44 protein-coding genes and 1 pseudogene are annotated in these 48,787 nt (G+C 45.6%); 36 read left to right on the forward strand and 9 right to left on the reverse strand.

What is annotated here, in order from left to right; all coding sequences use genetic code 11:
- From ACWYU8_RS20905 to ACWYU8_RS20920, 4 genes are all read left to right on the forward strand, one after another.
- The coding region (locus tag ACWYU8_RS20905) for an EF-Tu C-terminal domain-related protein (RefSeq protein ID WP_457521704.1) at positions 1–132 on the forward strand (132 nt) is incomplete at its 5' end.
- 332 nt (positions 133–464) lie between these two features.
- Entirely contained in the window at positions 465–650 is a 186-nt protein-coding gene (locus ACWYU8_RS20910) for a (2Fe-2S)-binding protein (RefSeq protein WP_444496441.1), read from the forward strand.
- A gap of 95 nt (positions 651–745) precedes the next feature.
- Positions 746–1,222 (forward strand): bacterioferritin, encoded by a 477-nt coding sequence (bfr, locus tag ACWYU8_RS20915; RefSeq protein WP_457521669.1) that lies wholly within the window; start codon positions 746–748, stop codon positions 1,220–1,222.
- A gap of 212 nt (positions 1,223–1,434) precedes the next feature.
- On the forward strand, positions 1,435–2,706 hold the full coding sequence (locus ACWYU8_RS20920) for a malic enzyme-like NAD(P)-binding protein (RefSeq protein ID WP_457521671.1): 1,272 nt from the start codon (positions 1,435–1,437) through the stop codon (positions 2,704–2,706).
- Positions 2,707–2,819: 113 nt separating this feature from the next.
- Here the strand turns inward: ACWYU8_RS20920 and metJ are convergent, their stop codons facing one another.
- Positions 2,820–3,140 carry a met regulon transcriptional regulator MetJ gene (gene metJ / locus ACWYU8_RS20925; RefSeq protein ID WP_444496439.1) on the reverse strand — a complete coding sequence of 107 codons (321 nt, stop codon included), beginning with the start codon at positions 3,138–3,140 and terminating at the stop codon, positions 2,820–2,822.
- 223 nt (positions 3,141–3,363) lie between these two features.
- Here metJ and ACWYU8_RS20930 point away from each other — a divergent pair, with 223 nt between their 5' ends.
- The 3 genes from ACWYU8_RS20930 to metF all read left to right on the forward strand — a co-directional run bounded on the left by ACWYU8_RS20930 (position 3,364) and on the right by metF (position 8,118).
- Positions 3,364–4,527, forward strand: a complete 1,164-nt coding sequence (locus ACWYU8_RS20930) for an O-succinylhomoserine (thiol)-lyase (RefSeq protein ID WP_457521672.1) — start codon at positions 3,364–3,366, stop codon at positions 4,525–4,527.
- Positions 4,528–4,539: 12 nt separating this feature from the next.
- Complete coding sequence (locus ACWYU8_RS20935) at positions 4,540–6,948, forward strand: bifunctional aspartate kinase/homoserine dehydrogenase II (RefSeq protein WP_457521673.1); 2,409 nt, start codon at positions 4,540–4,542, stop codon at positions 6,946–6,948.
- Positions 6,949–7,221: 273 nt separating this feature from the next.
- Positions 7,222–8,118, forward strand: coding sequence for a methylenetetrahydrofolate reductase (gene metF / locus ACWYU8_RS20940; RefSeq protein ID WP_457521674.1), 897 nt, complete (start codon positions 7,222–7,224; stop codon positions 8,116–8,118).
- Positions 8,119–8,215: 97 nt separating this feature from the next.
- Here metF and ACWYU8_RS20945 read toward each other — a convergent pair whose 3' ends face one another.
- The 3 genes from ACWYU8_RS20945 to argE form a co-directional block, all read right to left on the reverse strand.
- Positions 8,216–8,755 (reverse strand): PadR family transcriptional regulator, encoded by a 540-nt coding sequence (locus ACWYU8_RS20945; protein ID WP_457521675.1) that lies wholly within the window; start codon positions 8,753–8,755, stop codon positions 8,216–8,218.
- Positions 8,756–9,178: 423 nt separating this feature from the next.
- Positions 9,179–11,812 carry a phosphoenolpyruvate carboxylase gene (ppc, locus tag ACWYU8_RS20950; RefSeq protein ID WP_457521676.1) on the reverse strand — a complete coding sequence of 878 codons (2,634 nt, stop codon included), beginning with the start codon at positions 11,810–11,812 and terminating at the stop codon, positions 9,179–9,181.
- 276 nt (positions 11,813–12,088) lie between these two features.
- Complete coding sequence (argE, locus tag ACWYU8_RS20955) at positions 12,089–13,225, reverse strand: acetylornithine deacetylase (protein WP_457521677.1); 1,137 nt, start codon at positions 13,223–13,225, stop codon at positions 12,089–12,091.
- Between the two features lie 144 nt (positions 13,226–13,369).
- Here argE and argC point away from each other — a divergent pair, with 144 nt between their 5' ends.
- From argC to oxyR, 5 genes are all read left to right on the forward strand, one after another.
- Positions 13,370–14,374 carry an N-acetyl-gamma-glutamyl-phosphate reductase gene (argC, locus tag ACWYU8_RS20960; RefSeq protein ID WP_457521678.1) on the forward strand — a complete coding sequence of 335 codons (1,005 nt, stop codon included), beginning with the start codon at positions 13,370–13,372 and terminating at the stop codon, positions 14,372–14,374.
- Positions 14,375–14,395: 21 nt separating this feature from the next.
- The gene (gene argB / locus ACWYU8_RS20965; protein ID WP_457521679.1) at positions 14,396–15,187 is read left to right on the forward strand and encodes an acetylglutamate kinase; all 792 of its coding nucleotides are present in this window, start codon (positions 14,396–14,398) and stop codon (positions 15,185–15,187) included.
- An 89-nt stretch (positions 15,188–15,276) separates the two neighbouring features.
- Positions 15,277–16,491 carry an argininosuccinate synthase gene (locus tag ACWYU8_RS20970; protein ID WP_444496431.1) on the forward strand — a complete coding sequence of 405 codons (1,215 nt, stop codon included), beginning with the start codon at positions 15,277–15,279 and terminating at the stop codon, positions 16,489–16,491.
- A 248-nt stretch (positions 16,492–16,739) separates the two neighbouring features.
- A complete protein-coding gene (gene argH / locus ACWYU8_RS20975) occupies positions 16,740–18,614 on the forward strand; it encodes an argininosuccinate lyase (protein ID WP_457521680.1) in 1,875 nt (624 codons plus the stop codon).
- Between the two features lie 401 nt (positions 18,615–19,015).
- On the forward strand, positions 19,016–19,924 hold the full coding sequence (gene oxyR, locus ACWYU8_RS20980) for a DNA-binding transcriptional regulator OxyR (protein ID WP_457521681.1): 909 nt from the start codon (positions 19,016–19,018) through the stop codon (positions 19,922–19,924).
- A 69-nt stretch (positions 19,925–19,993) separates the two neighbouring features.
- Here oxyR and ACWYU8_RS20985 read toward each other — a convergent pair whose 3' ends face one another.
- Positions 19,994–22,564, reverse strand: coding sequence for a penicillin-binding protein 1A (locus ACWYU8_RS20985; protein ID WP_457521682.1), 2,571 nt, complete (start codon positions 22,562–22,564; stop codon positions 19,994–19,996).
- A gap of 142 nt (positions 22,565–22,706) precedes the next feature.
- Between ACWYU8_RS20985 and pilM the strand changes: the two genes are divergently transcribed.
- The 14 genes from pilM to rplI all read left to right on the forward strand — a co-directional run bounded on the left by pilM (position 22,707) and on the right by rplI (position 33,877).
- Positions 22,707–23,723, forward strand: coding sequence for a type IV pilus biogenesis protein PilM (pilM, locus tag ACWYU8_RS20990; protein ID WP_457521683.1), 1,017 nt, complete (start codon positions 22,707–22,709; stop codon positions 23,721–23,723).
- Positions 23,707–24,282, forward strand: a complete 576-nt coding sequence (locus ACWYU8_RS20995; protein ID WP_457521684.1) for a PilN domain-containing protein — start codon at positions 23,707–23,709, stop codon at positions 24,280–24,282. The genes pilM and ACWYU8_RS20995 overlap by 17 nt, the downstream gene beginning before the upstream one ends.
- Positions 24,275–24,868, forward strand: coding sequence for a type 4a pilus biogenesis protein PilO (locus ACWYU8_RS21000; RefSeq protein WP_457521685.1), 594 nt, complete (start codon positions 24,275–24,277; stop codon positions 24,866–24,868). Before ACWYU8_RS20995 ends, ACWYU8_RS21000 begins: the two co-directional genes overlap by 8 nt.
- The gene (locus ACWYU8_RS21005) at positions 24,858–25,373 is read left to right on the forward strand and encodes a pilus assembly protein PilP (protein ID WP_457521687.1); all 516 of its coding nucleotides are present in this window, start codon (positions 24,858–24,860) and stop codon (positions 25,371–25,373) included. Before ACWYU8_RS21000 ends, ACWYU8_RS21005 begins: the two co-directional genes overlap by 11 nt.
- A gap of 42 nt (positions 25,374–25,415) precedes the next feature.
- Positions 25,416–27,155 carry a type IV pilus secretin PilQ gene (locus ACWYU8_RS21010; RefSeq protein WP_457521688.1) on the forward strand — a complete coding sequence of 580 codons (1,740 nt, stop codon included), beginning with the start codon at positions 25,416–25,418 and terminating at the stop codon, positions 27,153–27,155.
- A gap of 188 nt (positions 27,156–27,343) precedes the next feature.
- Positions 27,344–27,862, forward strand: coding sequence for a shikimate kinase AroK (gene aroK / locus ACWYU8_RS21015; protein WP_457521689.1), 519 nt, complete (start codon positions 27,344–27,346; stop codon positions 27,860–27,862).
- A gap of 32 nt (positions 27,863–27,894) precedes the next feature.
- Positions 27,895–28,995 (forward strand): 3-dehydroquinate synthase, encoded by a 1,101-nt coding sequence (gene aroB / locus ACWYU8_RS21020; RefSeq protein WP_457521690.1) that lies wholly within the window; start codon positions 27,895–27,897, stop codon positions 28,993–28,995.
- A 52-nt stretch (positions 28,996–29,047) separates the two neighbouring features.
- Entirely contained in the window at positions 29,048–30,541 is a 1,494-nt protein-coding gene (locus ACWYU8_RS21025; RefSeq protein WP_457521691.1) for an AAA family ATPase, read from the forward strand.
- A gap of 69 nt (positions 30,542–30,610) precedes the next feature.
- Positions 30,611–31,450 (forward strand): Dam family site-specific DNA-(adenine-N6)-methyltransferase, encoded by an 840-nt coding sequence (locus tag ACWYU8_RS21030; protein ID WP_457521692.1) that lies wholly within the window; start codon positions 30,611–30,613, stop codon positions 31,448–31,450.
- Between the two features lie 93 nt (positions 31,451–31,543).
- A complete protein-coding gene (gene rpe, locus ACWYU8_RS21035; RefSeq protein WP_457521693.1) occupies positions 31,544–32,215 on the forward strand; it encodes a ribulose-phosphate 3-epimerase in 672 nt (223 codons plus the stop codon).
- A gap of 231 nt (positions 32,216–32,446) precedes the next feature.
- Entirely contained in the window at positions 32,447–32,836 is a 390-nt protein-coding gene (gene rpsF, locus ACWYU8_RS21040) for a 30S ribosomal protein S6 (protein ID WP_444496415.1), read from the forward strand.
- An 8-nt stretch (positions 32,837–32,844) separates the two neighbouring features.
- On the forward strand, positions 32,845–33,147 hold the full coding sequence (gene priB, locus ACWYU8_RS21045; protein ID WP_457521694.1) for a primosomal replication protein N: 303 nt from the start codon (positions 32,845–32,847) through the stop codon (positions 33,145–33,147).
- A gap of 16 nt (positions 33,148–33,163) precedes the next feature.
- Positions 33,164–33,391, forward strand: a complete 228-nt coding sequence (rpsR, locus tag ACWYU8_RS21050) for a 30S ribosomal protein S18 (protein ID WP_000090472.1) — start codon at positions 33,164–33,166, stop codon at positions 33,389–33,391.
- 33 nt (positions 33,392–33,424) lie between these two features.
- Positions 33,425–33,877, forward strand: a complete 453-nt coding sequence (gene rplI / locus ACWYU8_RS21055; RefSeq protein WP_444496413.1) for a 50S ribosomal protein L9 — start codon at positions 33,425–33,427, stop codon at positions 33,875–33,877.
- A gap of 83 nt (positions 33,878–33,960) precedes the next feature.
- Here rplI and ACWYU8_RS21060 read toward each other — a convergent pair whose 3' ends face one another.
- The gene (locus ACWYU8_RS21060; RefSeq protein ID WP_457521705.1) at positions 33,961–34,725 is read right to left on the reverse strand and encodes a DUF481 domain-containing protein; all 765 of its coding nucleotides are present in this window, start codon (positions 34,723–34,725) and stop codon (positions 33,961–33,963) included.
- Between the two features lie 319 nt (positions 34,726–35,044).
- Between ACWYU8_RS21060 and ACWYU8_RS21065 the strand changes: the two genes are divergently transcribed.
- Entirely contained in the window at positions 35,045–36,445 is a 1,401-nt protein-coding gene (locus ACWYU8_RS21065; protein WP_457521695.1) for a replicative DNA helicase, read from the forward strand.
- 13 nt (positions 36,446–36,458) lie between these two features.
- A complete protein-coding gene (gene alr, locus ACWYU8_RS21070; RefSeq protein WP_457521706.1) occupies positions 36,459–37,535 on the forward strand; it encodes an alanine racemase in 1,077 nt (358 codons plus the stop codon).
- A gap of 57 nt (positions 37,536–37,592) precedes the next feature.
- Here the strand turns inward: alr and ACWYU8_RS21075 are convergent.
- Positions 37,593–38,013 (reverse strand): annotated as a pseudogene (locus tag ACWYU8_RS21075) (secondary thiamine-phosphate synthase enzyme YjbQ).
- A 306-nt stretch (positions 38,014–38,319) separates the two neighbouring features.
- On the opposite strand from ACWYU8_RS21075, the gene pgi reads away from it, so the two are divergent.
- Complete coding sequence (gene pgi, locus ACWYU8_RS21080) at positions 38,320–39,972, forward strand: glucose-6-phosphate isomerase (protein ID WP_457521696.1); 1,653 nt, start codon at positions 38,320–38,322, stop codon at positions 39,970–39,972.
- 91 nt (positions 39,973–40,063) lie between these two features.
- Here pgi and ACWYU8_RS21085 read toward each other — a convergent pair whose 3' ends face one another.
- The gene (locus tag ACWYU8_RS21085; protein WP_457521697.1) at positions 40,064–40,525 is read right to left on the reverse strand and encodes a chemotaxis protein CheX; all 462 of its coding nucleotides are present in this window, start codon (positions 40,523–40,525) and stop codon (positions 40,064–40,066) included.
- Between the two features lie 15 nt (positions 40,526–40,540).
- Positions 40,541–40,999, reverse strand: coding sequence for a zinc uptake transcriptional repressor Zur (zur, locus tag ACWYU8_RS21090; protein ID WP_457521707.1), 459 nt, complete (start codon positions 40,997–40,999; stop codon positions 40,541–40,543).
- Positions 41,000–41,293: 294 nt separating this feature from the next.
- On the opposite strand from zur, the gene dusA reads away from it, so the two are divergent.
- From dusA to ACWYU8_RS21125, 7 genes are all read left to right on the forward strand, one after another.
- Complete coding sequence (gene dusA, locus ACWYU8_RS21095) at positions 41,294–42,274, forward strand: tRNA dihydrouridine(20/20a) synthase DusA (protein ID WP_457521698.1); 981 nt, start codon at positions 41,294–41,296, stop codon at positions 42,272–42,274.
- A gap of 163 nt (positions 42,275–42,437) precedes the next feature.
- On the forward strand, positions 42,438–42,653 hold the full coding sequence (pspG, locus tag ACWYU8_RS21100; protein WP_457521699.1) for an envelope stress response protein PspG: 216 nt from the start codon (positions 42,438–42,440) through the stop codon (positions 42,651–42,653).
- 99 nt (positions 42,654–42,752) lie between these two features.
- The gene (locus tag ACWYU8_RS21105) at positions 42,753–43,412 is read left to right on the forward strand and encodes a TIGR04219 family outer membrane beta-barrel protein (RefSeq protein ID WP_457521700.1); all 660 of its coding nucleotides are present in this window, start codon (positions 42,753–42,755) and stop codon (positions 43,410–43,412) included.
- Positions 43,413–43,564: 152 nt separating this feature from the next.
- Positions 43,565–43,795 (forward strand): hypothetical protein, encoded by a 231-nt coding sequence (locus ACWYU8_RS21110; protein ID WP_014233130.1) that lies wholly within the window; start codon positions 43,565–43,567, stop codon positions 43,793–43,795.
- A gap of 117 nt (positions 43,796–43,912) precedes the next feature.
- Positions 43,913–45,787, forward strand: a complete 1,875-nt coding sequence (locus tag ACWYU8_RS21115; RefSeq protein ID WP_457521701.1) for an assimilatory sulfite reductase (NADPH) flavoprotein subunit — start codon at positions 43,913–43,915, stop codon at positions 45,785–45,787.
- Positions 45,787–47,523, forward strand: coding sequence for an assimilatory sulfite reductase (NADPH) hemoprotein subunit (gene cysI, locus ACWYU8_RS21120; RefSeq protein ID WP_457521702.1), 1,737 nt, complete (start codon positions 45,787–45,789; stop codon positions 47,521–47,523). Before ACWYU8_RS21115 ends, cysI begins: the two co-directional genes overlap by 1 nt.
- Positions 47,516–48,295 carry a phosphoadenylyl-sulfate reductase gene (locus ACWYU8_RS21125; RefSeq protein WP_457521703.1) on the forward strand — a complete coding sequence of 260 codons (780 nt, stop codon included), beginning with the start codon at positions 47,516–47,518 and terminating at the stop codon, positions 48,293–48,295. The genes cysI and ACWYU8_RS21125 overlap by 8 nt, the downstream gene beginning before the upstream one ends.
- Positions 48,296–48,787 lie beyond the last annotated feature (492 nt).

Consider the following 48,787-nt stretch of genomic DNA (forward strand, 5'->3'; position numbering starts at 1 on the left):
ATGCCAGGTGACAACATTCAGATGACTGTTGAGCTAATCGCACCAATCGCAATGGACGAAGGTCTACGTTTCGCGATCCGTGAAGGTGGCCGTACAGTAGGTGCTGGTGTTGTTGCTAAGATCTTCGACTAATTCATAACGAATTAAACGAAGTCTTGCACTTTCTTCAATTTGAAGAAGACGCATCTAGAAAAAGGGGAGCTTAGGCTTCCCTTTTTCATATCTAGCGTTTCATTTAGTTATAAGCCGACATAAAACTTATCTATTTTTCCCCTGTTAATACATACCCTTACCAAGTTCCCTATAGCATCAATAACTCACATTCGACTAAGTGATTGATCCTTTATTGATCCAGTGAAATCAATATAACCAAATGTTCTGAATAGGCTCACAATACGACTGGTAACAAGAACCATTCTTGTTTATATTAACCATCTCGGGTTAATTTTTATAGGTTTTTGAGTATGTTCGTTTGTCTTTGTCATGGTGTTTCTGACAAGAAAATTAGAAAGTTAGCGATAGACGAGGGCATTACGGATATCAGAGGGATTAAGCGATGCACTGCACTAGGAAGTCAGTGTGGCAAATGCATCAAACAAGCCAAAGAAATTTTAGCTGAACACTACACTGAATTAAAACAAGCCAGCTGATCGTCGTAGTGATTCAATAAATCAGCTCAGCCTTTTGACACCTTCTCATTTGCTTCTACATTTAAATGAAGCCCAAAAAGAGGAGGGGTTTGTTCATGAAAGGCGATCCAATCATAATTCAACATCTCAACAAAGTGCTCGGTAACGAGCTCGTCGCTATAAATCAATATTTTCTCCATGCACGTATGTACAAAGACTGGGGCTTAAAGCATCTGGCTGATAAGGAATATCATGAGTCCATTGATGAAATGAAGCATGCAGATCATCTCATCGAACGTATTTTGTTTTTGGAAGGCTTACCGAACCTGCAAGATCTCGGCAAGCTGATGATTGGCGAAGATACTAAAGAAATGCTCGAAAGCGATCTTAAATTAGAAATGGCTGCTATTCCTGATCTAAAAGATGCGATAGCGTATGCAGAAGATATCAGGGACTATGTTTCGCGCGATCTTTTCCAGGATATTCTCGAGGATGAAGAAGAGCATGTGGATTGGCTTGAAACTCAACTTGGCCTGATTGAAATGACTGGTATTGAAAATTATCTACAAGCACAGTATGTGGATGAAGAATAATTAACTAGTGCTCCTTGGGTAGTGTTTACAAATCCATACCTTACAACAGAGCGCCTGACTTAAAAGTCAGGTGCTCTGTATCATTATCTGGTCTAATCTCATTTTATTGTCGCTGTTTTAAGGATTTTACTCGCAATCTTACCTTTGAAGATTGACTTCGATCCTTTAGAATTTATTCCCCCTTACCTAAAAATAAATAGAGAACCCCCCTCATGTCTGAAGACAAAGCAGTAACTCCAGAACAACAACAACGCCAACGAGCTCTTGACTACCATGCTTACCCGACCCCAGGGAAAATTGCAGTCGAGTTAACAAAACCAGCAGAAACCGCAGGTGATCTCGCTTTAGCTTACAGCCCTGGTGTTGCTGAGCCTGTGCGTGAAATCGCTCAAAATCCTGAAAACGTGTATAAGTACACTGCGAAAGGGAACATGGTTGCCGTCATTTCTAATGGTACAGCTATTCTTGGTTTGGGTAACCTTGGCCCTCTTGCTTCTAAACCTGTAATGGAAGGTAAAGCGTTACTGTTTAAGCGTTTTGCTGGCCTCGACTCTATTGATATCGAAGTAAAACACCGCACGATTGATGAGTTCGTAAATACTGTTGCGAGCATTGCTGATACATTCGGTGGTATCAACCTAGAAGACATCAAAGCTCCGGACTGTTTTGAGATTGAAAAGCGCCTTATCGAGCGTTGTGACGTTCCTGTCTTCCATGATGATCAGCACGGCACAGCAATCGTAACCGCTGCAGGTATGCTGAATGCGATCGAGTTGCAAGGCAAGAAACTTGAAGATTCGACAATCGTATGTCTAGGTGCTGGCGCTGCTGCTGTTGCGTGTATGGAGCTACTGATCAAATGTGGCGCAATGCGTGAAAAGATTTACATGCTGGACCGTAAGGGTGTGATTCACACTCGTCGTGATGATCTTAATGAGTACAAACAGCTATTCGCGAATAACACGGATAAGCGTACTCTGGAAGATGTTATCGAAGGTGCTGACCTGTTCCTTGGTGTTTCAGGCCCGAACCTACTACCAGCAGAAGCGCTTAAACTGATGGCAGACAAGCCAATTGTATTTGCGTGCTCTAACCCTGATCCGGAAATCAAGCCAGAGCTTGCACACGACGTTCGTAAAGACTTGATCATGGGCACTGGACGCAGTGATTACCCGAACCAGGTAAACAACGTGCTTTGTTTCCCATTCATCTTCCGTGGCGCTCTTGATGTGCGTGCAAGTGAAATTAATGATGAAATGAAGCTTGCCGCTGTCGAAGCCATTCGTGAACTGGCGAAAGAGCCTGTACCAGAAGCCGTACTGAAAGCAGCTGGTGTGGAAAAGCTGGAGTTTGGTACTGACTACATTATTCCTAAGCCAATGGACGCTCGTTTGTTGCCTCGTGTAGCAAAAGCAGTAGCTCAAGCAGCCGTTGACTCTGGTGTTGCTCGCATTGAGATGCCAGAGAACTACATGGCAGAGTAATTCTCCGCTGTAAATAAGGTACAAAAAATGGGACGCATAGCGTCCCATTTTTTATTGGATTCTTTTAGTACTGGAAGCGGAAAAACTGATCCCTGTATTCCATTCGCTACCAACTACTCGTCGTCAAACGACTCAAACTCGATACCCATTGCTGTCATCAGCGCTTTAGCTTCTGTAGGAATATCGTCAGGGCGATCTTTACGAAGGTCCTCATCCGTAGGAAGCGGTTGGCCTGTGTACGCGTGCAGGAAGGCTTCACATAGGAGTTCGCTGTTGGTAGCGTGGCGTAAGTTGTTGATCTGACGGCGAGTACGCTCATCAGTTAGCACTTTTAAAACTTTCAGCGGAATCGATACAGTGATTTTTTTTACTTGTTCGCTTTTCTTTCCATGCTCAGCATACGGGCTAATGTATTCGCCATTCCAGTCAGCCATTGCGTACCTTCATATTTGTAATAGGTTAAAAATAATTGAGGTGCTGATTTTAGCTGCATTTACTGCCATAAGCAAAGACATATAGACGTCTAGAAGTGTTGACGTCTCAATTTTTGACGAGTAAAGTGACAGGAACAGTAAGCGAGTGTGCAATTCATTGAATCTGCGATTTAGATATAGCGCATTCCTATTTAGAAGTCACCATCTGTGAAAGGATACACCCATGAGCATCCGTAAGCCTGCGACCATTGCTGTACGCACTGGTATCGAATCCGACACTCAATACCACGCTGTCGTTCCACCAATTTATCTATCGACAAACTATGGCTTTCCAGCGTTTGGCGAAGTGCCTAAGTACGATTATACGCGCTCAGGTAACCCAAACCGTGGCTTGTTAGAAAGTGCGCTGTCTGAGCTTGAATCAGGAAAAGGCGCGGTAGTTACTAACTGTGGTACGTCTGCGTTGAACTTATGGGTTTCTGCTTTCATTGGTCCTGACGATCTGATTGTCGCCCCACATGACTGCTATGGTGGTACTTACCGTCTTTTCAATACTCGCGCCAACAAAGGCGACTTCAAGGTGTTATTTGTTGATCAATCCGATGAACAGGCGCTTGATGCCGCTTTAGCGCAAAAGCCAAAGCTTATCTTGATAGAAACACCGTCAAACCCTCTTGTTCGCGTCGTGGATATTGCTGCTGTATGTGAAAAGGCTAAGCAAGTCGGCGCGTTGGTTGCAGTAGACAATACCTTTTTGACACCGGTGTACCAAAAGCCGTTAGAACTGGGTGCGGATTTTGTTATTCACTCCACGACGAAATACATCAATGGTCACTCAGATGTGATTGGTGGCGTAGTGATTACAAAAACACAAGAGCATGCAGAAGAGCTGGCATGGTGGGGTAATTGTATCGGTGCGACAGGCACGCCATTCGATAGTTACATGACGTTGAGAGGTATCCGTACGTTAGGTGCTCGTATGCGAGTGCATGAAGAGAGCTCTCAGCAAGTGCTTGCATACCTGAAACAACAATCGCTGGCCGCGAAAATTTATCATCCAAGTCTGCCTGAACACCCAGGACACGAGATTGCGAAGAAACAACAGTCCGGTTTTGGCTCAATGCTGAGTTTTGAGTTTGGTGGTTCATTTGAACAGCTCAAAGTGTTCGTTAAAGAGCTGCAGTTGTTCTCTCTTGCTGAATCATTAGGTGGGGTAGAGAGTTTGATTTGTCATCCAGCGTCTATGACACATCGTGCGATGGGCGAAGCTGCGCTGGCAGAGGCTGGTGTATCACAGCAATTACTGCGTCTTTCTGTCGGCCTCGAAGATGCACAAGATCTGATTGCTGACCTAGAGCAAGCTTTCACTAAATCAGCAAAGCAATAGGAAACAATAATAATGACTGTACAACGTCAGCTACATAAATTTGGTGGTAGCAGCTTAGCGAATCCTGAATGCTACTTGCGTGTTGCGGGTATCCTTAAAGAGTATTCAGCAGAAAATGACCTGGTCGTGGTATCCGCTGCAGGCAAAACTACGAACCGCCTGATTGAGTTTCTCGAAGGTTTAGACAAAGATGGCCGAATCGCTCATGAAGCGTTACAAGGCTTAAGACAGTTTCAAACTGGTCTCGTCGAAGAGTTGTTGGAAGGTGAAGCGCAAACACACCTGTTGGCCACTTTACAAGATGAGTTCAGTACCTTGGCTGAACTGACCTCTCCGCTTACCGAAGCACAAAAAGCGGCAGTATTAGGACACGGCGAAGTATGGTCTTCTCGTTTGCTGGCGGCATTATTGACTCAGCAGGCATTACCTGCAGTTGCGCAAGATGCGAGAGCGTTTTTACGAGCGGAAGCCGGGACACAGCCAGAAGTCGACCGCGCCCGTTCATACCCGCTTATTAAAGAAGTACTGGCTCAGCATAGTCATAAACGAGTGATTATTACCGGTTTCATGGCGCAAAATGACCAGGGTGAAACCGTTCTGCTTGGGCGTAATGGTTCCGACTATTCTGCGACAGTGATCGGTGCGCTTGCGGAAGTCAGTACGGTCACGATCTGGAGTGATGTAGCGGGTGTTTATAGCGCTGATCCGCGTTTAGTGGCAGAGGCGTGTTTATTGCCACTCTTGAGATTGGATGAAGCCAGTGAGCTTGCACGTCTGGCAGCGCCTGTACTGCACAGCCGAACGCTTCAGCCAGTGGCGCAAAGTACTATGGATTTAAGTCTCAAATGCAGCTATCAGCCTGAGTCGGGCTCGACTCGCATTGAACGCGTGCTGGCTTCTGGACGTGGAGCAAAAATTATTACGTCATTGGATGATGTGTTGTTAGTGCAGTTGTCATTCCGAGCCGGTCATGATTTCAATAAAAAGCAAAGCGATGCGCTTAAGTCACTTCAGCGTGCTCAGTTAGAGCCTCTGGCTTTTGAACTCCAGCCAGAGCAACAGATTCTGCGATTAGCCTATACCTCCGAAATTGCTGGCGGTGCGTTGAAGTTCTTACAAGCGTCGGACTTCGATGCAGAAATTACGCTTCAGGAGGGGTATTCTCTGCTTGCTGCTGTAGGAGCCGGAGTAACGACAAATGCGAGCCACTGTTTTGGTTTCCAACAAAAATTAAAAAACTCACCTGTCGAATTTATCTCTGAAACTGATTCTGGATTAAGTCTGGTGGCAGTATTACGCAGCACGAATACCGCAGAGTTGGTTCAATCGATTCACACCCAGTTATTTCAGGCACAAAAGCGCGTTGCTGTTGCGTTATGTGGTAAAGGTAACATTGGCTCAAGCTGGCTGAACTTATTCGCTTCTCAGAAGAGTGAGCTAGAAAAACGCCATGGCATGAGTTTCGACTTGGTTGCTGTGGTTGATAGCCAGAAGTTCTGGTTTGATGATCAGGGTATCGACGCCACCAAAGTATCAGCACTATTTAACGATGAAAGTGTGGAGAACGATGGTTCTTGGCTGACTCGCCTCGGGGCGCTGCAGAATTATGACGAAGCCGTTGTGCTTGATGTTACCGCGAGTAAGGAACTGGCTCAGAGTTATATCGATATTGCGCAGCAAGGTATTCACCTGATCTCCGCGAATAAAGTGGCCGGATCTGCGGATAGTCAGTACTACCATCAGGTGCAGGATGCCTTTGCTAAAATAGGGCGTCACTGGCTCTACAACGCTACGGTAGGGGCTGGGTTACCAATCAATCATACGGTTCGTGACCTGCGTGAGAGTGGTGATGAGATTGTCGCTCTCTCAGGCATTTTTTCCGGAACGCTTTCGTGGTTGTTCCAGCAGTTCGATGGCACGGTTCCGTTCAGTGAACTGGTCGATTTGGCGTGGCAGCAAGGTCTAACGGAACCAGACCCTCGCTCTGACTTAGATGGTTCAGATGTGATGCGTAAACTGGTGATACTCGCACGTGAATCTGGTCTGGATATCGAACCGGGTAGCGTGAAAGTTGAATCGCTTGTTCCAGCGGAGCTGCGTGATCTGAGTGTGGATGAGTTCTTTGATAACAGCGCGTTACTCAGTCAGACTCTGCAGGAACGTTTGATAAAAGCGCAGAAAAATGATCAGGTTCTACGCTATGTTGCTCGTCTGGAAAGGGATGGAAAAGCCACTGTAGGCATCGAAGCCTTATCCCGAGAGCATGCGCTTGCGAACTTGCTTCCGTGTGACAATATCTTCGCAATCGAAAGCAAGTGGTACAAAGACAATCCGTTAGTGATTCGTGGTCCGGGTGCCGGGCGAGAAGTGACGGCGGGTGCAATTCAATCCGATCTCAACCGCCTCGCAGGATTGTTTTAAACTATTCTCTCTAAAACCCCGGAGTTATCCATCCGGGGTTTTTTATTCCTTTCTCAGTGCCATACTCAACTTTAAGGCTTATATTTCATTGATATCTACTGAATGAATACTAGTCAAAAATCAACTTGAACTATTCTCATTGTTAACGTGAAAAAAATTCATAATTACAAGGTTGACATTAAATCGTATTCAATTCATTCTGTGGACATATAGACGTCTAAACGTCGATTTGCAGAATTTGATTTTGTGGCAGATTGTCACAGGGAGAGTAAGATGGGTTACACGCACGCAGGCCACATTGATGCCTTAAACCAGAATATTGCTGAGCTGTCAGATAACATTAATGTTTCGTTTGAGTTTTTTCCTCCAAGCAATGAAAAGATGGAAGAGACACTATGGAACTCTGTGCACCGTCTAAAAACCCTTCAACCAAAGTTTGTTTCTGTTACTTACGGTGCGAACTCTGGCGAACGCGACAGAACACACTCCATCATTAAAGAAATCAAAGCAAAAACAGGCTTGGTGGCTGCTCCGCATTTAACTTGCATCGACGCGACGCGTGATGAGTTGATTGGGATCGCAGATGATTACTGGAATAACGGCATCAAAAATATCGTGGCTCTGCGTGGTGATATTCCTCCTGGTGGCGGTGCTCCTGATATGTACGCTTCTGATCTGGTTGAGTTACTCAAGTCTCGCCATGATTTCGATATTTCGGTTGCCGCTTTCCCTGAAGTTCACCCTGAAGCGAAAAGTGCGCAGGCTGATTTGCTTAACCTAAAGCGTAAGGTAGATGCAGGTGCGAACCGTGCGATTACTCAGTTCTTTTTCGATGTTGAGTCTTACCTGCGTTTTCGTGACCGCTGTGTTGTTGCGGGCATTGATGTCGAAATCGTACCGGGTATTTTGCCTGTGTCTAACTTTAAACAGGCTTCCCGTTTTGCTGCGCAAAACAACGTTAAAATCCCTGGCTGGATGAGTCGTCAGTTTGATGGTTTGGATGATGATCCAGTCACTCGTCAGTTAGTAGGTGCGAGTCAGGCGATTGATATGGTGCGTGTACTAAGCCGTGAAGGCGTGAAAGATTTCCACTTCTACACGTTAAACCGTGCAGAGATGACATACGCATTGTGTCACACGCTGGGAGTACGCCCTAAGGCGACTATCTAGTCTTAATGCCAAAGCTAGTTTTAAAACAGAAGCTAGTGTGAAAATAAAAAGGCTTGCCATATGGCAAGCCTTTTACTTATTCGAGTTATGGGCTGTTTTAACCGATAACTTCAAGTTCAGTTAGCACTTCCTCTGCCCACGTGATCCACGTTTCACGCAACAGTAGGTTACGACGTAGAGTCAGGCGTTCTAGGCGTGCTTGTTTATCCAACGTTGATGGCGTAGCGTAGTATGCCGCTTCAATTTCTTTGTAATGAGAAACCAGTTTACGTGACTCTTCTACCAGTTCAGATAGTTGCTCACGGAAAGGTGCAGCAGGTTGTACCGCGCAAGCTATCAGCTTCGCTGAGAACTCGTCACGAACAGTTGGGTGTGCGGTTGGTTGGTCAAACCATTCTCCCAGCGCACTACGGCCAGCATCAGTGATGGAGTAAACTTTACGGTCTGGTTTGCCTTCCTGAGGTTCTAAAACGCAAGTAACCAGTGCTTTCTCAGCCATTTTGTTTAGCTCACGGTAAACTTGCTGGTGGCTTGCTTTCCAGAAGTAACCGATGCTTGCTGAGAATTCTTTTGTGATATCGTAACCGGTTGCATCGCGTGTGCTAAGAACAGTTAAGATTACGTGTGGTAATGACATGTCTTCAATCCAAATGGTCAATAAACTTGTAAACAAGCTACTTACACTTTCAGCTGCGCTCTTATTGGCGTTTGAGTTTTTTGTGTATAAGTAGCACCAACATTGTTGGTCCTGTCACCTTAAAGCCGTTTATCACCTAGAGATGGGGATTCCCATCATGACCGGAGCAGATTTGATTGGATTTATGTGCTCTCGGCAGGGTAGGTAGTATATAAATAATAAGCATGAAGTGGAATAGTAGGAAAAAATTACACTAAAAAACTAATATAATGCTCAATAGAGAGTTAAGTTAGTTTATTATTCTGAATTAATGCTTTTAAATAGGGTTTGATTGGTTGGATTGACTGGTTGATTGCTGTTCAAGTTGATGGGTATAAAAAAGGCTGAGCAGTTGCTCAGCCTTTAAGTGCCTAATAGATACTATTAACCAGTGTTACGCATACCAGCTGCGATACCCGCAATCGTCACCATTAGTGCCTCTTCAAGATTTGCTGATGCTTCTTCATTTTGGCGCGTACGATACAGCAGTTCAGCCTGAAGCATATTCAATGGCTCTACGTAGATATTACGCAGGCGAATGGATTCCAGACCCCATGGGTCGTGTTGCATCAAGTTCTCGTTGTTTTCTACGTTCAGTACGGCTTTGATGTCTTTCTGTAGTTGAGCTCGAAGTCTCTCACCCAACGGACGTAGTGATTCATCCACAAGGCGCAAGTCGTAGTAACGCGAGATATCGATATTACATTTCGAGTACACCATCTCTAGCATGCCAAGGCGTGTAGAGAAGAACGGCCATTCACGACACATTTCTTCTAACAACTCTTGGTGACCTTTGTCGATAGAGTACTGGATTGCTTCACCCGCACCTAACCAGGCTGGTAATACTAAGCGGTTCTGGCTCCACGAGAAAATCCAAGGAATCGCACGTAAACTTTCTACGCCACCGTTCGGGTTACGTTTCGCAGGACGAGAGCCCAGTGGCAATTTACCGAGTTCAAGTTCTGGTGTCGCCTGACGGAAGTAAGGTACAAAGTCTGGTTCGCCACGTACAACGCTGCGGTAAGCTTCACAACTCACTTGAGACAGCACTTCCATCAGATCACGCCACTCTTGTTTTGGTTCTGGTGGTGGCAGTAGGTTAGCTTCCAGAATGGCACTTGCGTACAGGTTGAAGCTGTTTACTGCAACATCTGGCAGACCAAGCTTAAAGCGGATCATCTCACCTTGTTCAGTAACACGCAGGCCACCTTTAAGGCTCTTAGGTGGCTGAGATAGCAATGCTGCATGGGCAGGCGCACCGCCACGACCAACCGTACCTCCACGGCCGTGGAATAGGGTCAGTTCAACCCCTTCTTCTTCCGCAACTTTGACCAAAGATTCCATTGCATGGTACTGCGCCCAGCCTGCTGACATTACGCCGGCATCTTTTGCTGAGTCAGAATAACCAATCATGACCATTTGGTGGTTCTGAATGAAGCCACGGTATAAGTCGATACCCATCAGTTGTTTAATAACCGATTCGGCATTGTTTAAGTCGTCCAGAGTTTCGAACAGAGGACAAACGTCCATGCGGTAAGGACAACCAGACTCTTGTAACAATAGGTGAACGGCCAGAACATCAGACGCAGTACGAGCCATCGAAATGACATACGCACCGAACGCATCTCGTGATTGTGCTGCAATAATCTTACAGGTGTCTAAAACCTCTTGAACGGGTTCTGATGGTTCCCAGTCACGTGGTAAAAGTGGACGTTTGGAAGCCAGCTCGTTGGTCAGGAAAGCGATTTTGTCTTGCTCACTCCACTGCTGGTAGTCGCCAATGCCCAGATGACGGGTCAACTCAGAAAGTACGTCGGCATGACGAGTACTTTCCTGACGAATATCCAGACGAACCAGGTGAACACCAAACGCTTTCACGCGGCGCAGAGTATCCAGTAGTGAGCCATCCGCGATGACACCCATGCCACACTCGTGCAGCGATTGGTAACATGCGTACAGTGGGTCCCAAAGCTGTTCTACTTTTTGTAGTGGTGCTTTGACTGCCAATTTCTGACCATGGATTTTCGCATCAAGAATATCTTTGGTTTCATTCAGCAGAGTGCGTAACTGTTTAAGAACCGCACGGTATGGTTCGTGCTGATCGTCGCCTGCCAGCTCACGGACCTGATCGTTACTAACTGTCATTGACAGCTCACTGATCAGTTCGTTGATATCATTCAAGTACAGGTCTGCCGCTTTCCAGCGAGACAGAAGCAGAACTTCACGCGTGATGCTATGAGTAACAAATGGGTTACCATCTCGGTCGCCACCCATCCAGGAAGAGAAATGCACCGGGCGTGCATCGATTGGTAAACCCTCGCCAAGGTAAGATTCCAGACGATCATTCATCTCGCGTAAAAATTCAGGGACCGCTTCCCACAGTGAATTTTCAACCACAGCAAAGCCCCATTTCGCTTCATCAAGCGGGGTTGGGCGTTGCTGGCGGATAACGTCGGAGTGCCAGCCTTGCGCAATCAACTGTTCCAGGCGGCGTTCCGTTTTCTTGCGCTCTTTAGAGGAAAGATCGCTCAACTCTAGCTTGGATAAACACTCGTTGATTTTTACCAGTTTATTAATCATGGTACGGCGAGTGATTTCAGTTGGGTGAGCGGTCAGTACCAGTTCGATATTTAGATCGCGTACGGCCTGAGCGGTATCAAGCTTGCTCACATCGTTTTGTACCAGTTTAGAAAATAGCGAGTTGATCGCGTCTGGTTCGCAGATATCTTCTTCACAGTGGCGTGAAATGGTGTGGTACTGCTCTGCAATATTCGTCAGATTTAGAAATTGGTTAAACGCACGGGTTACTGGCGTTAACTGTTCATCAGGAAGGTGTTTGATTTCTTCTATCAAGCTTTCTTTATCTGCTTGGTTTCCTGCTTGAGCTGATTTGGATAATTTACGAATTGTTTCCACTTTTTCGAAAATTTCTTCGCCATGGGCATCGCGAATAGTATTACCCAGTAAGTGGCCCAACATGCGCACATTGCTTTTGAGTGCGGCGTATTTCTCGTTCATTGTCGTCCTGCCTCGTAAAAAAACTACATCCATTGTCCTTGTTAGAACACCAATCTAGCTAAAAGCACCAGTTCGAGTCAAATAAAGCCGACTCTGTTTGCAATTATTTCGCAATTCTCCTGATTTAGAGCAAAGTTAATGTATGTATGAAACTATATGTGAAAATTAATTACAAAATAGCGATTGATAGAACTATTAATGAGTAATTACAGATGGTTAAGTTATTACCTGTGCATCTCATCAGATTTGCACAGGTAGGTATCGCTCAAATTGCTATTAGCAACAGTAGCGAACCATGGCTTTAGATAGTACGTCAATGGTCGGATCAATGAAATCCAAAGCCAGATACTCGTCCGGTTGATGCGCCTGATCAATAGAACCCGGACCAAGCACCAAGGTTGGGCACAGCTCCTGTAAAAATGGCGCTTCGGTACAGTAGTTGACGGTTTGCGAGCTGGTTTGGCATAACTCTTCTACACCACCAATGAATGGGTGATCATGTGGGCACTCATATCCCGGAATCGAATCATGCAATGGAATGATTTCAATACGTCCCGGCCATTTCGCTTCCACTTCTTTAAGAGCGCCACGCAGCATATTTTCTAAACCATCTAGGCTGATTCCTGGCAACGGGCGAACGTCGTAATGCAATTCACAACAGCCACAAATACGGTTGGCACTGTCACCACCATGAATATGACCGAGGTTCAGGGTTGGATTTGGGATCGCAAACCCCGGGTGGTGATATTCCTTAATGAGCTTGTCGCGTAATTGCATCAGAGCGAACATTACTTCATACATGATCTCAATGGCATTAACACCAAGAGCGGGATCCGACGAGTGTCCAGATTTTCCTGTAACACGGATGGCATTGGCGACATGACCTTTATGGCCGCGAATTGGAACCAAACTGGTAGGCTCACCAATAATGCAGTAGTCCGGTTTGAACGGGGCGTTCGCAGTGAAGTGTCTGGCACCCAGCATGGTGGTTTCTTCATCACAGGTCGCTAATACATAAAGCGGCTTCTTCTGTTTACTCCAGTCGACTTTTTTTACTGCCTCATAAATGAAAGCAAAGAAGCCTTTCATGTCCGCGGTACCCAGGCCGTAAAAACGGTTGTCTTTTTCGGTGAGTTTGTGTGGGTCGAAACTCCAGCGTCCTTCATCAAATGGAACTGTGTCACTATGGCCAGCAAGGAGAAGACCGCCTTCACCTTCACCCATACGTGCGATCATATTGTGTTTGCCTGGTTCTACTTCGACCACCTCAACACTGAACCCAAGATCTTTGAACCAGGTTGCGAGTTTCTCAATGACTTTCGCATTACCTTGATCCCATTTTGGGTCAGTGGAGCTGATTGAAGAGGTGCTGATGAGTCCTTCATAGACCTCTAGAAAAGTTGGTAATTGCATGGATTCTTCAAATCTCCTATTGACAGACAGAGCACAAAAATGTAAAACACATATTAAATCATATTTAATGAATAAAAAATCAAAATATAGCAAAAATTAAATATGAATAGTCATTTGAGTCTTTAAATTTACGGATGTCATAGAATGCTAAAAACTACGATTATCGGAGCCAGCGGTTATACCGGCGCAGAGTTAGCTTTAATGGTTAACAAACACCCGGAACTCACGCTATCAGGTTTATACGTTTCCGCCAACAGTGTAGATGCAGGAAAGAGTCTTGCCCAGCTGCACGGCAAGTTAGCTGGCGTGATCGATATGCCTGTTCATCCGTTAACCGATCCAGAAAAAGTGGCCGCTGAGTCAGATGTAGTGTTTTTGGCAACAGCACATGAAGTGAGCCATGACCTCGCCCCAACTTTCCTTGAAGCAGGATGTAAAGTCTTTGATTTATCTGGCGCATTCCGCGTTCAGAGTGAAGGCTTTTACGATACCTTTTATGGCTTCAAGCATCAATTTAACAACTGGCTAGAAAAAGCGGTGTATGGCTTAGCGGAGTGGAACTCTGAAGCAATTAAAAACACTCCTTTAGTTGCGGTAGCAGGCTGCTACCCAACAGCATCGCAACTTGCTATTAAACCTCTGCTGGAAAGCAGTCTCATTGATACACAACAGTGGCCAGTGATCAACGCGACGAGCGGTGTATCAGGTGCGGGCAGAAAAGCGTCGATGACAAACAGTTTCTGCGAAGTGAGCCTGCAGGCTTATGGGGTTTTCAATCACCGTCATCAACCAGAGATTGCTCAACACTTGGGTTGTGATGTGATTTTTACTCCTCATTTGGGGAACTTTAAACGTGGAATTCTTGCTACAGTAACTATGAAGTTGGCGAAAGGTGTCACTGCACAACAAGTTACCCAGGCATTCGAACAAGCGTATCAAGGAAAACCAGCCGTACGCCTTAAAGGGGATGGCATTCCACGTATTCAGGATGTTGAGAATACACCTTTCTGTGACATCGGCTGGAAGGTGCAGGGCGAACACGTCATCGTGATTTCTGCCATCGACAACCTACTCAAAGGTGCATCGAGTCAAGCGATGCAATGTTTAAATATTCATTACGGTTACCCAGAACTGACAGCGTTGCTGTAGTCGTTGATAGAGGGAAAAGCAATGACGCAAACTAATCAAGCGCCATTAGTCATTAAGCTAGGCGGTGCAGCTTTATCTTGCACAAAAACCTTGAGCCAACTTTTTGGTGCCATCGCGGCTTACCAGAACTCGGCGCAACGACAAATCGTCATTGTTCACGGCGGTGGCTACCTAGTGGACGAGTTGATGAGTAAGTTACAACTCAAAACCGTAAAGAAGAACGGCTTACGAGTTACACCGTATGACCAGATTCCAATCATCGCGGGTGCGCTAGCTGGTACGGCAAACAAGTTACTTCAAGGTCAGGCTATTGCTGACGGCTTAAACGCAGTAGGTCTGAGCTTAGCAGATGGCGGCTTATGTCAGGTTGAAGAACTCGATCCTGAACTGGGTGCGGTAGGTAAAGCCTCTCCGGGGGATTCAACATTGATCCAGGCGATCTTAAATGCGGGCGCACTACCAATCATCAGCTCGATCGGTCTGACAAAAGAAGGTCAGATGATGAACGTCAATGCGGATCAAGCTGCAGTTGCTGTCGCTGGTGCATTAGATGCGGAGTTAGTTTTGCTTTCTGATGTGAGCGGCGTTTTGGATGGCAAAGGCCATTTGATCAAGAGTTTGTCAGAGAAAGAAGCTGATACATTGATCGCAGGTCAAGTGATCACCGACGGCATGATCGTCAAAGTTAAAGCCGCTTTGGAGGCTGCCAATGATCTTGGTCGTCCTATCGAAGTGGCAACCTGGCGTTACCCAGAAAAGCTGGAGCAGCTATTTGCTGGTCAGAGCATCGGAACGCAGTTTCTGCCTCAATAAAGTCGCAGTTAAGAATTTCAAGAATCAAACATTAGGAAGTAGTTGGCACTGACCGCCGAGAGCAGAGCCAGTTAAATTTGGAGAAAAAAATGAGCAAAGTGAACGTTAAAAAAGTAGTAGTCGCATACTCAGGCGGTCTAGATACTTCAGTAATCATCCCGTGGCTAAAAGAGAACTATGACTGTGAAGTCGTTGCGTTTGTTGCTGATGTGGGCCAGGGCGCAGAAGAGCTAGAAGGCATTGAAGCAAAAGCGAAAGCATCTGGTGCATCAGAGTGTTACATCGCTGACCTTAAAGAAGAAATGGTTGCGGACTACATCTACCCGACACTAAAAACAGGCGCATACTACGAAGGTAAATACCTGTTAGGTACTTCAATGGCGCGTCCAATCATCGCAAAAGCGCAGGTAGAAGTCGCTCGTAAAGTAGGTGCAGATGCACTATGTCACGGCTGTACTGGTAAAGGTAACGACCAGGTTCGTTTTGAAGGTGCGTTTGCTGCACTAGCACCAGATCTGCATGTTATCGCTCCTTGGCGTGAATGGGATCTGGTTAGCCGTGAACAATGTCTGGATTACCTGGCTGAACGTAACATCCCTTGTTCAGCATCTCTTACTAAGATTTACTCTCGTGATGCGAACGCATGGCACATTTCTACCGAAGGTGGTGTGCTAGAAAGTACTTGGAATGCACCAAACGAAGATTGCTGGGTTTGGACTGTTGATCCTGAGCAAGCACCAAACGAAGCAGAATACGTAACGCTGAAAGTTGAAAAAGGTGCGGTTGTTGCTGTCGATGGCCAAGAAATGACACCTTACAACGCTCTGGTTTATCTAAACGAGAAAGGTGCAAAACACGGTGTTGGTCGTATCGACATCGTTGAAAACCGTCTGGTAGGTATGAAGTCTCGTGGTTGTTACGAAACTCCAGGGGGCACTATCATGATGGAAGCGCTGCGTGCTGTAGAGCAGCTTGTGCTTGATAAGACATCATTTGAATTCCGTGAAGAGCTGGGCCTTAAAGCTTCTCATCTTGTGTACGACGGCCGTTGGTTTACTCCACTATGTAAATCTATCCTGGCAGCTTCAGAAGAGCTTGCTAAAGATGTGAACGGTGAAGTTGTCATCAAGCTTTACAAAGGCCAGGCAACAGCGACTCAAAAACGTTCTGACAACAGCTTGTACTCAGAAGAGTTTGCAACGTTCGGTGCAGATGAGGTTTACGACCAAAGCCATGCTGGTGGTTTCATCCGTCTTTACTCACTATCAAGCCGTATCCGTGCGTTGAACAGCCAGAAGAAATAATCGAATTTCATTGCTGATGAAAAAGACCTGTCACTGAGTGGCAGGTCTTTTTTTGTTATTTAACGACTTTAATAGGTATGAATTCCAATTTTAGTGAATATATATGTAAAAATATTGAATTTATACTTTATTTTTTGTCCAAGTTGTCGTAACGTTGGCCTATAAGAAAAAGTGAGTAAATGACCATCAATTTAGTCATCACTAATTAGAGCACCTTAGAGTAAGCAATAGTCACCAGGAGAGACGCAATGGCATTATGGGGCGGAAGATTTACCCAAGCAGCAGATACCAGATTCAAAGAATTCAACGATTCGTTGCGTTTCGACTACCGATTGGCTGAGCAAGATATTGTAGGCTCAATTGCATGGTCTAAAGCACTGCTTTCTGTTGGAGTGTTATCTGCAGAAGAGCAAAAGAAGCTTGAACTCGCTTTAAACGAATTGAAACTTGAAGTGATGGAAGACCCTCATCAGATTCTAGGCTCAGATGCCGAAGACATCCACTCTTGGGTTGAACAGCAACTTATCGGTAAAGTAGGCGATCTGGGCAAGAAGCTGCACACTGGCCGTTCTCGTAACGATCAGGTGGCTACTGATCTTAAGCTTTGGTGTCGTCAGCAAGGTCAGCAGTTATTGATTGCTTTAGACCGTCTGCAATCACAAATGGTACATGTCGCAAAGCAGCACCAAGGTACCGTGTTACCTGGTTACACCCACCTTCAACGCGCACAACCTGTGACGTTTGCGCATTGGTGTCTGGCGTACGTGGAAATGTTTGAGCGTGACCATTCGCGTTTGAGTGATGCTCTGCAGCGTTTAGATACTTGTCCACTTGGTTCTGGTGCACTGGCTGGTACTGCATATCCAATCGATCGTGAGCAGCTGGCTCATAATCTTGGTTTCCATCGTGCAACACGCAACTCTCTTGACTCAGTATCGGACCGTGACCATGTGATGGAGCTGATGTCAGTGTCTTCTATCTCAATGCTGCACCTTTCACGTCTGGCTGAAGATATGATTTTCTACAACTCAGGCGAGTCTAACTTTATTGAACTGGCAGACACAGTCACTTCTGGTTCGTCACTGATGCCACAGAAGAAAAACCCAGACGCTCTTGAGCTAATCCGTGGTAAGACAGGCCGTGTTTACGGTGCTCTGGCTGGCATGATGATGACAGTAAAAGCACTACCTCTGGCTTACAACAAAGACATGCAGGAAGACAAAGAAGGCTTGTTTGATGCGTTAGATACCTGGAACGACTGTATGGAAATGGCAGCGTTGTGTTTCGACGGTATCAAAGTCAATGGTGAAAGAACTCTGGAAGCGGCGAAGCAGGGCTATGCAAACGCAACCGAACTTGCAGATTACTTGGTAGCGAAAGGCATTCCATTCCGTGAAGCACACCATATCGTTGGTGTGGCCGTTGTGGGTGCTATTGAGAAAGGTTGCGCGCTTGAAGAACTTTCTCTGCAAGATCTGAAAGTATTCTCAGATGTCATTGAAGACGATGTGTATGAGATTCTGACCATTGAGTCTTGTCTGGAAAAACGTTGTGCTCTTGGTGGCGTATCACCACAGCAAGTTGCCTATGCAGTTGATCAGGCAGATAAACGTCTAAGCCAACGTGATAACTCAGCAGTGAAAGTACGTCCTGCACGTTTGACTGACATCGAAACCCTTGAAGGTATGATTACTTACTGGGCGAATCTGGGTGAGAATCTCCCAAGATCACGTAATGAATTGGTGCGCGATATCGGCTCATTTGCGGTCGCAGAGCATCATGGTGAAGTCACAGGCTGCGCATCACTCTACGTTTATGATTCTGGTCTGGCTGAAATTCGCTCTCTAGGCATTGAAGCTGGCTGGCAAGGTCAGGGGCAGGGTAGTGCGATAGTGAACTACTTGGTGGATAAAGCCCGCCAAATGGCTATCAAAAAAGTATTTGTGCTAACTCGCACACCTGAGTTCTTTATGAAGCAGAAATTCCTGCCAACATCTAAATCACTTTTACCAGAGAAAGTGTTGAAAGACTGTGACCAGTGCCCTCGTCAGCATGCATGTGATGAAGTGGCTCTAGAGATCAATCTGATGGAACAGCTGATTCAGAAAAGTCATGTAGCTTAGATTCTCGATTCTATTAGCATTCAATGACATGCCTTTATTTAGGGATTGTTACATAAGTATTTGCTAAAAAAATCGAAAAAATATGGAACCTTCGAGAGGAAGCCGTGTCTATTAAAGTACCACTGCTTTTTCTTAGAAGAATCTAAGAGAGCCCCAGAATCGAGATTGATTTTGGGGCTTTTTTCTGTCTGTCGTATTTTTATCTGTCGTTTTATTTCTACTTTCCATCTTGCGTAAGGCGATGTCGTCGCATCTTCATTCCTTAAATGAACAAGTATCAGTTTATCTGCGCCCCGTTTAGTTAGACGGATCTTTGTAAAAATCTTTTGATAGCTGTGATCGTTTGGTGTTATGGTTTTAATAGGTGTTAACTATCACTAGAGATAAGCGAATCGTGTGTTATGAATATTCGGGATTTTGAGTACCTCGTCGCGCTAGCGGAGCACAAACACTTCCGCAAAGCAGCAGAAGCTTGTTTTGTAAGCCAACCAACGCTCAGTGGACAAATACGTAAGTTAGAAGACGAGCTGGGAACTACGCTTCTGGAGCGTAGCAGTCGTCGTGTGCTGTTTACCGACTCTGGATTGCAACTGGTGGAGCAAGCCAAACGGATTTTGATAGAAGTGAAAATGTTTAAGGACATGGCCAGTGGCCAGAACGGTGCGATGACCGGACCTTTGCACATTGGCTTTATACCTACCGTTGGTCCTTACTTATTACCTAAAATTCTTCCCCAAATTAAAGTAGAGTTTCCGGATCTGGAGTTATTCCTGCATGAAGCTCAAACTCAGCAGTTGGTACACCAACTGGAAGAGGGCAAGCTGGACTGTTTGGTTCTGGCCTCGGTAGCTGAAACTGCACCGTTTAAAGAGATTGAAGTGTATGACGAACCGCTAAGTGTGGCGGTACCGTGCGATCATGAGTGGGCATCGTTGGAGTGTGTCGATATGATGTCCCTGAAAGGGAAGACCGTGTTGGCGTTGGGAGATGGCCACTGCTTACGTGATCAGGCATTAGGTTTCTGCTTTGCTGCCGGTGCAAAAGATGATGAACGTTTCAAAGCGACCAGCTTAGAGACGTTGCGGAATATGGTCGCGGCAGGGGCTGGGATCACGTTACTGCCTCAATTATCGCTCCCGCATGAAAAGCAAAAAGATGGTGTCTGTTACATTCCTGCGGTGAATCCGACACCGTCGCGTAAGATAGTCTTGGTTTACCGTCCTGGATCGCCATTGCGTACTCGGTTTGAAGCGTTAGCGAAAAAGATAAAAGATATTTTGGCAAGCTATCCAACCAAGATTGCCGCTTGATTGAAATCATCAGAGTTTAGAAAACAAATAGGGGAGCCACTGGCTCCCCTATATTTTTTACATTACAGCTTAGAACAGCTCTTCTGTTGTTCCGCCTCCGCTTGAGTAAATACTGTCTTCCAGTAAGCTACCCGAGTATTTGGTTGGCTCTGTGCCTTCCTCGAAGTATTCCATCATCGAACTGCCATCTACGTTGTCAGTCAGCATGCCGCTGTTACGATCTATACGTACTTGTACAATATTGTCTGGAACCTTTTTACTCTGTTCCGGAGTGTTTTCAAGCGCAACTCGCATAAAGTCTATCCAAGCTGGCTCGGCTGTTTTACCGCCAGCTTCTGCACCAGAAACTTGACCTTTTCCGAGGTTGCTGTTCACTGTAGCACGCCCCAGAGCTTTTGAGTGGTCATCAAAACCCACCCAGGCTACCGCGACAACACCAGGGCCATAACCGTTGTACCAGGCATCTTTGGAGTCATTGGTTGTACCGGTCTTACCGCCAATATCACGACGTTTCAGTGCTTGAGCACGCCAACCTGTACCGTTCCAGCCAGTACCTTCGCGCCACTCACCACCACCCCAAATATTGCTGTACATCATTTCACGCATCAGGAACGCATTCTGCTCAGAAATGACCTGAGGAGCATATTGTGGCTCATCACTGTCAGCGTCCGCTACACCTGTGTTGGTGACACCTTCAATTGCCACATCTTGCTCACCAAACTCATTTGCGTATCTATCTTGAGTAAATTGCTCTAGCATTTGCGGGCAATTTTGATGGCAGACACTCTTAGGATTCGCTTTAAACAGCACTTCGCCGAATGCATCTTCTACACGGTCGATGTAGTACGGTTCGACATAATATCCACCGTTTGCAAATACAGAATAACCTTGTGCGACTTTCATCGGTGTTAAGCTGCCAGCACCGAGAGCAATAGTTTCTGAGCGAGGCACTTCATTAATATCAAAACCAAAACGAGTAAGGTATTGACGAGTTTCATCCAAACCGACTTCGCGCAGGGTACGGACTGCCATCACGTTCTTAGATTGAGCTAAGCCGATGCGCAGACGAGTCGGGCCACCATAGGTCGGTGGAGAGTTCTTTGGTCGCCACGCAGAACCTGATCCAGCATCCCATTGGTTGATTGGGGCATCGTTGACCAGAGTCGCCAGTGTCAGACCTTTATCAAGTGCTGCTGAGTAAATGAAAGGTTTGATACTTGAACCAACCTGACGCACAGACATAGTCGCACGGTTAAATTTGCTGTGAACAAAGTTGAAACCGCCCACCAGAGAGAGGATGGCACCATTCTCAGGGTTCATCGCCACAAATGCGGTATTGGCACTCGGAACCTGACTCAACTTCCAGCTTTGAACTGAACCGTCGTCATTGTCTGAGTTCACTTCACGAACCCACACCTGCTGACCCACAGCAAGAATGTCTTGCGCGGATTTTGGTGCTGAGCCTTGACGGTTATCGGTCAGATATTTACGAGCCCAGTTCATGCCTGTCCATGGGATTGTCTGCTCATGTTTGTCTTTCACCAAAACCTGAGCAGTTTGGCCCTCGACTTTGGTCACGACAGCAGGAGAAAGGTCGCCATAGGTTGTTTGTTTCTGAAGGTGTTGTTCAATTTGCTCAGTATTCCAAGGGCTTTCGCCTTGTTTCCACAACACTTTTTCTGCACCGCGATAGCCATGGCGTTCATCGTAGGCCAAAAGGTTATTTATTGCTGCCGCATTGGCTGCACTTTGCAGTTTAGAACCTACAGTCATGTAGATGTTCAGCCCAGACGTATAGGCTTTTTCTTCACCGTATTCTTTTATCGCCCATAGACGTGCTAATTCAGCTACGTAAGGGGCAGACACTTCGATTTCTGCACTGTGGTAACGTGCGACGATAGGCTCGTTACGTGCTTCATCGAATTGCTCTTGGGTGATGTAGTTTTCCTCAAGCATACGCATTAGCACGACGTTACGACGGTTAGTTGCACGCTCTAGCGAGTAAATTGGGTTCATGGTTGATGGTGCTTTTGGCATACCAGCAAGCGTTGCGATTTCACTCAGTGTCAGCTCGTTGAGGCTTTTACCAAAGTAGACCTGTGCGGCAGCACCAAAACCATATGAACGATAGCCAAGGAAGATCTTGTTGACATAAAGCTCCATGATCTCTTGTTTGCTCAGAAGCTGTTCAATATGAATCGCGATAAAAATTTCTTTAATTTTACGCATCAGCTTCTTCTCATTCGATAAGAAGAAATTACGTGCAAGTTGCTGTGTGATCGTACTTGCACCTTGCTTGGCTGAACCCGAAATGGCAACCACGACGGCAGCGCGAGTGATACCGATTGGGTCGATACCTGGGTGCTCGTAAAAACGGCTGTCTTCAGTTGCGATTAACGCATGAATTAAATCCTGAGGAATTTCATCGTAAGTGACAGGAATACGGCGTTGTTCGCCGAATTGTGCGATCAGCTTCCCGTCTTGAGTAAACACCTGCATAGGTGTTTGTAATTCAACGTCTTTTAGAGTTGCAACATCTGGCAATTCAGACTTCACGTACTGATAGAAGCCAAAAATAGTGGTGACTCCAAGAATTATGCAAATCAATGTTAATAAAAATAAACGCTTTATGAACTTCACCGGAGAATCCCTGATTGGTTGAGGCTGTGTAACGGCAAACCCTTGTACTCTTAGGTCAAAAATTTAGCACATAGAGATATTAACTCTTATTTGGGTACTAATAACAACCTTTGCGCGAATAAAATTCGGAGCGAGAGTAGAGATGGATAAGCTAATCGTTACCGGCATAGATATTGGCCATAACAGCCTCAAAGCCGTAGTACTAAAACCCAATGGCGAGCAATACGCTTTATTGGGTTACAAAGAAATCTTACTAAAGGAGGGTATTGTCGCTGAAAATAACACCATAAATCATCAAGAAATTGTAAATACCCTAAAGCAGATAAAAAAAGAGCTCCCTTTTGGGGCGAGAAAAGTGGCAATTTCGGTGCCTGACAATGCAGTAATAAGCAAGAAATTACACATTGAAAAAAACATCGAAGAAAACGAGGTTGAGTACGCGGTAGTACAGGCATTCTCTCACCAGTCTCCTTTTCCTGTTGAAGAGCTTAGCCTTGATTTTGTCCGACTTAACGCAGAGGAAGGATTACGAGGGGCAGACAGTTATCAGGTGTTTGCTACCCGTAAAGATGTCGTCGAGAGTCGCGTTGACGCACTGCGTAAATCTGGCCTTAAACCTGTCCTTGTAGACGTCCATTCGCAAAGTTTAGGTCAGACATGGAAGCTCGCGGCGGAGCGTTTCCCGGATAAGATCAAATACGGATTGCTGGACATCGGCTCGCAGTCGAGCTCGTTTACCATGTTTACCGAACAAGGTGAATTGTTTCACAAAGAGTTTGCCTGTGGGACGGGGTCTATTATGACCTCTGCTCAGGAAAACCTTCAGCTCGGAGAAGAGCAGACAAAAACCAATCAATTTAACCGTCAGATGGTCGAGCGTGTGAAGCGACAGGTACAGCTCTACACCTCCATTAATGGTTCGCAAAATATCAAAGGCATCTGGTTGTCTGGTGACGGAGCCGCAACGCCAATGCTGGCAGCAGAGCTATCTCAGCAATTGTCGTTGGAGTGCGAATTACTCAACCCACTAGGACTGTTTGAAATGAGCGTTTCTAAACGTAAGCGGCAGTCGGCTGATTTGCATCACTTTTCTACTGCAGCGGGGCTGGCGGTACGAGGTATTCAATGGTTAGGAGGTCAACGTGTTATATCGCATTAACCTATTGCCCTGGCGGGATAATCAAAGGGAAGAACATCGCCGTCGCTTCATCGGACTGATCGTTTTAGGTTTGTTTGTCGCGGTAGGTGCCCAGTGGAGCATCGGCAAGTTCTATGAATACCAGCAAGACCAGCAGCAAGCGAGGCTTGATTACCTCACTCATTATATCGCTGAGCTCGATCAACGTATTGAAGCAATGAAAATTGCAGAGCAAGAGCACAGCAAGATCTTAGAGCGTCTGAAGGTGGTTGAAGGGTTACAAAATGGACGCAATAAAACGACCGAATTTATGAACCTGATGCCTTCCACCATTCCCGAAGGCGTGTATGTCGACAAAATCGAAATGAACGATCTGGAAATTGAAATTTCAGGCATTTCTGATAGCACGCCTCGTCTGGCAACCATGCTTGATAACATGGAGCGCTCGGCAAAACTACTGGACGTGGAAATGCACTCCATCGTTCATGGTAAAGCGCGTTTTGGCAAAGAGTTTCAGACCTTTAAGGTCTCCTTCATATTCAAGGCGGTAGATCCGGTGGAGGGAGGCCAGCATGGTTAATTGGCAAGATCTGGAAATGGATGAAATCGCTGAGTGGCCTTTGCTTCCTCAGTTGATCACCATCGGTTTGTTAGTTTTCCTGCTCCAGGGACTTGGTTACTGGTTCTATTTGGTACCTAAAGGAGAACGTTTGAATGAACTGATCCAACAAGAGGAAACATTGAAAGTTGCGTTGAGGATCAAAGCGAATAAGGTCGCGGCATTGCCTCAACTTCAATCCCAGTTAGATGAACTGACAACGCGCTATGAGTTGCTATTGCAGCAACTGCCTGCTCAGAAAGAATTAGCGACGATGTTGGCATCAGTGAATGAGCTGGGTATCGATAACAAGTTAACTTTTACGCGAATTGACTGGGGAGAAAAGCAGTCTGAGCATTTCTTATATCGCTTGCCACTTAACATCGAGTTGACCGGTGATTTTCACGATATTGGCCGCTTCTCTCAAGCGATTGCTACCTTGCCCCGCATTATCACGTTTAAAGATGTGACTTGGCAGCGCGTCAGTCAAGAAAGTGAAACATTGCACTTTCGTGTAAGAGCGAACACTTACCAGTTCAAACCAGAGGAAAAGAAAGATGAAAAATAAATCTTTGCTGCTGGTTTTGATCGGTTCATTGCTGGTGGGATGTCAGGCTAATGACGATTCGCTGACTGACTACATTCGTGATATCGAAAATCAGGCCAGGCGCGATGTAGAGAAACTTAAGCCAGCCGATGATTACATCGCGGTCACCTATGATCCGAAAGTAATGCGCGCACCTTTCGAACTGCCTCGAGAAGCGACTATCGCGACTCAGCCGATTGCGAGGACGGATTGTTGGCAGCCACCCGCCAGAGCGCGTTCTGGCAAACTCGAGCGCTTCCCGTTAGGCCAATTACGCCTGAAAGGAGTGATGGGAGTTGGCAGTACTGTTTCTGGTTTAGTACAAGCCCCGAACGGTACGGTATACAAAGTGGCCCCAGGGCAGTACCTGGGACGAAACAACGGAAAAGTTATTCAGGTTACCCACTCCTATTTACTGATCAATGAAACCCTACCTGACGGTTTAGGGTGCTGGCAAAAACGTAAAGTTAAGCTGGCGTTGAGGTAAACAGACCCTAAATAAACCGGCATTTATTTTTGATATTGAGTAATGAACATGAGACAAGGATTAACACGTACACCGAGGATGCTAACTGGGCTATTATCCTTATGGTTGCTTTTATTTTTAGCCCCTTTGGCTGCGGCAGAAGATGTGTCATCTAATGCTCTGAAGAGCATCGACTTTCGCACCAATAAAGAAAAAGATGCTGTGATTGTTGTTGAGCTCACTTCACCCGCTGCGATAGTCGATATAAAACGTGTGCAGGAAGGGTTAAGCATTGACTTGCTAAACACCTCAGTGACAGATGATCAGCTATACCTGCTTGATGTGAAAGATTTTTCAACCGTAGTGGAAAGTGTTGAAGTCTTTCGTGACATTTCAACCACACGTTTGGTTGCGTATATCAGTGAGGACTACACTCATGATTACCGTCTGACAGGACGCTTCCTTGAAATCACAGTGAACAAACTCAAGCCAAACGAGAAGGTCCCGGATCAGAGCATTTTGGAGAAAGAAGGGAAGCTGATTTCAATTAATTTCCAGGATATCCCTGTGCGCAACGTCTTACAGCTCATCGCGGACTACAACCAGTTCAATCTGGTGGTATCAGACTCTGTGGAAGGCAACCTGACTCTGCGTCTTGATGGCGTTCCTTGGCAACAGGTTCTGGACATTATTCTGCAAGTGAAAGGGCTGGATAAGCGTGTCGATGGCAATGTTATTCTTGTCGCGCCAACGGACGAACTTGATCTTCGAGAGAAACAACAGTTAGAGAAACAAAAGCTCGAAGAGGAGATGGGTGAGCTGTCGTCAGAAATCATCCAAGTGAATTTTGCCAAAGCGTCCGAAATTGCGGAAATGATTAATGGTGAGGGCAATATCAGCATGCTGTCTGAGCGTGGCAGTATGACCATTGATGAGCGGACCAACTCGTTGTTGATTCGAGAATTGCCAGAAAACATTCACATTATACGAGACATTGTTGAGTCACTTGATATTCCGGTTAAGCAGGTGCAGATCGAGGCACGCATTGTCACCATTCGTGAAGGAAATATGGATGAGTTAGGTGTTCGTTGGGGATTCTCTTCAATCAACGGCAGTCATACGGTTGGCGGTTCTATCGAAAATAACCTGGCAACGATCGGTCTTTATGAAGGTGAGGGGGATGGTGGTGACGGAAGCAGTGTTGGTATCGATGATTTCCTCAATGTGAATCTGGCTGCCACCAATCCGAGTGCAACCAGCATTGCTTTTCAGGTCGCTAAACTAGGGAGTGATACCTTACTTGATCTGGAACTGTCTGCACTGCAGCAGGAGTCAAAAGCCGAGATTATCTCCAGCCCCCGTTTAATTACGACCAATAAAAAGCCAGCGTATATAGAACAGGGTACTGAAATACCTTATCTCGAATCATCATCGAGTGGTGCGACAGCGATAACCTTCAAAAAAGCGGTCCTGAGTTTAAAAGTCACGCCACAGATAACTCCTGACAACCGTTTGGTTCTGGATTTAAGTGTTACTCAGGACCGTCCGGGTCAAGTGGTGAAAACGGGCACAGGTGAAGCGGTCGCGATAGATACACAGCGAATTGGTACTCAAGTCTTAGTTAACAACGGTGAGACAGTCGTACTCGGTGGTATTTTCCAGCACAGCATTACTAACTCAGTCGACAAAGTCCCTTTGTTGGGGGATTTGCCATTGTTGGGGGCACTTTTCCGCAGAAGTTATGAGAATGTTGGTAAAAGTGAACTGCTCATTTTTGTCACTCCAAAGGTTGTTATTCAATAGCGATATGCGAGCAAAAAGACGATTAGATCAAAAATAAAGTTGCATTAGTGGCACCATGCTTGGATAATTTCGGGTCTTATCACGAATTATCTGTGAGGAATTGGTGCCACAAGCCTTGTAGAACAGCGGCTTAGCTGTGTTTTCTTGTGGCGATCTTATTGAATCAATGTTGTAAATTACTGCTAAACATGGCTGAGAAACGTAATATTTTCCTTGTTGGCCCAATGGGCGCCGGCAAAAGTACAATTGGTAGACATCTAGCACAGCAACTGCATATGGAGTTTGTAGACTCCGATACAGTGATCGAAGAACGCACTGGTGCAGACATCTCTTGGGTTTTTGATGTAGAAGGTGAAGAAGGCTTCCGCAAGCGTGAAGAAGCGGTGCTTGAAGACCTGACTCTTGAGCAAGGTATCGTGCTCGCAACTGGCGGTGGCTCTGTGAAGAGCAAAGAAAACCGTAATCGCCTTTCTGCACGCGGTATTGTTGTCTACCTTGAAACGACAATTGAAAAGCAACTTGCACGTACTAACCGTGACAAGAAGCGTCCTCTACTTCAAACGGATCATCCTCGTGAAGTATTGGAGCAATTAGCTAAAGAACGTAATCCTCTATATGAAGAAGTAGCGGATTACACTGTTCGCACCGACGATCAGAGTGCAAAAGTGGTAGCCAATCAGATCGTAAAAATGCTAGAAGAGAGATAAGTTTTTATCTTTTTTAAAATTGGAGCACACCGATGGAACGGATTACGGTCAATCTAGCAGAGCGTAGTTACCCAATCTCTATAGGCGCCGGGTTATTTGAGGACCCGGCGTACCTTTCTCAAGTTCTCTCAAGCAAGAATGCAAAGCAAAAAGTTGTTGTGATCAGTAATGTCACGGTAGCTCCGTTGTATGCAGCCAAGATTCTTAATCAACTCGATCAGCTCGGATGCAGCGCATCGTTATTAGAACTGCCTGATGGCGAGCAATACAAAAACTTGGATGTATTTAACCAAGTGATGAACTTTCTGCTAGAAGGAAGTTATGCTCGTGATGTGGTTATCATTGCACTCGGCGGTGGTGTTATTGGTGACTTGGTTGGTTTCGCTTCCGCGTGTTATCAGCGTGGCGTCGACTTTATTCAGATTCCGACGACCTTATTGTCTCAAGTGGACTCTTCTGTTGGTGGTAAAACAGCGGTGAATCACCCATTGGGTAAAAACATGATTGGTGCTTTTTACCAACCTAAAGCAGTGATCATCGACACCAACTGTTTGTCGACTCTACCTGAACGAGAGTTTGCGGCTGGTATTGCCGAAGTTATCAAGTACGGCATCATTTATGACGCTGACTTCTTTACTTGGCTGGAAGAAAACTTAGACCGTCTTTACGCGCTGGACGAAGAAGCTCTGACTTATGCCATTGCCCGTTGCTGCCAGATTAAAGCTGAAGTGGTTGCTCAGGATGAGAAAGAGTCTGGAATTCGCGCGTTGTTAAACCTGGGGCACACCTTTGGCCACGCGATTGAAGCTGAGCTCGGTTATGGTAACTGGCTGCATGGCGAGGCCGTGTCATCTGGTACAGTGATGGCGGCTAAAACCTCTCATCTGCGTGGCCTCATCTCTGAGGAGCAGTTTGAACGTATCGTGGCTCTTTTACGCCGCGCTAAATTGCCAGTACATACTCCAGATAGCATGAGTTTTGATGATTTTATCAAGCACATGATGCGTGACAAAAAAGTCCTTTCTGGTCAGCTAAGATTAGTCCTACCTACTGGTATCGGTACGGCGGAAGTCATCGCTGATACGACGCAGGATGTGCTTAAGCAAGCTATCGATTTTGGTCGGAATATTTAACCTTGCAATGGCGCCTTTGGGCGTCATTCTTTTGTGGATGTAAGATTATTAGATGAGTGCTGCCCAGGGTCTGGAGTTAGATTCTCAAACTGAATTGTTAGAACGACTGAGACTGTTAACCCACTTTGGTTCTAATCTGATCGTCATTAATGGCGATGATGGATATGGAAAATCTTGGTTAGCGCAGCGATATCTTGAAGTGGGTGCCAGTAACAAGAACCAATGTTTGTTACTTTGTCATAGAAATCAAGATGATCTTCAGCATCGTATTCTCATTCTGAGCCAATTAGTTTCAGGTGCGTTGTTTAATCAACAAGAGCCTTTAGTCGATACGCTGGAGCGTATATTGGGTGACGAACCTTGTGATATCGTTCTCGTGGTCGATGATGCACAGTTGTTGAGTGAAACCTTGCTTTCTGAATTATGGGGGCTGGTGTTACAGGCGCAAGAAAAGCTAAATTGGGTTATCAACGTTTTACTGTTCACGCCATCTGGTCGGTTAGAAAGGTTATTATCGCGTATTAGCTACGGGCAAGAGTTAAAGCCTGTTGAGTTAGATATCGATATGCTATCTGAAGCAGAAGCGCGTCGCTTCTTTGAGTCTTTGGTCGCTCGATATGTGGCAGATGGCTCAGAAAAGCGAGTTCTGGATGCATTTAAAAAAGTCGCTCCGATCCCGGGTGACATCATGGCATTAGGAGATATGAAAGTGGAAAAACGGATCATTATCCGCTCAATTGTTGGAAAACCACTCAATATTGCGCTGGTGGTTTTGGTGCTGTTATTGCTGCTCGGTGGTGGTTATTGGTGGATGTTCAGTCAAACAAGTCCTGATGATAAAACACAGAAGATTACTGGCGAATCAGAGCAAACCGCTATCCCGACTTTGAATAATTCAGGAAGTGATTCCAGATTGACTTCAGTGACTGGTGGCTCAACAGGTTCAGGTGCCGCAGGAGCAAGTGACGATTCTGACTCATTACCTCCATCTGTGACGGATGAAGTGGCGAGTGTTGGTATTGATGACAAGCATAAGCGTGTCGTGATTGAATCGGATGTCGTTGACGCTTTGTTAAAAGGAAAGGACGAGACATCGGATAGTGAAAGCAGCTCAGCAGTAGAAGAAACTGTATCTCCAGCTCAAGGAGAGGCAAGCTCGTCGTTGATCAAAGTCACCAAGCCAGATACTGCTTCTGCAAACAGTACGGAATCACAAACCCTCGCGAGTAAGCCCGTAGTGAAGTTTTCATTTGCACGGGAAGAACTGAAAGCGTTATCACCAAGATCCTATACCTTGCAACTTGGCGCGATGACCTCGATGGAAGATGTACAAGTATTCCTTGATCAGCATCAGCTGAATAACAAAGTTCGTATCTATCCGACGGTTCGGAGTGGAACGGAATGGTATATTATTACTTACCGTGATTACCCAACGATTCAAGACGCTCGCGATGCGATTGAAGCGTTACCAGACGCACTTAAGTCTTTCAGCCCGTGGGCAAAATCATTAGGTCAGGTTCAGCGCGAAATCGATCGTGTGAAATAAACCTGAGCTTCCTCGAAAAATATGTTACATTCCGCAACCTTAATTTTGGGGCGATAGATAGAGCAGTAGATGAAAAAGCAACGAGCCTTTCTAAAGTGGGCAGGAGGAAAATACGGACTGGTTGAAGACATCCAACGTCATTTACCGCCGGCTCGAAAGCTAGTTGAACCTTTTGTTGGCGCTGGCTCTGTTTTCCTTAATACCGACTACGATCAGTATTTACTGGCGGACATCAACCCAGATTTAATCAATCTCTACAACTTGCTTAAAGAGAGCCCGGAAGAGTATATCTCTGAAGCAAAGCGTTGGTTTGTCGCAGAGAATAATCGTAAAGAAGCTTACCTGAGTATTCGCTCACAGTTTAATAATACTGATGATGTGATGTATCGCTCTCTGGCATTCTTATATATGAACCGTTTTGGTTTTAACGGCCTGTGCCGCTACAACAAAAAAGGCGGTTTCAATGTACCGTTTGGGTCATACAAAAAGCCTTACTTCCCAGAAGCGGAACTGGAGTTCTTCGCAGAGAAAGCCAAGAAGGCTACTTTTGTGTGTGAGGGGTATCCGGAGACATTTCGTCGTGCTCGTAAAGGCAGTGTGGTCTACTGCGATCCACCGTATGCACCGCTGTCAAATACGGCGAATTTCACCTCGTATGCAGGTAACGGGTTTACGCTCGATGATCAGGCGGCATTGGCTGATATCGCGGAAAAAACCGCTACAGAGCGCGGTATTCCGGTTCTGATTTCAAACCACGATACGACACTCACACGCCGTTTATACCATGGTGCGGATTTGAGCGTAGTAAAAGTGAAGCGCACCATTAGTCGCAATGGTAGTGGCCGTAACAAAGTCGATGAACTGCTGGCACTTTTTAAAGTACCGGATTCAGATAACGTTGTTTCATAGCTGTCACACTATTTTCTCTAAATAGTGGATCTCCCCACTGGCTTCGGTAGAATTGCGCGCAAATTGGTTTGCTCGTCACTACTGAGGTCAGGTATGAAAGATTTTCTTATTGCTCCATCGATATTATCCGCAGATTTTGCTCGTCTAGGTGAAGATGTTGAAAAAGTACTCGCTGCGGGAGCGGACGTGGTGCATTTTGATGTTATGGATAACCACTACGTGCCAAACCTGACTTTTGGTGCGCCAGTGTGTAAAGCGCTACGTGACTACGGTATCACTGCGCCAATCGATGTTCACCTTATGGTGAAGCCAGTTGACCGCATCATTCCTGACTTTGCTAAAGCAGGTGCCTCGATGATCACTTTCCACGTTGAAGCGTCTGAGCATGTAGATCGCACTCTACAGCTAATTAAAGAGCATGGCTGTAAAGCTGGTGTGGTACTAAACCCGGCAACGCCGTTAGCGAGCCTTGAGTTCATCATGGATAAAATCGATATGATTCTGCTGATGTCAGTAAACCCAGGCTTTGGTGGTCAGTCTTTCATTCCGCATACGATGGATAAATTGCGTGCTGTACGCAAAATGATCGATGAATCAGGCCGTGACATTCGTCTGGAAATCGATGGTGGCGTTAAAGTGGACAATATTCGTGAAATTGCTGAAGCGGGCGCAGACATGTTTGTTGCGGGTTCAGCTATTTTTGGTCAGCCAGATTACCAAGCGGTTATCGATCAAATGCGTGAAGAGCTATCACAGGTAAGATAAGCAATTTAACCTGCTGATTTGCAAGGCTGTCATTTGAGTGGCAGCCTTTGTTGTTTCTGGGATTGGCGGAAATAAAATATCCGTTGCGCTGAGCAAATAATCACTTGCCTATTTTGCGTCCTTTCTGTACTATTCGGGCTCCTTAAAACTCAGTCAATTATCTTTAGTTCCTTGCTTCCTCTGGACGACTGAGCCAATTGTGGAAGCTGAATAATCCGTAAGGAGCAACCCATGCGTCATTACGAAATCGTATTCATGGTGCACCCAGATCAAAGCGAGCAAGTTGCTGGCATGATCGAGCGTTACACTGGTTCTATCACTGAAGCTGGCGGTAAAATCCACCGTCTAGAAGACTGGGGTCGTCGTCAACTGGCTTACCCAATCAACAAGCTTCACAAAGCTCACTACGTTCTTATGAACGTTGAAGCTGACCAAGCTGTAATTGATGAGCTAGAAACTGCTTTCCGTTTCAACGATGCAGTTCTACGTAACATGATCATGCGTACTAAAGCAGCGATCACTGAGCAATCTATCATGCTTAAGCAAAGAGAAGAGCGTGCTCCACGTCGTGAAGAGCGTTCTGAAGCTAAGCCTGAAGCTAAATCAGAAGCTGCTGAGTAAGTCTTGTTATGACCAACCGAATGGAGCTGAGCGGCACCATTGCCAAACCGCCCATTCGTAGTAAAAGCCCTGGTGGGATTGAACACTGTCGATTTTGGCTGGAGCATCGCTCTACTATTATCGAAGCTGATTTACCGAGACAAGTTTATTGTCGTATGCCGGTAGTGATCAGCGGGCTTAGGTCACAAACACAAACTCAGAATTTAGTACAAGGCAGTAACATTAAGGTAAGTGGATTTGTTGCTTATCAGACCGGCCGAAATGGCGTTGGGAAATTAGTGTTACATGCCGACATTATTACTCAAATTTAAGATCAGGAGATAGCCCATGGCTCGTTTCTTCCGTCGTCGCAAATTCTGCCGTTTCACTGCAGAAGGCGTACAAGAGATTGATTACAAAGACGTAGCAACTCTTAAAAACTACATCACTGAAGCTGGTAAAATCGTACCTAGCCGTATCACTGGTACAAGCGCTAAGTACCAGCGTCAACTAGCACGTGCTATCAAGCGTTCACGCTACCTAGCTCTACTACCGTACACTGACAAGCATCAGTAATCGGTTCCGTTTATTAAGAAAGAGGATTAAGCAATGCAAGTTATTCTACTTGATAAAATCGGTAACCTAGGTGGTCTTGGCGATACAGTTAACGTTAAATCTGGTTACGCTCGTAACTTCCTTATCCCTCAGGGTAAAGCAGTTATGGCTACTAAAGGCAACGTTGAAATGTTCGAAGCACGTCGTGCTGAACTAGAAGCTAAAGTTGCTGAGCAACTAACTGCTGCAGAAGCTCGCGCTGAGAAAGTTAACGCTCTAGAAGCAGTTGTTATCGCTTCTAAAGCTGGTGACGAAGGCAAACTATTCGGTTCTATCGGTACTCGTGACATCGCTGACGCTATCACAGCTGCAGGCGTTGAAGTTGCTAAGAGCGAAGTTCGCCTTCCTGAAGGTGCACTACGTACAACTGGTGAGTTCGAGATCAGCGTTCAACTTCACTCTGAAGTTTTCGCAACTGTGAACGTACAGGTTGTTGCTGCTGAGTAATTCAGTATCAAGACGAAATATAAAAAAGCACCTCTTCGGAGGTGCTTTTTTTTGGCTGAAATTCAAAGAAGATTTTCGTGGTATTAGAAAACAAAAAGCAGGTTAACAGAGAAAACACTGTCCGCTTTGCTTAACCCTTCCGGTACTTTGTCGTGATACTGACGAGAGTGAGTCAGCTTTAACGCGATATCTTCAGTGATGGCATTAGTGGCACTCAGTTCACTATCCATACTGGTGTTACTCTGACCAGAAACCAGCGTAATGTCTGCCGCCAGACTTAAATTGTCCAACATGTGCCATGTGGTGTTGAGGTTGCCACGAAAAATGCCTTCACGGACGATGTCCGGAAAAACAATATCATCGTCGTCTATCTCATCTAAGTTCGGCTCTTGGTAACGATAACCAGGACCGACCTCGACTTCTAAAACGAAATCTTCTGTATAAGCGAACTGGTAACCCAGACCGCCAGAAAGGGTGTAATCTTTAAAGTACGCGCTGTAGCGTGAATCTACGCCTTTAAAGCTGCTATACAAATAGGTTTTAGGGCCTAATTTGTAGTCGCTCTGCATTGCGTAAGTAGAAGAACGTTTATCTTCTTCACCGTCTTTGTATAGGTTGTAGAATTTCCACTCCCCATAGGAACGATGTCGACCAGATATATATTCAGCACTCAAACGAGCATTCAGGGAACGAGAGTCCGTGTTACCTGTGTGAGCTTGATAGCCAAATTCTACTTCTGTTTGTAGTGGATCAGGCACATCAATGTCTTGCTCTGGTTGTACTGATTCATCAGCGTACGATGCTCCCATGCACAGTATGCTCATGCTTAGTAACCAGTATCGGGACACATAAACCTCGAACGTCATTAATAGGAGGTGCATGATACTGATACAGTTGCTCGCTTTGGTCAATGGTAGGTTAAATTTAATTAGAGCCAGTTGGATTCACTTCGCCAACAAAATGGCTGCTATTTACGACCAAACAGGCAGAAAAAGTTCGATAAAGTAGGCGGTTATCTTATTACCTGAATTATCTGGCGAGCTAGAGAATAAAATTTTTGTCTTTCGTCTGCATTCTGATTCTTAACAAGTAATTTTCTCTTCAGAGAAGCATCTCAGTGAGGTTAAGGTTATAATCCTGGGTCATTCGTAGTTATTGAGTAAAGTCATGGCGGAAAACAGAAATCGCAAACCTTCAGACATTCAGGTCGACGCAATCAAAGTACCACCTCATTCACTGGAAGCTGAACAATCAGTGATTGGTGGTCTCTTACTGGACAATGAACGTTGGGATACCGTTGCTGAGCGCGTTGTCGCCAGTGATTTCTATAGCCGCCCACACCGTTTGATTTTTGAAGGTACGAAAACCATTCTGGAAGCGGGGAAACCACTCGACCTTATCACCTTGTCGGAATATCTCGAGCGCCGCGAGCAACTAGAAGATGTGGGTGGTTTTGCTTACTTGGCCGATTTGGCAAAAAACACACCAAGTGCGGCCAACATTAACGCCTATGCGGATATCGTGGCAGAGCGAGCAATCGTCCGTGGTTTGATTGGTGTGGCGAATGAAATTGCCGATGCCGGTTACGATCCTCAGGGGCGCAGTTCTGAAGACCTGATCGACTTGGCTGAGAGTAAAGTGTTCGCGATTGCTGAGTCACGCACCAGTGAAAACGAAGGCCCACAAAACGTAGACAATATTCTGGAAAAAACTCTCGAGCGAATTGAGCTGTTATACAAAACACCGCAGGATGGTGTAACAGGTGTCGACACTGGCTTTACCGATCTCAACAAGAAAACCGCAGGCCTACAAGGTTCTGATTTAGTTATTGTCGCGGCACGTCCATCTATGGGTAAAACCACTTTTGCGATGAACTTGTGTGAAAACGCGGCGATGCAGCAGGATAAACCGGTGTTGATCTTCTCATTAGAGATGCCTGCGGAACAGTTGATGATGCGTATGCTGGCTTCCTTGTCGCGTGTTGACCAAACCAAAATCCGTACCGGTCAATTGGATGATGAAGACTGGGCGCGTATTTCTTCTACCATGGGTATCCTGATGCAGAAGAAAAACATGTACATTGATGACAGCTCTGGCTTAACGCCTACCGAAGTACGTTCTCGTGCTCGTCGTGTTGCACGCGAACATGGTGGATTATCAATGATCATGGTCGACTACCTTCAGTTGATGCGAGTTCCTTCGTTAACGGATAACCGTACGCTGGAAATCGCCGAGATCTCCCGCTCATTAAAAGCACTCGCCAAAGAATTGAATGTTCCTGTCGTGGCACTATCACAGCTAAACCGTTCTTTGGAGCAGCGTGCGGATAAACGCCCGGTTAACTCGGACTTGCGTGAATCGGGCTCTATCGAGCAAGATGCCGACTTGATCATGTTTATTTACCGTGACGAGGTTTATCACCCCGACAGCGCATATAAAGGCACGGCAGAAATTATCATCGGTAAGCAGCGTAACGGTCCGATTGGTTCGGTACGTTTGACATTCCAAGGCCAGCATTCGCGCTTTGACAATTACGCGGGTCCTGCATTCGACATTGATGATGAGTAATACCATGAGCTACATGAAAGCCGCGAAGGCGTGCATTGATCTGTCTGCGCTACAACACAATTTACGCCGTGTTAAAGCACAAGCACCTGACAGTAAAGTGATGGCTGTAGTAAAAGCCAACGGTTATGGTCATGGTCTGCGTCAAGTAGCGAAACATGCCGGGGATGCTGATGCTTTTGGTGTTGCACGCATTGAAGAAGCTCTGCAGCTACGAGCTTGTGGTGTGGTGAAGCCGATCTTGTTGTTAGAAGGTTTTTATTCGCCTGGTGATTTACCCGTCTTGGTGACCAATAACATCCAGACCGTGGTGCACTGCGAAGAACAGTTGGTGGCGCTTGAGCAAGCTGAGCTAGAAACGCCCGTGGTGGTGTGGCTTAAAATTGATAGCGGAATGCATCGTCTGGGCGTACGTCCAGAGCAATATGAAGAGTTGGTTGCGCGACTAAAAGACTGCCCGAATGTGGCTAAGCCACTGCGCTACATGAGCCACTTCGGCTGTGCGGACGAATTGAACAGCAATATCACACCGCAACAGATAGAGCTGTTTCTGTCACTGACAGCAGGCTACCAAGGTGAACGCTCGCTTGCTGCATCGGCAGGATTACTGGCGTGGCCTCAAAGTCAGCTCGATTGGGTTCGTCCTGGTATCATCATGTATGGCGTATCTCCGTTTAGTCATAACACGGCGCAAGAATTAGGCTACGAGCCTGTCATGACTCTTAAATCTCATCTGATCGCGGTACGTGAAGTGAAAAAAGGTGAGAGCGTGGGCTACGGCGGCATCTGGACCAGCGAGCGTGATACAAAAATAGGCGTGATTGCGGTTGGCTATGGTGATGGCTACCCAAGAAGTGCGCCAAACGGTACCCCGGTATGGGTCAACGGACGTAAAGTACCAATCGCAGGTCGGGTATCGATGGATATGCTGACCGTAGATCTTGGCCCTGACGCCATAGATAAAGTCAGTGATGAAGCGATTCTTTGGGGTAAGGAGTTACCTGTAGAAGAAGTCGCGAGCCACATTGGCACTATCGCGTATGAGTTAGTAACCAAACTTACGCCGCGTGTCGAAATGGAATATTCAAAGTAACTTCCGGATAATACCAATTCAAGAATAGGGGCTAACGAATGCGTTAGCCCCTATTTTTTATTCACCATTTATCGTCGCGATGATGCGACGGCTGCCACCAAAATCTCGGTGTTCACCTAAGTAAATGCCCTGCCATGTTCCTAACGCCAAGCGACCATTCTGAATTGGAATCGTCACACTGCTGCCAAGTAGTGATGCTTTAATATGGGCAGGCATGTCCCTTATCACCCTCATAAGTATGCTGGTAATAAGAAGCGCGCTCAGGAACATACTTATTGAAATGCGCTTCCATATCCATACGAACGGTGGGATCAGCGTTCTCATTCAAGGTCAGACTCGCAGAGGTATGCTGAATAAAAAGGTGTAACAAACCTACTGAAAGAGCACTTATTTGCGGTATTTGTTGTTCAATTTCATCAGTAATCAGGTGAAAACCGCGACTTCTTGCTTTTAAATTGAGTGTTTTTTGCGTCCACATACGCGTTCCTTTGGACATTTCTTATTTGGCGTCTATTCTAATCCAATTAGAGCCTGTCATTACTTGATGATATTATTCTATACCTATGAATGAATTGTTCAAATTCAGGGAAGCTAACGTGACCTAACTCAATGTGAGGGTAAATGCTCTCGGTCATAATTGTTGTCTGAAAAAAAATTACAAAGACTTGTTTTGTGGCAAAACGCCCAAACATCTACATTTAAATTATTTTTGCTAAATCGGGGATTCCACAGTTTTCGCTAGACTGTAAGGAATGGAACCTACTGTAACATCGGGATAAAGACCATGTTGAAAAATATCAATCCAACGCAAACACAAGCTTGGAAAGCGTTAACGGCGCATTTCGAATCTGCACAAGATATGGATCTTAAAGAGCTATTTGCTCAAGACGCAGCTCGTTTTGACAAATACTCTGCACGTTTCGGCTCAGACATCCTAGTCGACTACTCAAAGAACCTCATTAACGAGGAAACTCTGAAGCACCTGCTCTCTCTTGCTAAAGAGACTGAGCTGAAATCTGCAATTGAAGCGATGTTCAGTGGTGAAGCGATCAACCAAACAGAAGGTCGCGCTGTTCTTCACACTGCACTACGTAACCGCACTAACACACCTGTAATGGTTGATGGCGAAGACGTAATGCCAGCTGTAAATGCTGTTCTGGAAAAAATTAAGTCTTTCACTGAGCGCGTCATCGGCGGTGAATGGAAAGGTTACACTGGTAAAGCGATTACTGATATCGTAAACATCGGTATCGGTGGTTCTGACCTTGGTCCTTACATGGTGACGGAAGCACTGGCACCATACAAAAACCACCTAAACCTTCACTTTGTGTCTAACGTTGATGGTACCCACATCGTAGAAACACTGAAGAAGGTCGATCCTGAAACAACACTATTCCTGATCGCTTCTAAAACATTCACCACTCAAGAAACCATGACTAACGCGCATTCTGCTCGCGATTGGTTCCTTGAAACGGCAGGCGACCAAGCACACGTAGCTAAGCACTTCGCTGCGCTTTCAACGAATGCTTCGGCGGTATCTGAGTTCGGTATCGACACGGATAACATGTTCGAATTCTGGGATTGGGTTGGTGGTCGTTACTCATTATGGTCTGCAATCGGTCTTTCAATTGCACTAGCCGTTGGCTTCGACAACTTCGTTGAGCTACTTGATGGCGCGCATGAGATGGACAAGCACTTTGTCTCAACAGATCTGGAAAGCAACATCCCAGTGATCCTGGCGCTTATCGGTATTTGGTACAACAACTTCCACGGCGCAGAGTCTGAAGCTATCCTACCTTACGATCAGTACATGCACCGTTTCGCTGCGTACTTCCAGCAAGGTAACATGGAGTCAAACGGTAAGTACGTTGACCGTGACGGTAATGCTGTGACTTACCAAACTGGCCCAATCATCTGGGGTGAACCAGGAACCAACGGTCAGCACGCGTTCTACCAGCTAATTCACCAAGGTACTAAGCTGATCCCATGTGACTTCATTGCTCCAGCAATCAGCCACAACCCTGCGAGCGATCATCATCAGAAACTGATGTCGAACTTCTTTGCTCAAACCGAAGCGCTTGCGTTTGGTAAGTGTGTAGAGACAGTAAAAGAAGAGTTGGTACTATCTGGTAAAAATGCAGAAGAAGTAGCGGCAATTGCACCATTCAAAGTGTTTGAAGGTAACCGCCCAACTAACTCAATCTTAGTTAAGCAAATCACACCTCGTACGCTAGGTAACCTGATCGCGATGTACGAACACAAGATCTTCGTACAAGGCGTTATCTGGAACATCTTCAGCTTTGACCAGTGGGGTGTTGAGCTAGGTAAACAACTAGCAAACCAAATCCTGCCTGAGCTGGCTGATGAATCTCAAATCAGTTCTCACGACAGCTCTACCAATGGTCTGATCAACGCATTTAAAGCTTTCAAAGCATAATGTGTGATTAGAAAAAGAAAGGTCAGCAGATGCTGACCTTTTTTGTATCCCTTGAATTGACCTGACTCGTGAACATCAATCAGTAGCAATTCTATTCGAAGCAAATCTCGATAAAGGCATTTCCCCATTGAGAGGCGAAAGGCATGATGATGATCGAGCCTTCACACTTGTGGCGAATTGTATGACCTCGGCCCGAGACGACTACTGGCGTCGCCATATCAAAATCAAACCCACTCTCAGCAAGAATTCGCTTTGCCCCGCCAGTCACCATGTTAGTGATTTCACCAACCATGTCAGTGACTTCTTCATTGATCCCGTTAGGGCGCTCACCCAGCATATTTTGCATGATTTCAAGTGCTAGCGCTTCATCAAAAGTGATCGACATCGAGCCACGTGTCTGAGGGCCAATCATACCAATCAGGCCTGAAACATCTCCTCGAGCGACTTCATCTTTTTTAATTCGAGGCTTTTGTGGCTTCATGTCCATAGAAGCCATGGTTTTTAGCACATTCATTAAAGAAGCTAAAAACGGGTTTACAAATTCAGCGCGCATATAGGTCTTCTATACTTATTCTTTTGTTTCAGAGGAACAGGCCTCGCATTCACCATGTGTTTCAATGACTTGATTGGTTAGTTTGAATCCATGCTTCTCAGCATTCTTTGCTAATAAGGCCATCAAACTCTCGTCTTCGAGTTCAACGACATCACCACATTTATCACAGATTAATAATTGAAAAAAGTGTTGCTGATTATTGAAAGAACAACAAGTTATAAAACTATTGGTTGATTCCACTCGGTGGATAAAGCCTTGCTCGAGGAGAAAATCTAACGCCCGATAAACGGTCGGAGGTTTAGCCTGAGGCTCACTCTCTTTTAGTTGCTCCAATAGCTCATACGCACTTGATGCACTTCGATTCGAACAGATGAGTTCAAACACACGTCTGCGTTGAGGAGTCAACCTTACACCACGCTCAGCGCAGATACTTTCAACTTGTTCAATGATTGTCGGGTTCAAACGTTTCACCATAACTATTGGACGCACTCTATTATCAATTACTTCTATACGATCTTCGTTTAGAGATGCTTCATTTTAACCACTATCACCACGAAAATCATGAAATAAAGCCTATTGGTGATCAAATGAATACGTAATTGTCATCACAGAATGAGATAACGGTAGTCAAATTGTTTTAGTGATCACTTGTATTTGACGGGCTGACAATACTCGCATCCGCTGGGCTGTGGGTATACAATACCCGACTTATTTTTTGAGCGTATTGCTGCGCTCAACCTTGGTAACATAAAAACGGGTGTTGAAATCATGACTCATTCTTGCAGGCTCTCTGTAGCTCCAATGTTGGATTGGACTGATCGTCATTGTCGCTACTTCCATCGCTTAATGACCAAAGAAACCCTGCTGTACACTGAAATGGTGACCACAGGCGCGATCATTCATGGGAAAGGAGATTTCCTCGCTTATAACGAAGAGGAGCATCCGTTAGCGCTTCAACTGGGTGGTTCAAATCCAGAAGATTTAGCCAAGTGTGCCAAACTTGCCGAGGAGCGTGGCTACGACGAGATCAACCTGAACGTAGGTTGCCCATCTGACCGTGTGCAAAACGGTCGCTTTGGCGCATGTTTAATGGCGGAACCTCAGCTGGTTGCAGATTGTGTGAAGGCAATGAAAGAGGTGGTTGATATCCCTGTGACAGTGAAGACTCGTATCGGTATTGATGATCAAGACTCTTACGAGTTTCTGACAGACTTTGTTTCTATCGTGTCAGAGATAGGTGGTTGTGAGCAGTTCACTATTCACGCACGTAAAGCTTGGTTAAGTGGACTAAGCCCGAAAGAAAACCGTGAAATCCCACCACTGGATTATCCTCGTGCATATCAATTGAAGAAGGACTTCTCTCATTTGACCATCGCCATTAATGGTGGCGTAAAATCGTTAGAAGAAACGAAAGAACATCTGCAGCATCTTGATGGGGTAATGATTGGCCGCGAGGCTTACCAAAGTCCATACATCCTTGCGTCGGTAGACCAACAGTTGTTTGGTTCGAATGCGGCAGTGAAAAAGCGCAGTGAGATTGTAGAAGAGATGTACCCATACATTGAAGCGCAACTCGCAAAAGGTGCGTACCTTGGGCATATCACGCGTCATATGTTGGGGTTATTCCAAAACATGCCGGGTGCTCGTCAGTGGCGTCGTCACATCAGTGAAAATGCACATAAGCCGGGCTCAGGCCTAGAAGTGCTGCAAGATGCACTCGCTAAAATCCCTAAAGAACTGAATGTGTAAAATTCACCACAGGTTGGTGATAATCGCCAGTTAGCAGATGCAAAGCCAGACGTATTCTAAATGTCTGGCTTTGTTTTTTATTAAAGATCAATGCATTACGTGTGTCTCTGTAAGTTGGTACGGAAACTGCTCTAGTTCAGTAAAAACATATGGAGAAGTAATTATGTTAGAGCTGATCTTTATTTTAGTATTTGCGGCGACGCTATTAGTAACAGGCCTGACGATGATGACGGTGTTTGCGGCAGCAGGTATTGGCTTGGTTGTGATGTTTTTACTAGGTATGGTGGGCGCTGTACTTAAACTATTACCTTGGCTGATTGTTATCGCATTAGGTATCTGGTTTTTTAAAAACGTCGTTTCCCAACCTCGTTATAAATAGATGTTTTCGAGATTTAGTTGATGGAGGGGTGTGAGTATATGGTATATTTCCTCTCATACCCTTATTGTTGAATATCAGCTATCTCGGAGTACCCCCTTCATGACAAAAAAAGCGAGCATCGCTTTAACGGCATTATCGTTGGCCGTCTCTTTTCCTATTTTTGCAGAGCCTTCTGTTTCCACAAAAGTGGGGGCGGAAGTATGGGCAGCAGACACAAAAGTTAACGAAGTAAGACGAGATAGCAGTACAACTGGCAGTTTCTATGTGGTGCTTGATCATGACATCAAATACGTACCCAATGCGCGTTTGCGTTATTCCAGTGTTGATGCTGATTACATGGGGTTCGATAAGCTCGATTTGACATTGTATTACCAAATTTTAGAGCATGATTTACTGCACTTTGATGCTGGGATTACTCTGAGTAATTTAAGCGACACGAAGTACATTGATGCAGATACCTCCTCTCGCACTGAAGACTTTGATGATCTGATTTGGGCTTGGTATGGCTACGCGGAAATAACGGTTCCAAATACTAACTTCGATGTAATTGGTGAAATGAACTTTGGTGACAACAAAGGAATTAAAAGCACAGATCTAATGGCGGGTATTCAATACAAATTGCCTTTACAAGAGAACCAGCTGGCATTTCGCGGCGGCTATCGAGTGATTGATCTGGAATCGGATCAGTTTATGTCGGACCTGGGCAAGGATTATATTTTCGCTGATGGCTTCTTCTTGGGGGCTGAGTACTCTTTCTAAATTGGCGTTACCCCACTTTTCTTAAGACGTCGCGTTATAAGCGGCGTTTTTTTATACCTCTTCATTATATGTAATCGAAATTTTCTCCCTATTTTCCCCAGTTAGACCATGCTTATCTAGGATCAATGTATAAAGTTGGAGCAGGGATAGCGATGACAATAAATGAATTAAGACATCTATTTCGTGAAAACCAGCTTGTGGAAGCCATTATCGAACCGTCTATCCAAGAGGGTGGTTGGGTCGTTGAGTTCAGGCATGCCAGGGGGGGATTCGTGTTTCTGACAGATAACCATGGTGAAGAATGTCTTTATGAAGATTTGGATGCAGCATCAAAATCGGCAATGGCTGTAGGCTTTCAGCAGGTCCGCATTGAAGATCGCTGAGCAAAAAGTAAGCCGTTCTAACTTCCAAAAAGTTATAAAACATTCACTTCTATTCTTTCTTGTTATTAAGGAGAGTGGGTACTCTATCGTCACGCAATGAATAGGGATGTCGTGATAATGTCTTTTCAAAAGAATGAGTATTCACACAATAATAATGTGTCTGATGATAATAACGGGCAAGGAGGAGTACCTCCAATCGTTAGCCCGCTGAATGACCAACAATTTAATTCACTCCAAAACACTGTCTCTGGGTTGTCTTCACAACAACTTGCATGGGTCAGTGGTTACTTTTGGGGTTTAGCGCAAAACCAACCAAGTGCAGCTGCGACACCAATTACGCAAGCTGCAGCTGCGGTATCAGCAAAGCCAGCAGGTAAACTGAGTATTATTTATGCTTCTCAAACCGGTAATGCCAAAGGTGTTGCTGAAGCTTTAGAGCAAGAAGCAAAAGCAGATGGAATTGCAGTTGAGCTGTTTGATGCCAGCGACTACAAAGGCAAAAACCTAACCAAAGAAACGCACGTCATCTTCGTAGCGTCTACCAATGGTGAAGGCGAAGCGCCAGATAATGCTATCGAGCTGCACGAGTTCCTGCAATCGAAGAAAGCACCTAAGCTGCCTAACCTGCAGTATGGTGTTATCGCGCTTGGCGACTCTAGCTATGAGTTCTTCTGCCAGACAGGTAAAGATTTCGATACCTACCTATCAAAGTTGGGTGCGAAGTCTTTTATTGACCGTATCGACTGTGATGTTGACTACGATGCGCCTGCAGCAGAGTGGCGTAAGAGTGCTCTTGAGAAAGTAAAAGAGACGCTCTCTTCGGGTAGCGAAGCTCAAGTAGTTCAACTTCCTGTTGGACAAGCAGCAGCGGCGCATTCCCAATACAATAAGCAGAACCCTTACACAGCGACACTACTGACCAGTCAAAAGATCACTGGCCGTGATTCAGGCAAAGACGTCCGCCATATCGAGATCGATTTGGATGGTTCGGGTCTGACTTACCAACCAGGTGATGCTCTGGGTGTGTGGTATGAAAACAGCTCTGAACTTGCTAACGCGATTCTGGGTAAAGTTGGCCTGTCTGGTGTTGAAACGGTAGAAGTCGATGGTGAGAGTCTTTCAATCCATAGCGCTCTAGTAAGTAAATACGAAATCACGACGTCTAACCCACAGCTGGTGACAAAGTTTGCAGAGCTGTCTGGTAGTAAGAAGCTACAAAAGCTGGTCGAAGATAAAGACAAGCTTCGTGAGTACGCAGCCAACACTCAAATCGTTGATGTACTAGCAGAGAAGAAGACAAAGCTAACGGCTGATGAACTGGTTGGCCTACTTCGTCGTCTTACTCCTCGTCTGTACTCCATTGCCTCTAGCCAAGCTGAAGTCGATGAAGAAGTGCATTTGACCGTTGGTTTGGTCGAGTACGATCACAATGACGAAAAACGTTTCGGTGGCGCGTCTGGCTTCTTGGCACAGCGTCTGGAAGAAGGCGGTGAAGTGAAAGTGTTTGTTGAGCACAACAACAACTTTAAACTGCCAGAAGATGATAACACACCAATCATCATGGTTGGCCCTGGTACGGGTATCGCGCCATTCCGTAGCTTTATTCAAGAGCGAGAAAATCGCGATGCAGAAGGCAAAAACTGGTTGTTCTTTGGTGACCGTACGTTCACACAAGACTTCTTGTACCAAGTTGAATGGCAAAAATACCTTAAGTCTGGTGCGTTGAATCGTTTGGATGTTGCCTTTAGCCGTGACCAAGTTGAAAAGGTCTACGTGCAACATCGTATTCTGGAAAACGCGGCGCAAGTATGGCAGTGGATCCAAGATGGTGCTTACATCTACGTATGTGGTGATGCAACTCGCATGGCGAAAGATGTTCATGACGCACTTGTCATTGTTGCTGAGCAAGAAGGTAAACTGGCTCGCGATGAAGCAGAACAATTTATTAATGACTTACGTAAAGCGAAACGTTATCAGAGGGATGTGTACTAATGACTTTTTCTACTGAAAATAACAAGCAGGTTGTATTAGGCGAAGAGCTAGGACCGCTATCTGATAACGAGCGTCTGAAAAGAGAAAGTAACTTATTACGCGGCACAATTGAACAAGACCTACAGGATCGCATTACTGGCGGTTTTACCGCAGACAACTTCCAGTTGATTCGTTTCCACGGCATGTATCAGCAAGATGATCGCGATATCCGTAACGAGCGCGCAAAGCAAAAGCTTGAGCCTCTACATAACGTGATGCTGCGTGCTCGTATGCCTGGCGGTATTATCACGCCGACACAATGGTTGGCGATTGATAAATTTGCTACCGAGCACTCGCTATACGGAAGTATCCGTCTGACCACTCGTCAAACGTTCCAGTTCCACGGCGTGCTGAAGCCAAACATCAAGTTGATGCACCAAACGCTGAACAGCATTGGTATTGATTCAATCGCAACAGCGGGTGATGTTAACCGTAACGTACTGTGTACCACGAACCCAGTAGAGTCTGAGTTACACCAAGAAGCGTACGAATGGGCGAAGAAGATCAGTGAGCATCTTCTACCAAAAACCCGCGCGTATGCAGAAATCTGGTTAGACGGTGAGAAAGTCGAATCAACAGAAGAAGACGAGCCTATTCTGGGTAAAAATTACTTACCGCGTAAGTTCAAAACGACCGTTGTGATCCCACCGCAAAATGATGTGGATGTACACGCTAACGACCTGAACTTCGTTGCGATCGCAGACAACGGCAAGCTGGTTGGTTTCAACGTACTTGTTGGCGGTGGCCTGGCAATGACGCATGGTGACACCTCAACTTACGCTCGCCGTGCAGATGACTTTGGTTTTGTTCCACTAGAAAAGACACTTGAAGTTGCAGCAGCAGTAGTAACGACTCAGCGTGACTGGGGTAACCGTTCAAACCGTAAAAACGCAAAAACCAAATACACGCTTGATCGTGTTGGTATTGATGTCTTTAAAGCTGAAGTAGAAAGACGTGCTGGCGTTCAGTTTGAAGCAAGCCGCCCATACGAGTTTACTGAGCGTGGTGACCGAATCGGTTGGGTAGAAGGCATTGATGGTAAGTTCCACTTAGCCTTGTTTATCGAAAATGGCCGCTTGTTGGATTACCCAGGCAAACCACTCAAAACGGGTGTTGCTGAAATCGCGAAAATTCACAAAGGTGATTTCCGCATGACAGCAAACCAAAACCTGATTGTTGCAGGTGTACCGGCTGATCAAAAAGAGCTAATCGAGAAGCTCGCTCGTGAACACGGCCTAATGGACGATAGCGTCAGTGAACAGCGTAAAAACTCAATGGCATGTGTGGCGTTCCCAACTTGTCCGCTTGCAATGGCAGAAGCTGAACGTTTCCTACCTCAGTTTGTTACTGATGTAGAAGGTATCCTTGAGAAACACGCTTTACCTAAAGAAGATAACATTATCTTGCGTGTTACTGGTTGTCCTAACGGCTGTGGTCGCGCAATGCTGGCTGAAATTGGTTTAGTAGGTAAAGCGCCGGGTCGTTACAACCTTCACCTGGGTGGTAACCGAGCGGGTACACGTATTCCTAAGATGTATAAAGAGAACATCACTGACAAACAGATACTAGAAGAGATTGATCAGCTCGTAGGTCGTTGGGCCACTGAGCGAGAGACTGGCGAAGGGTTTGGTGATTTTGCAATCCGCGCTGGGATCATTCAAGAAGTCAAAGTATCTAAGAGGGATTTGCATGCTTGATTCTGTAGCCTCCAAACCGGAGCTGGCAGAGTTACTGACATTAACGAAGACGGAGCAAATCCTCCGTCTTGCTCAAATCAATGTCGAACTTGAACAGCTGTCGGCACAAGAGCGAGTAAAGTGGGCTTTGGAAAACCTAGATGGAGAGTTCGCGGTTTCGTCTAGCTTTGGTATCCAAGCTGCAGTCATGCTTCATCTTGTGACTCAAGAAAAACCTGATATCCCAATTATCCTCACAGATACCGGATACCTGTTTGCAGAAACGTATCGCTTTATTGATGAGTTAACGGAACAACTCAACCTCAACCTCAAAGTTTACCAAGCCAAAGAGAGTGCTCAATGGCAAGAAGCTCGCTATGGCAAGTTATGGGAGCAAGGCGTTGAGGGAATTGAGAAGTACAACAAAATAAATAAAGTAGAGCCAATGCGTCGTGCATTGAAAGAGTTGAATGTAGGTACTTGGTTTTCTGGTTTGCGCAGAGAACAAAGTAAATCTCGATCAGGTTTACCTATATTGTCTATTCAGAACGGCGTGTTTAAGTTTTTGCCTGTAATAGATTGGACTAATAAAGACGTTCATTATTACTTGGAACAGCATGGTCTCAAATACCATCCACTATGGGATGAAGGTTACCTCTCTGTTGGTGATACTCATACCACACGTAAGTGGGAGCCAGGAATGTCAGAAGAGGAAACCAGATTCTTTGGATTGAAACGAGAATGTGGCCTTCATGAGGACGATGGTTCTGAGCAAGATGGCTCTGGTATATAGATGTAGGGATAGAGTCCCAAATGAAAGAAAGCTGCTATTAAGCAGCTTTCTTTGTTTATAGGCGCATTAAAATGGCTGATTTTGGGATAACTCTGTGGATAAGCTGTTCGATTGTTAGGGGTAAAGTTGGATAAATAAGGCTTTGGTTGAAAAGTCATCGTTTAACCATTGTTTTTGTATTTTTTGCAAAATAACGCTTGCCAATGTGAGCGCGATCTCTATAATGCCACCTCGTCGACAGGGCAGAGCTCGTAAGGGTTTCAAGTCAAGTTGGCAAGGTCATAAAGAAAAGCAAAATAGATAATTGCCTTTACTTTTAAAAAGTAAAATAAAAAGCAAAAAAGTGTTTGACACTGAAAATTATCTCGCTAGAATGGCCGCCTCTTCCGAAGTGATGTGAATCGCAAAGAAGATTAGCTCTTTAACAATATAGACCTATCAATCTGTGTGGGCACTCGTTGATGATAATCCAATTAGATACCTCGGTATCAA

The sequence above is a fragment of the Vibrio limimangrovi genome, from assembly GCF_054064025.1.

Excerpts from the sequence above, each read along its gene's own strand:
- ACWYU8_RS20910 (WP_444496441.1), top strand. The coding sequence starts at position 465 with ATGTTCGTTTGTCTTTGTCATGGTGTTTCTGACAAGAAAATTAGAAAG.
- bfr (WP_457521669.1), top strand. The coding sequence starts at position 746 with ATGAAAGGCGATCCAATCATAATTCAACATCTCAACAAAGTGCTCGGT.
- ACWYU8_RS20920 (WP_457521671.1), top strand. The coding sequence starts at position 1,435 with ATGTCTGAAGACAAAGCAGTAACTCCAGAACAACAACAACGCCAACGA.
- metJ (WP_444496439.1), bottom strand. The coding sequence starts at position 3,140 with ATGGCTGACTGGAATGGCGAATACATTAGCCCGTATGCTGAGCATGGA.
- ACWYU8_RS20930 (WP_457521672.1), top strand. The coding sequence starts at position 3,364 with ATGAGCATCCGTAAGCCTGCGACCATTGCTGTACGCACTGGTATCGAA.
- ACWYU8_RS20935 (WP_457521673.1), top strand. The coding sequence starts at position 4,540 with ATGACTGTACAACGTCAGCTACATAAATTTGGTGGTAGCAGCTTAGCG.
- metF (WP_457521674.1), top strand. The coding sequence starts at position 7,222 with ATGGGTTACACGCACGCAGGCCACATTGATGCCTTAAACCAGAATATT.
- ACWYU8_RS20945 (WP_457521675.1), bottom strand. The coding sequence starts at position 8,755 with ATGTCATTACCACACGTAATCTTAACTGTTCTTAGCACACGCGATGCA.
- ppc (WP_457521676.1), bottom strand. The coding sequence starts at position 11,812 with ATGAACGAGAAATACGCCGCACTCAAAAGCAATGTGCGCATGTTGGGC.
- argE (WP_457521677.1), bottom strand. The coding sequence starts at position 13,225 with ATGCAATTACCAACTTTTCTAGAGGTCTATGAAGGACTCATCAGCACC.
- argC (WP_457521678.1), top strand. The coding sequence starts at position 13,370 with ATGCTAAAAACTACGATTATCGGAGCCAGCGGTTATACCGGCGCAGAG.
- argB (WP_457521679.1), top strand. The coding sequence starts at position 14,396 with ATGACGCAAACTAATCAAGCGCCATTAGTCATTAAGCTAGGCGGTGCA.
- ACWYU8_RS20970 (WP_444496431.1), top strand. The coding sequence starts at position 15,277 with ATGAGCAAAGTGAACGTTAAAAAAGTAGTAGTCGCATACTCAGGCGGT.
- argH (WP_457521680.1), top strand. The coding sequence starts at position 16,740 with ATGGCATTATGGGGCGGAAGATTTACCCAAGCAGCAGATACCAGATTC.
- oxyR (WP_457521681.1), top strand. The coding sequence starts at position 19,016 with ATGAATATTCGGGATTTTGAGTACCTCGTCGCGCTAGCGGAGCACAAA.
- pilM (WP_457521683.1), top strand. The coding sequence starts at position 22,707 with ATGGATAAGCTAATCGTTACCGGCATAGATATTGGCCATAACAGCCTC.
- ACWYU8_RS21000 (WP_457521685.1), top strand. The coding sequence starts at position 24,275 with ATGGTTAATTGGCAAGATCTGGAAATGGATGAAATCGCTGAGTGGCCT.
- ACWYU8_RS21005 (WP_457521687.1), top strand. The coding sequence starts at position 24,858 with ATGAAAAATAAATCTTTGCTGCTGGTTTTGATCGGTTCATTGCTGGTG.
- ACWYU8_RS21010 (WP_457521688.1), top strand. The coding sequence starts at position 25,416 with ATGAACATGAGACAAGGATTAACACGTACACCGAGGATGCTAACTGGG.
- aroK (WP_457521689.1), top strand. The coding sequence starts at position 27,344 with ATGGCTGAGAAACGTAATATTTTCCTTGTTGGCCCAATGGGCGCCGGC.
- aroB (WP_457521690.1), top strand. The coding sequence starts at position 27,895 with ATGGAACGGATTACGGTCAATCTAGCAGAGCGTAGTTACCCAATCTCT.
- ACWYU8_RS21025 (WP_457521691.1), top strand. The coding sequence starts at position 29,048 with ATGAGTGCTGCCCAGGGTCTGGAGTTAGATTCTCAAACTGAATTGTTA.
- ACWYU8_RS21030 (WP_457521692.1), top strand. The coding sequence starts at position 30,611 with ATGAAAAAGCAACGAGCCTTTCTAAAGTGGGCAGGAGGAAAATACGGA.
- rpe (WP_457521693.1), top strand. The coding sequence starts at position 31,544 with ATGAAAGATTTTCTTATTGCTCCATCGATATTATCCGCAGATTTTGCT.
- rpsF (WP_444496415.1), top strand. The coding sequence starts at position 32,447 with ATGCGTCATTACGAAATCGTATTCATGGTGCACCCAGATCAAAGCGAG.
- priB (WP_457521694.1), top strand. The coding sequence starts at position 32,845 with ATGACCAACCGAATGGAGCTGAGCGGCACCATTGCCAAACCGCCCATT.
- rpsR (WP_000090472.1), top strand. The coding sequence starts at position 33,164 with ATGGCTCGTTTCTTCCGTCGTCGCAAATTCTGCCGTTTCACTGCAGAA.
- rplI (WP_444496413.1), top strand. The coding sequence starts at position 33,425 with ATGCAAGTTATTCTACTTGATAAAATCGGTAACCTAGGTGGTCTTGGC.
- ACWYU8_RS21065 (WP_457521695.1), top strand. The coding sequence starts at position 35,045 with ATGGCGGAAAACAGAAATCGCAAACCTTCAGACATTCAGGTCGACGCA.
- alr (WP_457521706.1), top strand. The coding sequence starts at position 36,459 with ATGAAAGCCGCGAAGGCGTGCATTGATCTGTCTGCGCTACAACACAAT.
- pgi (WP_457521696.1), top strand. The coding sequence starts at position 38,320 with ATGTTGAAAAATATCAATCCAACGCAAACACAAGCTTGGAAAGCGTTA.
- ACWYU8_RS21085 (WP_457521697.1), bottom strand. The coding sequence starts at position 40,525 with ATGCGCGCTGAATTTGTAAACCCGTTTTTAGCTTCTTTAATGAATGTG.
- zur (WP_457521707.1), bottom strand. The coding sequence starts at position 40,999 with ATGGTGAAACGTTTGAACCCGACAATCATTGAACAAGTTGAAAGTATC.
- dusA (WP_457521698.1), top strand. The coding sequence starts at position 41,294 with ATGACTCATTCTTGCAGGCTCTCTGTAGCTCCAATGTTGGATTGGACT.
- pspG (WP_457521699.1), top strand. The coding sequence starts at position 42,438 with ATGTTAGAGCTGATCTTTATTTTAGTATTTGCGGCGACGCTATTAGTA.
- ACWYU8_RS21105 (WP_457521700.1), top strand. The coding sequence starts at position 42,753 with ATGACAAAAAAAGCGAGCATCGCTTTAACGGCATTATCGTTGGCCGTC.
- ACWYU8_RS21110 (WP_014233130.1), top strand. The coding sequence starts at position 43,565 with ATGACAATAAATGAATTAAGACATCTATTTCGTGAAAACCAGCTTGTG.
- ACWYU8_RS21115 (WP_457521701.1), top strand. The coding sequence starts at position 43,913 with ATGTCTTTTCAAAAGAATGAGTATTCACACAATAATAATGTGTCTGAT.
- cysI (WP_457521702.1), top strand. The coding sequence starts at position 45,787 with ATGACTTTTTCTACTGAAAATAACAAGCAGGTTGTATTAGGCGAAGAG.
- ACWYU8_RS21125 (WP_457521703.1), top strand. The coding sequence starts at position 47,516 with ATGCTTGATTCTGTAGCCTCCAAACCGGAGCTGGCAGAGTTACTGACA.